Genomic DNA, 57391 nt, shown 5'->3' with positions numbered 1-57391 from the left:
CCGGCGCCGCCTGCAGCGCCGTTGCCGCCGGCAGCGTAGCCACCCATCGCGCCGGATGCACCGGCGCCGCCTGTGGCGCCTGCAGCGCCCGTCGAGCCGCCGGCGCCGCCGGAAGCATTACCGACGCTCGATGAGCCCGTCGAGGCCGTACCAGCAGCAGCGTAGCCGCCTGCGCCACCTGACGCGCCTGCTGCGCCCGAGGCTGCGCCGCCGGCTGCGCCGGTGCCGTTGGCACCACCGCCATTGCCCACGCCGCCTGCGGCGCCCGAACCGGATGCGCCGTTGGCACCGCCCGTGTTCTGTGCAGTGTTGCCGATGTTGCTGATGGTGTTGCCGCTGACATTGCCGGTCAGCGCGCTGGTCGAGGTTGCCGACGAGGTGTTGAACGAGTTCGCCACCGACGAGCTGGCGCTGCCGCCGTTGTTGGCTGCTGCGGCGCCGGCCACTTCGGCACTGGCGTCACCCGAGCTGTTGTTCTGGCCCGAGCTGTCCTGGCTGCTGTCGCTGTTGCTGGTGGTCGTGGAGGTGGTGGTTGTCGTGTCGTTGCTGTCGATCTGCATGTTGCGCGTGTCGGACTGGTTGCTGGTCTGGCTGTTGCTGTTGTTCGTTGTGTTGTTCGTGACGCGGTTGTCCGAGTTGTCCACCTGGTTGTTGGCAGTGCTCGTGTTGGTGGTGGTGTTGGTGTTCGTGTTCGTGTTGGTGCGCTGGCTGTTGTCGGTCTGCGTGTTGGTGTTGGTGGCCGTGTTGGTATTCGTGTTCGTGCTGTTACTGGTGGCCGTATTGTTGCTGTCGTTCTGGCTGTTGTTGGTGTTCGTGCTGGTGTTCGTGTTCGTGTTGGTATTGGTGTTGGTCGCCGTGTTATTGCTGTCGGCCTGGCTGTTGTTGGTATTGGTCGCGACGTTGTTGCTGTTCGCCTGGCTGTTGTCGGTATTGGTGGTGTTGGTCGTCGCAGTGTTATTGCTGTTACTGGAGTCCGTCAGCGTGCTGCTGTCCGTGTTGGTCGTATTGGTGATCGCCGACGTTTGGGTATTGCCGCCACGGACGTCGTTCACGGTGTTCTCTTGGGCGTGGGCCATGCTGAAAGCCAGGGCGATCGCGGTTGCCAGGATAGTGCGCTTCATTATTGCTCCCCTAATATCACGGTTTAAGTATCCCGAGGTCTCGTGACGCCCGGTCCACTTCGGTATTAGCAGGTCTTGTGCCAGCACAGACCGCTTGAGCAAGTCTTTGATTTTGTAGGACTAATTTGATGAGCTCGCAAGCCCGATCGCAGAACGATGAAGTACACCAATAGCCGAATCGACAAGTGTCTCGATCATGTGACACTGTTGCAGAATTGATCAAGAAACTGTATCAATTTGCAACCGCCAGACCCGGTTTACAGAGTGAACGGGGCACATCAACATGCTGCCTCTTGGCAAGCACGCTGCATAAAAACCCTGTGAATTCAAGGAGAAACGCGGTAGGACGGGACCGACGCGGGGCAAAGCATGCGGCCTACACCGAAATCTCGTGCTTGGCCATCAGGCGATACAGCGTCATGCGCGATACACCCAGTTCGCGCGCCGCCCGGCTGATGTTATTGCCGCTGCGGGCCAGGCTTTCGCCAATGGCAACGCGTTCGGCGCTCAGGCGCGATGTGCCCAGGCCGACGCCGTTCGGGCAGATGGGGCCGACGCCCGGCAAATCGAGGTCTTCCGGCATCACGAGGCGATGCTCGGCCAACACCATGGCGCGGCGCACGCGGTTGATCAGCTCGCGGACATTGCCGGGCCAGTCGTAGTGTGTCATGGCCTGCAAGGCTTCGCGGCTCACGCCCTTGAGTTGCGGGCTGCGTTCGCTGGCAAACTTGTTGAAGATGAGATCGGTCAGCAGCGGCAAGTCTTCCTTGCGTTCCCGCAGCGCCGGAACGCGGATCGGGAACACGCTGAGGCGGTAGTACAAGTCTTCGCGGAAGCGGCCTTCGGCAACGGCCTGGGGCAGGTCGACGTGGGTGGCGGTGATCACGCGTGCATCGACCGCGATGGTGCGCGTGCCGCCAACCCGGTAGATCACGCGCTCTTGCAGGAAACGCAGCAAGCTTGCCTGCAGGTCCAGTGGCAGGTCGCCGATCTCGTCGAGGAAAATGCTGCCGCCCGATGCTGCTTCGAGCAGGCCCTGCTTGTCACGCATGGCGCCGGTGAAGGCGCCCCGTTCATGGCCGAACAGTTCCGAGTGAATCAGCGCCGGCGCCATGGCTGCGCAATTGATGGCAATGAACGGGCCGGTGGCGCGTGGAGAACGCAGGTGAATTTCCTGTGCAGCCAGCTCCTTGCCGCTGCCGCTTTCACCGCAGATCAGGACCGGCGCATCGACGGCGGCGATCTTGTCGATGTGCGAGCGCAGGCGGGCGATTGCGGCCGAGGTGCCATCGATGTGGCTTACGCGCAGTGCGCCCTCGTGCGGCGCCGGCCGCGCAGCCATGCTCGCCATGCCGTGGGCGTGGCCCAGCGAGTGCTGCAGCCGCAGCGTGTCGACGGGCAGCGTATGAAAGTCGACCAGATGCGCCGCAATCAGTTCGCGCAGGGCCGGCTGGACGAGGCGGTGCGCTTCGAAGAGGCCAACCCAGCGCATATGGTGGTGCTGATGCAGGAAACGTTCGAGCTCGGCATCGTCTGCGCCGTCGCTGCTGTCGAGCAGCAGCCCCACGCCGTAGTGTTGCTGGGACAAGACCTTGCGCGCTGCGGTCAGATGCTCGACCACGCAGACATCCCAGCCGGGCAGGGCGCCATGGCAGGCGCGGGCGTGCGCACTGCCTTCACGCGTAATGCAGATAAGACGTTTTACAGGCACCGGTATCCTCATCAGACTGGTTGGCACCCGCTACGCTGTGATGCATCCCGGCACACCATGGGACCATGCAACGTCGATGGGCGCAACGACCGGCACTTGCCGGCTGAAACATCGTGTTAATTAAACCAAAACTGTGGCGAACATGGCGCACAACTGTTGATAAAAATCTAATGAGAAATGCAATATTGAATCAAACGTTTGATTTTTCGCATAACTATTTGAAAATAGAGTTTGTTTGTTGCTAATGATCTTAGTCGCGCTGAGCGGCTTGGAAAAGAGGCACGTGCGATGATTCTGGCCTAATTGCACGCTATCGGGCAGATGCGTTGTGGGTAACCAACAAGCGTAAAAAGTTGAATCCAACCGGACACAAGGCACGTAATCGGCCTTGCGAGCGCCCCCGTGGAACCCATTGGTAACAGCCAGCTCAGCAGCGCGGCCCTCCTGCCGGGTCCTTGTATAATGTGGCAACCCCCAACCTGCATGCCACTATGACAAACACCACCCACTTCGGCTACAAGACCGTCGCCGAGGACCAGAAGGTCCAGGAAGTCGCCAAGGTCTTCCACTCGGTCGCCGCGAAGTACGATGTCATGAACGATCTGATGTCGGCCGGCCTGCACCGCGCCTGGAAGCTGTTCACGATCGCGCAGGCGGGCGTGCGGCCCGGCTTCAAGGTGCTCGATATCGCCGGCGGCACGGGCGACCTGGCCAAGGCCTTCGCAAAGCAGGCCGGCAAGACAGGCGAAGTCTGGCTCACCGACATCAACGAGTCGATGCTGCGCGTTGGCCGTGACCGTCTCTTGAATAAAGGACTTGTCACCCCAACCATGTTGTGTAACGCCGAAAAGTTGCCGTTCCCGGACAATTACTTTGATCGGGTCAGCGTCGCCTTCGGCCTGCGCAACATGACGCACAAGGATCAGGCCCTGGCCGAGATGCGCCGCGTGCTCAAGCCGGGCGGCAAATTGCTGGTGCTTGAGTTCTCGAAAGTGATCGCGCCACTGCAAAAGCCGTATGACGTGTATTCGTTCTCGGTACTGCCGTGGCTGGGCCAGCGGATTGCCGGCGATGCCGAAAGCTATCGCTACCTGGCCGAATCGATCCGCATGCACCCCGATCAGGACACCCTGAAGGGCATGCTGGAAGACGCGGGACTGGAGCGGGTCCAGTATTTCAACCTGACTGCGGGTGTGGCCGCTTTGCACACCGGTATCAAGCTGTAGTTTTAACTGAAGTTCCAATAAAGGACGGAGACAATGAAAAAATTCCTGGTCACGACGCTCCTCGCAGTCACCGCATTCTCGATGGTGGCCGAGGCCTACGCACGCCCGATGGGTGGCAAGCGCTCGGTCGGCCGCCAGTCGCAGGCCGTGCGCCAGATGCCGGCCCCGGCGCCGGCGCCCGCGCAGAACATGCAGCGCCAGACCCCGAACCAGGCCGCGCCAGCTGCGGCCGGCGCTGGCGCCGCGGGCGCGGCAGCTGCCGCCAAGAAACCAAGCATGATGCGCAACATCCTTGGCGGCGCGCTGCTGGGCCTTGGCTTTGGCATGCTGCTGTCGCACCTGGGAATTGGCGGCGCCATGGCCAGCATCATCGCGGGTATCCTGATGTTCGCGCTGTTCGGCCTCGTCATCCTGTTCCTGGTGCGCATGTTCCGCCGCAAGGACACGCCGGCCAATCCATCCGCAGCCGGTTTCAGCGGCGGCTTCAAGCCGCAAGCGGCCGGTGGCGTTGGCACGCCTGAAATCGGTTCGGGCCTGCGTCCACAGCCCACCGCATTCCAGGGCGGCGTTGCGCTGGAAAAGGACCGCGGCGGCCTGAATGCAGCGAATTTCGGCAATGCCGCTACCCCGGCAGCGCACCAGCAATGGGGCGTGCCGACCGACTTCGACAGCGAGAGCTTCCTGCGTCACGCAAAGTCGTCGTTCATCCGCATGCAGGCAGCCTGGGATCGCGGCGACACGAACGACCTGCGCGAATTCACGTCGCCCGAAGTCTTCGCTGAACTCAAGCTGCAGATCCAGGAACGCGGCGCGGTCGCTGACTTCACCGACGTCGTCAATGTCGATGCGCAGTTGCTGGGCATCGAGCAGACGGCTACCGATTACCTGGCGAGCGTGCAGTTCAACGCCATGATCCGCAGCGCGAAAGACGCATTGCCAGAGCCGTTCGTCGAGGTCTGGAACATGTCCAAGCCGCTGTCGGGCGCAGGTGGCTGGGTGCTGGCCGGCATTCAGCAGCCGAACTAAGTACGCTGCAGGCGAACCGGAATTATTTTGTTTGCCGATTCCGTAACACCGGGTGCGTGCCCGGCGAACTGGTAAGATCAAAACCGCCCGAATCACTCCGGGCGGTTTTGTTTTTTGAGGGTAGTCCCGCCATGTTTCCGAATCTTCCATCCCTGTCGACCTTGTCACCACAGCATGCGCTGACCGTGCCTGCCGTTGCCGCGATCAATCACCTGCTGGCCCAGGAAGCCTGGGCCCGGGCCGCGCTCGCGCGTCATGCCGGCAAGCAGGCATGCATCGATGCCGGCGTGGCCCAGCTGCGCGTGCTGGTGGCGCCTGACGGCCTGTTCGAGGCCAGTCAGGATGCAGCACCGGCCAACGTCACCATCCGCATCAAGCCGGCCGACCTGCCGCTGATCGCGCAAGACCGCACGCGCGCGCTGTCGTATGTGAAGATCGAAGGCGATGCCGAATTTGCCAATGTGATTTCACAACTGGCCAACGGCCTGCGCTGGGATGCCGAGTACGACCTCGAGCGTGTCGTCGGGCCAGTGGCCGCCTACCGTCTGCATCAGGGCGCCCGCCGCACCGTCAGTGGCCTGGGCGAAGCAGGGCGCCGCCTGGCCGAGAACCTCGCTGAATTCCTGGCCGATGAACGGCCGGTGCTGGTGCGGCCCGCCCAGCGCGACGCCTTTGCCGCCGATGTCGTGCGCCTGCGCGACGACGTCGAGCGCAGCGCCAAGCGCATTGCACGGCTTGAACAGGCGCTGGCCCAGCGCAGCACTGCCAAACCTTCTTCCACCTTTGCTGTAAGCGCAGACCAGAATCCGGATCGTCGATGATATTGAAATTCCTGCGCCTGCTGCGCATTCTCACCGTCTTTACCAAGTACGGCCTGGACGAAATCGCCGTCACCAGCATCAACGCTCCGCGCACCGCGCGCCTGATGAACACGTTCTTCTTCTGGCGCACGATCACGTCGCCGCGCGCCGTGCGGCTGCGCCAGGCGCTCGAAGAACTGGGCCCGATCTTCGTGAAATTCGGCCAAGTGCTGTCGACCCGGCGCGACCTGGTGCCGCCCGATATCGCCGATGAGCTCGCCATGCTGCAGGATCGGGTGCCACCATTCGGCTCCGACCTGGCGGTGGCGCAGATCACGCGTTCGCTCGGCACCCATCCCGACCAGCTGTTCGCCCACTTCGAGCGCGAGCCGATCGCCTCGGCGTCGATCGCCCAGGTGCACTTCGCCACGCTCAAGAACGGCAAGGAAGTCGCCGTCAAGGTGCTGCGTCCGGGCATGAAGAAGCTGATCGACGAGGACATGGCGCTGATGCGCATGGCTGCGAACCTGATCGAAAAAGTCTGGAGCGAGGCACGGCGCCTGAAGCCGCGCGAAGTCGTCGCTGAATTCGACAAATATCTGCACGACGAGCTCGACCTGATGCGCGAGGCCGCCAACGCCAGCCAGCTGCGCCGCAACTTTGCCGATTCGACGCTGCTGATGGTGCCTGAGATGTACTGGGACTATTGCTCGAGCAGCGTGATCGTCATGGAGCGCATGCACGGCTTGCCGGTGTCGCAGATCGATCGCCTGGCCGCCGCCGGCGTCGACCTCAAGAAGCTGTCGCGTGATGGCGTGGAGATTTTCTTCACGCAGGTATTCCGTGACGGTTTCTTCCACGCCGACATGCACCCCGGGAATATCCTGGTCTCGACCGCGCCCGAAACGCTGGGTCGCTACATCGCGCTCGACTTCGGCATCGTCGGCACGCTGACCGACTTCGACAAGGATTACCTGTCGCAGAACTTCCTCGCCTTCTTCCAGCGCGACTACAAGCGCGTGGCCGAGGCCCACATCGAATCGGGCTGGGCGCCGCCGAGCACGCGCGTGGACGAACTCGAAGCGGCCGTGCGTGCCTGCTGCGAACCGATCTTCGACCGGCCCCTGAAAGACATCTCGTTCGGCCAGATCCTGCTGCGCCTGTTCCAGACCTCGCGCCGCTTCAATGTCGAAGTGCAGCCGCAACTGGTGCTGCTGCAAAAGACGCTGCTCAATATCGAAGGCCTGGGCCGTCAGCTCGACCCGGACCTGGACTTGTGGAAGACGGCCAAGCCGTACCTGGAGCGCTGGATGGCCGAGCAGGTGGGCTGGCAGGGGCTGGTCGAGCGCCTGAAGGCCGAAGCGCCGCGCTATGCCCAGATCTTCCCGCAACTGCCGCGCCTCGTGCACCAGGCGCTGGAGCGCGAGTCGAAAGGCCACCATCCGCACATCGCCAACAGCGAGATGATGGCGATGCTGGTGGTGGAACAGCGCCGCACCAATCGCATGCTGACGTTCCTGACCTTGCTCGCGACGGGCGCCTGCACCGCGCTGGCGGCGCTGTACTTCCTCTGACGCGCGGCCAAGAAAAAAGCCCGCGTGAGCGGGCTTGATAAGCTGTGTTCTTTTATGGGCTGCGCTGATACGAACATCTCGCAGCCTTCTGTTTCTTGTGTTCTCGCAGTGGCAGAGCTTTCCTGCGACCAACATCCGGTAAAGAAGCCGTATTAAATCACCGATGCTGAGCACGAGCAAACAGTTCGCCTGTTGACGTGGTGAAAAACAACACGACGCTGCTGCCATTTGCCGAATGCGGCGCTGTCTTGTACCCGGGCCGCCGCAATGCCGTAAATGCTGCGGCAAAAGCTTTATAATTCAGGGTTTTGAAGATTTTTGCGGAGCACCAGAATGCCGATTTATGCCTATCGCTGCGAAGAATGCGGTTTTTCCAAAGATGTACTGCAAAAGATATCGGATCCGGTCCTGACCGTCTGCCCGTCCTGCGCCAAGCCATCGTTCAAGAAGCAGGTGACTGCGGCCGGTTTCCAGCTCAAGGGCTCGGGCTGGTACGTGACCGATTTCCGTGGCGGCACGCCGCCTGCCACCGGTACGGCCGCGGGCACGGGCGGCGCTGACGCAGGCGCAGCGGCCGCGCCGGCTGCCGCAGCTGCATCGGCCACGCCAGCGCCTGCTGCGCCTGCCACGGGCAGCAGCGGTGGCAACAGCGGTGGCAGCACCAGCGGTGGCGGCGACAAGAGCAGCACCTGAGCCCGGCGCGTCCCTGCGCCGCGCCAACAAGAATAACGGGATATCCGATGCGTAAATATTTCATCACCGGCCTGCTGGTGCTGGTGCCCCTGGCAATCACCGCCTGGGTCCTGAGCCTGATCATCAGCACGCTCGACCAGTCGCTGATGTTCGTGCCGGCCGCCTGGCAGCCGCGCCAGTTCATCGGCATGGACGTGCCGGGCATCGGCGCGGTGCTGACGCTGGCGATCGTGTTCGTCACGGGCCTGCTGACCAACAACCTGGTCGGCAAGTACATCGTGCGCGTGGGCGAGCGCCTGCTCAAGCGCGTGCCGGTGGTCAGCTCGCTGTACGGCAGCGTCAAGCAGGTGTCCGACACGCTGTTCTCGTCGTCCGGCAATGCCTTCCGCCAGGCGGTGCTGATCCCGTATCCGCACGCCGACTCGTATACGATCGCGTTTCTGACCGGCGTGCCGGGCGGCGACGTGACCAACCACCTGGTGGGCGACTTCGTGAGCGTGTACGTGCCCACGACGCCAAACCCCACCTCGGGCTTTTTCCTGATGATGGAACGCAGCCGCGTGAAAGAACTCGACATGACCGTCGACGCGGCGCTCAAGTACATCGTCTCGATGGGCGTGGTCGCACCGAGCCACGTGCCGCTCGGCGCCGCCAATCCTGCGGCAGTCAAATAACGCATCACAGAATCTGGGCCGCCTGCGATGGCGGCGCCGACAAATCAATCAACCTGGAACGAAAACTATGTCCACCATGCGTACCAATTACTGCGGCCTCGTCACCGAGGAACTGCTGGGCCAAACCGTCAGCCTGTGCGGCTGGGTGCACCGCCGCCGCGACCACGGCGGAGTGATCTTCATCGACCTGCGCGACCGCGAAGGCCTGGTGCAGGTGGTCTGCCATCCGGACAACGCCGCCGTCTTCAAGGCAGCCGAGCACGTGCGTAATGAGTATTGCCTGCGCATCGTCGGCACCGTGACCAACCGTCTGGCCGGTACCGTCAACGCCAACCTGGCCTCGGGCAAGATCGAAGTCACCGCGACCGAAGTCGAAGTGCTCAACGCCTCGGTGCCGGTGCCGTTCCAACTGGACGACGACAACCTGTCGGAAACCACCCGCCTGACGCACCGCGTGCTCGACCTGCGCCGCGGCCAGATGCAGCACAACCTGAAGCTGCGCTACAAGGTCTCGATGGAAGTGCGCAAGTACCTCGACAACCTGGGCTTCATCGACATCGAAACCCCGATGCTGACCAAGTCGACCCCGGAAGGCGCGCGCGACTACCTGGTGCCGTCGCGTGTCAACGCGGGCAACTTCTTTGCACTGCCGCAGTCGCCGCAGCTGTTCAAGCAGCTGCTGATGGTCGCCAACTTCGATCGCTACTACCAGATCACCAAGTGCTTCCGCGACGAAGACCTGCGCGCTGACCGCCAGCCTGAATTCACCCAGATCGACTGCGAAACCTCGTTCCTGACCGAACAAGAGATCCGCGACATGTTCGAAGAAATGATGCGCGTCGTGTTCAAGAACACGACCGGCATCGAACTGCCGAACCCGTTCCCGGTGATGGACTTTGCCACCGCGATGGCGATGTACGGTTCGGACAAGCCGGACATGCGCGTCAAGCTCGAATTCACCGAACTGACCGAGCTGATGAAGACGGTCGAGTTCAAGGTGTTCAACAGCGCCGCCAACCTGCCAAACGGCCGCGTGGTCGGCATGCGCGTGCCGCAGGGCGGCTCGATGCCACGTTCGGAAATCGACGCGTACACCCAGTTCGTCGCGATCTACGGCGCCCGTGGCCTGGCCTATATCAAGGTCAACGAGAAAGCCAAGGGCCGTGACGGCCTGCAGTCGCCAATCGTCAAGAACCTGTCCGACGAAGTACTGGCGCAAGTGCTGGAACTGACGGGCGCGCAGGACGGCGACCTGATCTTCTTCGGCGCCGACAAGGCCAAGGTCGTCAACGATGCCCTGGGCGCGCTGCGCGTGAAGATCGGTCACTCGGAATTCGGCAAGAAGGCCGGCCTGTTCGACGACGTCTGGTCGCCGCTGTGGGTGATCGATTTCCCGATGTTCGAGTACGACGAAGACGGCGATCGCTGGACCGCGACCCACCACCCGTTCACGGCCCCGAAAGACGGCCACGAAGACATGCTCGAAACCAATCCGGGTGCCTGCATCGCCAAGGCCTACGATATGGTCCTGAATGGCTGGGAGCTGGGCGGCGGTTCGATCCGTATCCACCGCGAAGAAGTCCAGAGCAAGGTGTTCCGCGCGCTGAAGATCGACGCCGAAGAAGCCCAGCTCAAGTTTGGCTTCCTGCTGGATGCGCTGCAATACGGCGCGCCACCGCACGGTGGCCTGGCCTTCGGCCTGGATCGCCTGATCACGCTGATGACCGGCTCCGAGTCGATCCGCGACGTGATCGCGTTCCCGAAAACGCAGCGCGCGCAGTGCTTGCTGACCAATGCACCGTCCGAAGTCGACGAGAAGCAATTGAAAGAGCTGCACATCCGCCTGCGTAACGAGCCAAAGGTCGCGTAATGGCGGGCGGGGGAGGTGGCCTGGCTGCCAACCCCGCTCTTCCTGTCATGGAAGCCTACAAGATCCCTGAATCGGTGCTGGTCGTCATCCACACGTCTGACCTGGATGTGCTGGTGATCGAGCGCGCCGGTCAGCCGGGCTTCTGGCAATCGGTTACCGGCTCGCTCGACCGGCTCGACGAGCCGCTGCTGGAAACGGCAGCGCGCGAACTGTTCGAAGAAACCGGCATCCGGGCCGACGGGAAGCAGATCGCCCTGTGTGACTGGCAGTTAGCCAATATCTACGAGATCTATCCCCTCTGGCGCCATCGCTACGCCCCCGGCGTGACGCAGAACACCGAGCACGTGTTTTCTGTCTGCGTGCCGCGCGACATCCCCATCATCCTCAGTCCACGCGAGCACATCGCCCACGCCTGGCTGCCTTACCTGGAAGCAGCTGATCGATGCTTTTCGGCCTCGAATGCCGAAGCCATCCTGCAACTGCCACGCCAGCTCGCCTCTGATCCTCAAAGCAAATAAAATTTCTTAAAAGAAGCATATTTGCAGTAAATCATCATTGAATATCGCTCATACGAAGCAATAAAATGACGTTTTACAGCAAAAGTACGTGAGTGCTTTTTTTAATTTGGCTCTGTTCGCTGGCGCTCACATACGCACGAAAAAGTAGGAGTTCTCCTATGAAGATACATTTCGAGACACTTGGTGACACCTTTCGCGAATGAATTAAATATGGTTACCAACGGACGGGCACCATATATTCCACGGTTGACAGTCAGAAATCAGTAGTCTAAGGTCAATAGTTCACCCAGTGTGAATTTTTGATGTGCAACTTTTAAGTGGATGATTCTGAGAGAAAAATGGATAACTTCAAACTGAATAGCGACAAGAAAGTAAAAGCAATCACACTCGGCGACGATTGCATCTATATCGACCTGATGGATGGCTTGCGTTTGTGTGGCCCGATGGCGCCCCGCGCCCAAAAAGATGAGGCGGCTGCACACCGCCCGCGCCGCATGATCGTCTCGGGTCACGAAGCGGTGTACGACCAGGCGCACGCGATCGCCTGAAGGCAGTTTGTTACTGTTGGTTTCTAAAAAGAGTGCGAGAGCTGGCAACCTGCCGAACGCGCCAGCGCTTTAATAAGCGCACGATTGGGTCCGTTTCACGAGAACGGCAGTCCGATCCGGGTAGAATGTTCCCATGAAAATTCGTGTGGCTACCTACAACATTCACAAGGGCGTCTCCTCCCTGCGCAGCACGCCCCGCGTGATCGCACTGAAGAAAGCGATCGCTGAATTCGACGCCAACGTCGTCTTCCTGCAAGAAGTCCAGGGCCGGCACGACCGGCACCAGGCACGCTTCGGCAAGGAAGACCGTGGCCATCGCCACTGGCCCGAAACCGCCCAGTACGATTACTTCGCCTCCGACCTGCACCACACGGCCTATGGCATGAACGCGGTCTACGACCACGGTCACCACGGCAATGCACTGCTCAGTACCTACCCGATCGAAAACTCGCACAACCACGATGTCTCGGACCATGCCTACGAGCAGCGCGGCATCCTGCACTGCGTGCTGGGTACGCCCGAGTGTCCGGTGCACTGCTATGTCGTGCACCTGGGCCTGTTTGAAGGCGGGCGCGGGCGCCAGACGCAGTCGCTGATCGACGCCGTCAATTCGTCGGCGCCGAACGGCGAGCCGGTCATCATCGCGGGCGACTTCAACGACTGGCGCAATACCCTGAGCGACAAGCTGCGCGCCGGCCTGGGCGTGTGCGAAGTGTTCGACGAGCTGGGGCCGCGTTCGCCGATGGGCGACATGGTGCGCAGCTGGGCTGGGCGCAAGCCGCGCCTGGCGCCGGCGCGCACGTTCCCGGCGATGCTGCCGTGGTTCCGCCTGGACCGCATCTACGTGCGCGGCTTCAAGGTCAACTCGGCGCAAGTGATGCACGGGGCCCTGTGGGCCAAGCTGTCCGACCACGCACCGATCGTGGCGGAACTCGAGCTGGCCTGAGGCCATGCGCAGCGTCACCTTCGTCGACAATAACGACATCACGCTATTGGAGAGCGGCGTTGCGTTCTTCCCGGCGCTGATTGTCGCGCTCGACGCTGCCCGCCACGAAGTCCTGTTCGAAACCTATATTTTTGCCGAAGACGAAACAGGCGATGCCGTGCGCGATGCGCTCGCGCGCGCCGCCAAACGCGGCGTGAAGGTGCGGGTACTGGTCGACTGGTTCGGCACCGGCCACCGCGTCACCTCCCGGCTGGGCCAGGTGCTGACCCAGGCCGGCGCCCAGTACCGGGTGTTCAATCCGCTGTGCAAGCGCGGCATCGCCCGCTCGCACCGCAAGATTACCGTGATCGACCGCGAGGTTGCGTTTGTCGGTGGCATCAATGTCAACGACGACTGGCTGTGCGACCACGCCGACGGCCGTCGCCTGCCGGCGCCGCGCTGGGATTTCACGGTGCGGGTGCGCGGCCCGCTCGTGGCGCAAATTCACCACGAGGCGCAAGGGCAGTGGACCCGTACGGGCCGCCTGCGGCTGCGCAAGCGCCTGGAACTGTTCCGCGAAATGCGCAAGCAGCCGGCACCGTCGTGCGCCAGTCCCGCGCGCGCCGCCTTCGTCGTGCGCGACAACCTGCGCAACCGCACCACGATCCAGCGCGCCTATCTGCAGGCGCTGGGCCACGCGCGCCACAGCGTGCTGCTAGCCACCCCATATTTCGCGCCGGGCCGCAAGTTTCGCCAGGCGCTCGCGCATGCAGCGCAGCGCGGCGTCGCCGTCACGCTCTTGATCGGGGTGGGGGAGTTCGCGATCCAGGACGCGGTGGCGCAATCGTTCTATCCGAAACTGCTGGCCGATGGCATCCGCGTGGTCGAGTACCGCAGGACACAACTGCATGCCAAGGTGGCGGTGGCGGACGACCACTGGGCCACGGTCGGCTCGAGCAACTGCGACGGTTTGTCGCTGTTCGTAAACCAGGAAGCCAATATCGTCGTCGACGATCCGGTCTTTGCCGCGTCGATGCGCGCGCACATCGAACGGGGCATCGCGGACGGGGTCGAAGTCTGTCCGCAGGAATTTGCCGACATCGGCTGGCTGCGCCGCGCCGTCAACGGCTGCGCGTATGTCGGCTATAAACTGGTGATGCGCGTGTGCGCCATCGGGTATGCGTAATAAGGGATAACGATGGACAAAGACAAAGAGAACGTCCGACTGGACAAATGGCTGTGGGCAGCACGCTTTTTCAAGACACGCTCGCTGGCCCAGGATGCGGTGGAGCGGGGCCGGGTGCGGATCGACGGCGAGCCGGTCAAGCCGGCGCGCACGGTCAAGATCAACGACAAGATGCTGATCGATAACGGCTCGGATCGCTGGGAAATCATCGTCGCGGCCATTTCAGGCGCGCGCGGCGGTGCCCCGGTGGCGCGCACGCTGTATTTCGAAACCGACGAGAGCATCGCCAAGCGCGAACTCGACAAAGTCGCGCGGCGCCTGTATCCGGAACCGAGCCTGGAAATCAAGGGGCGGCCGACCAAGCGCGATCGCCGCGCGATGGAGCAGGCGGGCGAATAGACGTGGCGGGCGCTATCGCATGACCAGCAAGGCCACGACCAGCGCGACGACCACCAGCACGATGGCGAAGACCCGGATACTCTTGCTCGATCTTGCGCGCACCTGCTGTGCGGGTGGCGCACTTTCCAGCGCCCGGTTCGACGCGACGACATCGACGGCCTTGTCGACGACGACCTGCGCCGTGTCCCGGTCCAGCCCGCGCCGGACCAGGTCGGCAATTGCGTCCTCTGCCGTCGCGCCGCTGTCCAGCCGTGCACTGGCGTGGCCGATCAGCACCAGGAAATGCTGCATCGAATCCGCGCCTGCTGCCGCTGCCTGAGCGGGTTCGGTGCCACCTTCCTGCAGCGAGAAAGCGCGAATTGCCACTTGCAGCGCGCTGTCGTCGGGTTCGACGACCTGTTGATTCTGATCGTTGCTGCTCATGCTGTGGACCTTTCGTCGGCGCGCTGAATGTTGCTGGATTATTAATGGTAACAGTCAAGCTGCAAACGGGTGCGCCGTGCTCGTAAATGACGCACCGGTCACCCCGAAAATGCTGTACCTTTAGCAGATGAAACAACTGTTTTCTGCCGCTCGCCTGCAAGCCGGGCCGTCAGTAAAAGGCGCTTTCTCCGGGTGTCGCGGGTTGTTTTTCATCAATAGAACCGCACCTCTAAGTTCCCGTTTGACATTCCAGGCCCGATAGATAATAGTACGAGCGTTCGGATTTTTTCGAGACCAGGGGAAGCTATCAGTACTTCAGCAAAATTCATGCGCAAGGGCGAGCAGACGCGGGCGGCAATTCTCGACGTCGCGCTCGAACTCGCCAGCCGCAACGGCCTCGAAGGCTTGACGATCGGCCTGCTGGCCGACCGGATGAGCATGAGCAAGTCCGGCGTGTTCGCGCACTTCGGTTCGCGCGAAGACCTGCAGCTCGAGGTGGTCAAGCTGTACCACCACCGATTCGAGCAAGAGGTCTTTTACCCGAGCATCAAGGAAACCCGCGGCCTGCCGCGCCTGGTGGCGATGTACACGCGCTGGGTCAAGCGGGTGTCGGTCGAGATCGCGTCCGGGTGCATCTATATCAGTGGCGCCGTCGAATACGACGACCGCGAAGGCCCGATCCGCGAAGAGCTGGTGTCGATGGTCCGCGCGTGGCAGGGCGCCTTGCTGCGCAGTGTCGAGCAGGCGATCGAGCTGCGGCACCTGCACACCGGTTTCGATGCCGAGCAACTGGTGTTCGAGATGCACGGGCTGATCCTGGCGCTGCACCACGATGCGCGTTTCCTGCGCAATCCGGGCGCCGTCGAACGGGCCCGGGCCGGCTTTGAACGCCTGATCGAAAATTACCGCAATTCCCAACAATCGCAAGACCACCAGGCGGCATAAGGCCGCCTGTCACGTCCAACAATCGTCACACTCTTCAGGAGAAAACCATGGGTCAGTACGTCGCGCCAATCCGGGATATGCAGTTCGTTCTGCACGAGTTCCTCAATGTCACCGAAGAATTCAAGAATCTGCCGAAATACCAGGAAATCGATACCGACATCATCAACCAGGTACTCGAAGAAGGTGCAAAATTCACCCAAGAAGTGCTGTTCCCGCTGAACCACTCGGGCGACCGCGAAGGCTGCACCTTCAATGCTGCCGACAAGAGCGTGACCACGCCGAAGGGCTTCAAGCAGGCGTATAAACAGTATGTCGAAGGCGGCTGGGCTGCGCTGGCATGCGATCCCGAATATGGCGGCCAGGGCTTGCCGATCACGCTGAACAACTCGTTCTACGAGATGCTCAATTCGTCGAACCAGGCCTGGTCGATGTACCCGGGCCTGTCGCACGGCGCCTACGAGTGCCTGCTCGAGCACGGTACCGACGACCAGAAACGCCTGTACCTGCCAAAGCTCGTCTCGGGTGAATGGACCGGCACCATGTGCCTGACCGAAGCCCACTGCGGCACCGACCTGGGCCTGCTGCGCTCGAAAGCTGAACCGCAAGGCGACGGCACCTACCTGATCACCGGCTCGAAGATCTTCATCTCGGCCGGCGAACACGATATCTCGGACAACATCGTCCACCTGGTGCTGGCGCGCCTGCCGGATGCACCGGAAGGCTCGAAAGGCATCTCGCTGTTCCTGGTGCCGAAGTTCATGCCGAACGAAGACGGCTCGATCGGCGAGCGCAATGGCATCGCCTGCGGCGCCATCGAAGAAAAGATGGGCATCCACGGCAACTCGACCTGCCAGATGAACCTGGACAATGCACGCGCCACGCTGATCGGCCAGCCGCACAAGGGCCTGCAGGCGATGTTCGTGTTCATGAACGCGGCCCGCCTGGGCGTGGGCATGCAGTCGCTCGGCCTGACCGAAGTGGCGTACCAGAATGCACTGGCCTATGCAAAAGACCGCATCCAGATGCGCAGCCTGTCGGGCGTGAAAGCACCGGACAAGCCAGCTGATCCGATCATCGTGCACCCGGACGTGCGTCGCATGCTGCTGACCGCAAAAGCGTTCGCTGAAGGCGGCCGCGCGTTCTCGTCGTACGTCGCGCTGCAGATCGACCGCGAACTGAACCACACCGATGAAGACGTGCGCAAGGAAGCGGCAGACGAAGTCGCGCTGCTCACGCCAATCATCAAGGCCTTCATCACCGACAATGGCTGGATCGCGACCTCCGAAGCGATGCAGGTCTACGGCGGCCACGGCTACATCGCCGAATGGGGCATGGAGCAGTACGTGCGCGACGCGCGCATCAACATGATCTACGAAGGCACCAACACGATCCAGTCGCTGGATCTGCTGGGCCGCAAGATCCTGATGGACAATGGCGCCAAGCTGCGCAAGTTCGGCGAGAAGATCAAGACCTTTGTCGAAGACAATGGCCTGGACGAGAACATGTCCGAATTCGTCACGCCGCTGGGCGAGCTGGGCGACAAGGTCACCAAGCTGACGATGGAAATCGGCATGAAGGCCTTCCAGAACCCGGACGAAGTGGGCGCCGCCGCCGTGCCTTACCTGCGCGTGGCCGGTCACCTGGTCTACAGCTATCTGTTCGCGCAGCAAGCCAAGATCGCACTGGCCAAGCTCGATTCGGGCGACCGCTTCTATGAATCGAAGCTGGCGACGATCCGCTTCTACTTCGCACGTCTGTATCCGGAAACCGCGATGCTGATCCGCCAGGCACGCTCGGGCGCCGCGAACCTGACGGCGCTGGACGCCGACCTGTTCTAAGCAATCACGCCCAACCCAACAAGGAAATCTTACATGTCCAATTTCATCGTCAAGAAAGTCGCCGTGCTGGGCGCTGGCGTGATGGGCGCGCAAATCGCCGCCCACTGCGTGAACGCCAAGGTGCCAGTCGTGCTGTTCGACCTGCCGGCCAAGGAAGGCCCGAAGAACGGCATCGTCCTGCGCGCCATCGAGAACCTGAAAAAGCTCTCGCCAGCCCCGCTGGGCAACAAGGATGACGCGGCCCTGATCGAAGTGGCCAACTACGAGGACAACCTCGACGTGCTGGCCGGTTGCGACCTGATCATCGAAGCCATCGCCGAGCGCATGGACTGGAAACACGACCTGTACGCCAAGGTCGCGCCGCACATCGCGCCAAACGCGATCTTCGCGTCGAACACGTCGGGCCTGTCGATCAACAAGCTGGCCGAAGGCTTCGACGCCGAACTGAAGGCCCGCTTCTGCGGCGTGCACTTCTTCAACCCGCCGCGCTACATGCACCTGGTCGAACTGATCCCGACCACGGACACCCGTCCTGACATCCTGGACCAGCTCGAAACGTTCCTGACCTCGACCCTGGGCAAGGGCGTCGTGCGCGCGAAAGACACCCCGAACTTCATCGCCAACCGTGTCGGTATCTTCGGCATGCTGGCCACGATCGTCGAAGCCGAGAAATTCGGCCTGTCGGTGGACGTGGTCGATGACCTGACCGGCGCCAAGCTGGGCCGCGCCAAGTCGGGCACCTTCCGCACCGCGGACGTGGTCGGCCTGGACACGATGGGCCATGTGATCAAGACCATGCAGGACAACCTGAAGGACGACCCGTTCTTCAGCGTCTACAAGACGCCGGACATCCTGGCCAAGCTGATCGAAAAAGGTGCACTGGGCCAGAAATCCGGCGCCGGCTTCTACAAGAAGGTCGGCAAGGAGATCCAGCGCCTGGACTTCGCCACGGGTGAATACGTCGCCGGCGGCGCCAAGGCAGCCGACATCGTTGGCCGCATCCTGAAAGAGAAAGACCCGGTCAAGAAGTTCAAGGCCATGCGCGAATCGACCAACCCGCAGGCGCAGTTCCTGTGGGCGATCTTCCGCGACGCCTTCCACTACATCGCGTTCCACCTTGAATCGATCGCCGACAACGCGCGCGACATCGACTTCGCGATGCGCTGGGGCTTCGGCTGGAGCGTCGGCCCGTTCGAAACGTGGCAGGGCGCCGGCTGGACGCAGATCGCGCAGTGGGTCAAGGAAGACATCGACGCCGGCAAGGCGCTGTCGAGCGCACCGCTGCCAGCCTGGGTGTTCGAGGGTTCGGTCGCCGAGAAGGGCGTGCACACGCCTGAAGGTTCGTACTCGGTTGCCAAGAGCGGCTATGTGCCGCTGTCGGACCTGCCGGTGTACAAGCGCCAGCAGTTCCGCGCACCGGTCGTGGGCCTGGGCGGCGCCGATCCGAAAACCGCTGGCACCACCGTCTTCGAAGACGAATCCGTGCGCCTGTGGCACTCGGACGACGACGTCCTGGTCGTCTCGCTCAAGACCAAGATGCACGTCATCGGCGATGGCGTCATCAAGGGCCTGCAGCGCGCGCTGAAAGAAGCCGAAGCCGGCTTCAAGGGCATCGTGATCTGGAACACCGACGCAGCCGAAGGCGGCGCGTTCTCGGCCGGCGCCGACCTGCAATCGGCCCTGCCAGCCTTCATGGCCGGCGGCGCGAAGGCGATGGAGCCGATCGTGCGCGAGCTGCAGGACACCTTCATGGCGCTCAAGTACTCCAACGTGCCGGTCGTCGCTGCAGTGGCTGGTCTGGCGCTGGGCGGCGGCTGCGAACTGGCGCTGCATGCCAGCAAGCGTGTCGCGTCGATCGAGTCGTACATTGGCCTGGTCGAAGTCGGCGTGGGCCTGGTGCCTGCCGGCGGCGGCCTGAAGGAAGCAGCGCTGCGCGCGGCAACCGAAGCCAAGGGCAACGACATCCTGCAATTCCTGAAGAACGGTTTCATGAACGCGGCCACCGCGCAAGTGTCGAAGTCGGCACTGGAAGCCAAGGCCATGGGTTACCTGAAAGAAGACGACGTGATTGTCTTCAACGCCTACGAACTGCTGCACGTGGCGAAAACCACGGCGCGCGCCATGGCCGACGCTGGCTACCGCGCACCGGCGCGCCGCACGTTCCCGGTCACCGGCCGTTACGGCTGGGGCACGATCCGCGGCCAGATGGTCAATATGCGCGACGGCGGCTTCATCTCGGCCTATGACTACCAGCTGGGCGACACCATCGCCGAGATCGTCACTGGCGGCGACATCGACCAGGGCAGTGTGGTCAGCGAGCAGTGGATCCTCGACCTGGAGCGCAAAGCCTTCGTGGCGCTGCTGAACAATCCGAAAACGCAGGAACGCATCATGGGCATGATGCAGACCGGCAAGCCAGTGCGCAACTAAGCGTCGACAGAACAGGACACTGACATGAGCAAACAACTTCAAGACGCATACATCGTCGCAGCGACCCGCACCCCGATCGGCAAGGCGCCGCGCGGCATGTTCAACAAGACCCGCCCGGACGACCTCCTGGTGCACGCGATCCGCGGCGCCATGGCAGCCGTGCCGAACCTGGACCCGGCGTTGATCATCGATGCGATCATCGGCTGCTCGTTCCCGGAAGCCGAGCAGGGCTTCAACATCGCCCGTAACTCGGTGGTGCTGGCTGGCCTGCCGAACACCGTGGGCGGCGTGACGGTCAACCGTTACTGCGCCTCGGGCATCACCGCACTGGCGATGGCCGCCGACCGCATCCGTGTGGGCGAAGCCGACGTGATGATCGCCGGCGGCGTCGAATCGATGTCGATGGTGCCGATGATGGGCCACCACCCGTCGATCAACATGGACACGTTCAAGGACGAGAACGTGGGCCTGGCCTACGGCATGGGCCTGACGGCCGAGAACGTCGCCAACCAGTGGAAGATCTCGCGCGAAGACCAGGACGCCTTCGGCCTGGAATCGCACCGCCGCGCGATCGCCGCGCAGCAGGCCGGCCACTTCAAGGACGAGATCACGCCGGTTGAGGTCATCACCCGCACGCCGAACCTGGCCACCGGCCAGATCGACGTCAAGACCCGCACGGTCGACACCGACGAAGGCCCGCGCGCCGACGCCAGCATGGAAAGCATGGGCAAACTCAAGCCTGTGTTCGCCGCCAAGGGTTCGGTCACGGCTGCCACGTCGTCGCAGATGTCGGATGGCGCCGGCGCCCTGATCGTCGTCAGCGAAAAAATCCTGCGCGAGCACAATCTGACGCCGCTGGCCAAGTTTTCGTCGTTCGCCGTGCGCGGCGTGCCGCCGGAAATCATGGGCATCGGTCCGAAGTTCGCGATTCCTGCAGCGCTGGCCGCCGCTGGCATCACGCAGGACCAGCTGGACTGGATCGAGCTGAACGAAGCCTTCGCCGCGCAGGCGCTGGCCGTGATCCGCGATCTGGGCCTGGACACCAGCAAGGTCAACCCGCTGGGCGGCGCGATCGCCCTGGGTCACCCGCTGGGCGCAACCGGTGCGATCCGCGCCGCGACCGTCGTGCACGCACTGCGTCGCAATAACCTGAAGTACGGCATGGTGACGATGTGCGTCGGCGCCGGCATGGGCGCTGCGGGCATCATCGAACGCGTCTAAGCCAGCCAGTACGATCACCGCGTGGGCGGGAGACCGGGCCATCCTACAATCGACTATGTAGGGTGGGCGGGTCTCCCGCCCACGCGTCCAACCAGCCCAAGAATAAACGGGAGACAACCACATGAGCATCCTCACCACGACCGCCGACGGCATCCTCACGATCACCTTCAACCGCCTCGAACGCAAGAACGCGATCACCGGCGCGATGTACCAGTCGATGGCCGACGCCTTGCGCGCCGCCGAGCAGGACACGACGGTCCGCGCCATCCTGATCACCGGCCAGCCCGAGATCTTCACCGCCGGTAACGACCTCGACGATTTCCTGAACAACACCGGCGAAGGCGCGATGACGCCGGAGCGTCCGGTGTTCCAGTTCATGCTGGCGCTGGAAGGCTGCACCAAACCGGTGGTGGCTGCCGTGGCCGGCGCCGCCGTCGGCATCGGCACCACGCTCCTGATGCATTGCGACCTGGTCTACGCGGCCGACAACGCCAAATTCTCGATGCCGTTCTCGCAGCTGGGCCTGTGCCCTGAATTTGCCTCGTCGCTGCTGGTCGCGCAGTCGGCCGGCTACACGCGCGCCGCCGAAAAGCTGATGCTGGGCGAGCCGTTCCTGGCCCAGGAAGCGCTGGAGATGGGCATCGTCGCGCGCGTGCTGCCGGCAGCGGAACTGCTCGCGTTCGCGCAGGCGCAAGCGGCAAAACTGGTCAAGCTGCCCCCAGCCTCGATCCGCACGACCAAGGCGCTGATGCGCCGCGCGCGCACCGCGCACGTCAGGGACACCATCGCGGCGGAAAATGAGCAGTTCAGCGCGATGCTGGGCGGCGCCGAAGCGAAGGAAGCCTTCACGGCGTTCTTCGAGAAGCGCAAGCCGGATTTCAGCAAGTTCGACTGACCTGTGAGGCGGCACCGGGGCGCACCCCCATGGCCGTTCGCCGGTATCATGTGCCGAACCGTGCCCGCCACCAATGACGATGTCCATGTGGCGGGTGCTCGCTAAACAAAGGGTGATATGAGAACGACGGAAAATACTGCAGTTGCCGAGTTGGCGTTTGAACTTGGCAAGGTAACGCGCAGGGCAATCGATGGCAGTTATGGCAAGGCCGATCCGGTCGAACTGTCGCGGGTGGCCAATGCGCTGCTCGAAGCAGGCCAGGAAAAAATCCTGAATGATGTGCTGCTGGTGTTTGTCGCCGGCTTCGAAGAGGGCGATCCGCCGGAACGGCGTGCCGATCCCGAAAATCGCTGAAAACAGCTGATCGTGCGCTGGCAGCAACGCCTGTCAGCGCACGATCAGCACCGCGCGCACGCTGGGATCCAGTGCCGTGCGCTCGACATAACCAATCATTCCCGGGTTCTCGGCGATCATTCTGCGCATGGCGGCGTTGCCATCGACCTCGGCCGGTGGCTGACCGCGGCCAGTAAAGATCAGTCTGGCCCAGTGCGCTTTCACGAGCGCCGGGGTGCGGTTCGTGACCTTGCTGTAGAACTCGTCACGTAGCGGCGAACCCAGATCCTGATCGATAGGAACCACTTCGCTGCCGTTCGGGAAACGATTGGTCTGGAACAGAAAGATCTCGGCGACCTGGTCGGCACTGAGCATACTGATGTTGCTGCGCGCCGAGACGATCACGGCCAGCTCTGCTGCCGAGGCAGCGTTGGGTGCCAGCGCAAGTGCGGGACCCAGGCACATCGACAGCAGCAGTGTGGAAAGAGAACGGTTCATCATGGTCAGAAAACGACGTCCATGCCAAGGCTGATGACGTTGAACGCCTGGCCGGAACGGAACCCCGGCTGGACATTGATCAGGGTGCCGATCGAGCCGCCGCGCGGCTTGACGCGGTCAAACTGCCCCTTGAGGGCAATGTTCGGCGCGACGTCCCAGCGCACACCGACGCTGGCCGTGTCTTGCACGCCAATCTGGCGCAGCTGGTCATTCAATGCATTGTTCAACAAGCCCGCCAGCGCCGCCGCTTCGGGCGGCAAGTCGTCCAGCGGCAGTCCGGCTGTCTGCGTGGCGAGGTTGGCGACCAGGCGCGCGTAGGTGACATAGGGCGCGACATTGCCGAAGCGCCGGCCGGCCGACAGATACGAGGCAGTCTGGTCGCCCAGCAGCGAGCTGGTGTTGATGCGCCCGCTCTCGCCGGTGATGAACCAGTTGCCCGGATCGTAGTTGAAGCCGGCGCTGAACACGCGCACATGGCGCTTGGCGATATCGTAGCGGTCTGCCAGCGCCTCGCCCGGCGGGCCGAACGCGCGCAGGCCGTCGAACAACGCTTCCGCACCCGGCACCACCAACAGCGCCTGAGCCGCCGTGAAGCGCACGGTCAGTGCGCCGGCCGTCGCGCTCTCGGTGAGGCCGACGATGTTGCGGGCCTTGCCGGTGAGGTCCTTGTTCAGGCGCGCGGCCGCATGGCCGAGCGAGAGCGTGGTCTCGTGCTTGACCTGCCCGGTATGCCAGCGGTACGAGGCGTCGACGCCGTCGCTGTAGGAAATCGGTATCAGGCTGTACAGTTCGACGGGCGCGCGCATCCAGGGCAGGGCGTAGCCCACCTTGCGATAGTCAGCGGCCAGGAACAGCGGCAGTGCAATGCGCCCGGCGCGCAGCGACAGCTCCGGCGTGGCCTGAAACTTCACATTGGCCCACGTAAGGTAGGTCTTGTACGAATTCTCGATGCTTTTTTCCTGCGTCGCCTGGACCACGGCCGACCAGCGCTTGTCGAACCGGACATCGAGCTGCGCACCGGCGCGGCTATCGACGTCGAAGGCCCACGCTTTGGAGTAGCCCGCCTGGCCAGGCGAGTTGGGGTTGACCGTGTAGTCGCCATAGTCTTGCGTGGCATGGACGGCGGCGACGGTGCCGAACCCGGTCATCTTCCACGTTGCCTGCGCGCGCGCATCGCCCTGCGGCCAGGCCAATAGGCTCAGCAGCAGGGCGACGGGGACGACGCCACGCGCCGCCTGGGTAGTCAACATGAATTTCATGACGTCGTCATTGTACTGCGCTCAGGATAATCCCATCTGCGCCGTGCCTGGCGGGTCGAGCCGGAAGATGCGCACGATCTGCGCCAGGCCATGAGCCCGCTGCTGCAGCGAATCGGCCGCGGCCGCGGTCTTGCTGACCATCTGCGTATTGTGCTGCAAGGACCTGTCCATGGCGCCGATGGCGTCGGCCACCGCCTCCACACGCACGGCCTGATCGTCGCCAGCTGCGCTGATCCTGCCGACCATGCCAGTCACGTCGGTCACGCTTTGCACGATGTTGTCCATCGTGCGCCCGGCTTCCTGGGCCAGCGCGCTGCCGGCGCTGACCTGGCGCACCGATTCCTCGATCAGGCCCTTGATTTCGCGGGCGGCGGCGCCCGAGCGCTGGGCCAGTTGGCGCACTTCGGCAGCGACGACGGCGAAACCGCGTCCCTGTTCGCCGGCACGGGCGGCTTCCACCGCAGCGTTGAGAGCCAGGATGTTGGTCTGGAACGCGATGCCGTCGATGACGGCGGTGATCTCGGCGATCTGGCGCGACGACGTGTCGATCAAGCCCATGCGCTCGACGACGGCGCCGACCTGGCGCCCACCGACGACGGCAATCCCCGACGCCTGCGTCGCCAGCGCATTGGCTTGCCGGGCGTGCTCGGCATTGGCGCGGATGATGTCGCCGAGTTCGTCGATGGAGGCGGCGGCGCGGCCGAAGGCCTCGGTCTGGTCCCGCGAGTGTTCGAACAGCAGCGCGCTGCCTTCGGCAATGTCGCTGGCGGCGCCGCGTGTGGTCTCGACCGTGTCGCGTACCTGGCCAATCGCCGTCTGCAGCGTGTGCAGCACATCGCGCAGGGCGCGGCCGCTGCTGCTGGTGACCGGCGCCAGCGAGCGCAGGTCGATGATCCCGTGCTGGGCCTGCAGCATCGACACGCTGGCGCGCAGTTCGGCCGAGCGCAGCGCTTCGCGTTGCAGCACCAGCGCGATGTAGCACAGCACCATCGTTTCGACGATGACGTAGCCGGCGTGGATGAAGACGATTGCCAGTCCCGGCCGGGTCAGGCAAATGACGCCGTAGCCGAGCTCTTGCAGGTAGTTGAAGCTGAAGTGGTGCACGGCGGTCAGGCCTGCCGCGAACAGAATCACGCGCCAGTCGCGGTAGCAGAGCAGGATCGCCAGCGAGACAAAGATCCCGAAGTGCAGTTCTTCCCGGCCGTTACCTTGATGGATGTGCAGCGCGCACATGGCCATCAGCGCGCCGGCATTGACCAGCCGGCTCGTGAGCGTGCCGCTGGCCAGGAACGTGACGCCGCTCGCGATGGCCACGATCGGCAGGCCGACGAAAAGCGACCATTTCATGGTGTCGTGCATGCCGGCCAATGCCAGCGAAAAGCCCAGCATCGCCCATAGCACGATGATCAGCAAGCGGTCGGCATGGCGGTAGACAGGCAGCAGGTTGGGTTGGGTCGGCATCAAAGTCTCGCATAGTGATTTTTCACCATTTAACCTGAAAAATATAGATTCAGAGAAACTGTTGGCGACGTTCAATATCTTTCCCTGCTAAAAGTCTGTCGGATCGTGCGCCTTCTTGCCATTCTTGTATCTACTGGCAGACCGGAGATCGGTAAATTTGATGAGAAAAGTGAGAAAGTGTGAGTAATTTCCAAACGGAAATTTGGCAGAACCTGCAGTATTGACCTGCCTGACTGCCACATCGTGCAAATCAGCCAGAAGTTATGGCCATTCGTACAGACATGGCAGCCAGTGTCGTAATCAGGTGCTACGCGGCTGCGCCGTGGCGTGCCTTGGCATTGCCACGACGGCGGCGCACGGCGACCAGCAAGCCACCGACAGTCGCGAACATGGCCAGCATGCCGGGCTCGGGCACTTCTTCCGCGTCCAGCTGCGCGGCAGCAAAGCCTTGCAGGGCCAGCGCAGTCGCCACATCGATGCCGAGGTCGCGCGCGACGTAATCGTCCGCGCCCAGCGAGCGTGGATCGAGGCCGGTGACGTTGCCGAAGATGGTCAGCGCTTCCAGGTAGTAGCCGTAGTTGCTGCCGTGGTAGGAGTCCGGCGCCCACAGGTTGATCTGGCCGGCGCCAATGCCGTCGTACGGGTTGGCATCGGCCAGGCCGCCTGCGATGGCCTGGCTCCAGGCCTGGCCCACGGGGATCACGCCACTGATGATGCTTGAGGCCGAATCGGCGGCATCGTAGCCGGCGCGCACGTCCTGCGCCATTGCGTAGATCGATTTCCCAAACCACGGGCTATTGGCATTCTGGTACGTCAGGTCGGCGCGCGACCAGGTCGACGTCAGGCGCACGTCGACATCCGGATTCTGTTCTCGAAACGCATTGGCCAGCAGGCCGGAATAGCGGATCAGCGTTTCCGGGTTGCCCGGCTTGGCGCCGTCGAGCGTGCTGTAGCTTTGCAGCAGCACCATGTCGAACGGTTTCACGATCGTGTTGAAGCGGTTCTTGTAGTGAAAATCCAGGCCCGAACCGGGCTCGGTCTCCAGGCTCACCTGATAATTTAGGCCGGCCTGCATCGTCATGGCCTTGAACAGCGCCGGTACGCCACCGATGCCCAGACCGTTCAGGTCGGTCACGGTATCGGGGCGGTAGTTCTGCACGAGGGGCGGCTTGGCGCCAGCAGGATCGCCATAGGTGAAGCTGTTACCGACGAAGAGGATCGTCGTGGCGGATGCGGGCACGGCCAGGCCGCCCAGTGCGAATGCGGCGAAGAGTGCCGTGCCGGAACGGCGCAGGCTGCAAGGAATGGTCATCGAAGTCTCCAGTATGTTTATTTAGTTGGTGTTCAAAATTAAGCAAGTCGCATGCCGACGACGAATATTACTGAATAATCAGTCAGTTATAGATTAATGCTGCATACAGCGCGGCTACGGTGTAAAGCATGCCGACATCGCACGTCGCAATCGGCGAAACCGCCTTCATGTGGCGCTGACGTCACACTCCTGTAATTTCTCGCGTCGTTTTGTAAAGTTTTGCAAGCAAGCGCTGCGCATTTCTCGCGCCTGGAGGTGTGATCAGGCCCTGTTTGTAAAGAAGTGTGAGCAACAGCCGTCGGTGAGCAACCAACAATTCAATGAAATCATGAGGTTATGCGTTCCCTGGCCACTGGTAGTCGCCCGCTGGCACCGCTGCTAGCATGAATCATCGATAACACGAGGACATTCATGCAACAGTTCAAAACGCTCCCGCACCGCTTGTCGTGCGCACTGTTGGCCGCCATCGACGCAGGTAGCACAGCATGGCTGTGACCCTCGCCAGCGCGCCAGTGGCCGGCAATTCCAGGCGCGACGTTGTCCTCGGCATGGCATTCGTCGGCCTGCTGTTCTTCATCCTCGGGTTCGTTACCTGGCTCAATGGCTCGCTGGTTCCCTTTTTGAAGATCGTCTGCGGCCTGAACAACTTCCAGGCCCTGTGGGTGACCTTCGCTTTCTACATCGCCTACACGGCCATGGCCCTGCCATCGGCTGCGGTGCTGGTACGCACCGGCTACAAGAAAGGTATGACAATCGGTCTGGGCATCATGTGTGTGGGCGCGCTGCTGTTCATCCCGGCCGCGCAAAGCGCGCGTTATGAATTGTTCCTGGTGGCGCTGTTCACACTTGCCAGCGGCATGACGCTGATGCAGACCGCCATCAATCCGTATATCGTCTGCCTTGGCCCGCGTGAGAGCGCCGCCATGCGCATCAGCATCATGGGCTTGTTCAACAAGGGCGCCGGGGTGGTGGTGCCACTGGTGTTCTCCACGCTGATGCTGGCCGACATCGACAGCTTCTCGCACACGGCGCTCGAAGCGCTCGACCCTGTTGCCCGCAGCGCCGCGCGGGCCGGCCTGTCCGAGCGCCTGGTGCTGCCGTATGTCTGCATGGCCGCGGTGCTGTTCGTGATCATGGTATTCATCCATTTTTCGAACCTGCGCGATATCGAGCCTGAGACCGACACGCCCGAGGCAGGTGTCGAGCGCACCGGCGTGCTGCAGTTCCCGCAACTGGTGCTGGGCGCCATGGCGCTGTTTGCCTACGTTGGCGTGGAAGTCATCGCCGGCGACACCATCGGCCTGTATGGGCATGAACTGAACGTGGCCAACTTCGGCGTGCTGACGTCGTACACGATGATGTGCATGGTGCTCGGTTACCTGATCGGCGTGGTCGCGATTCCGCGCTACCTGTCGCAGCAGCGCGCCTTGCTGCTGTCGGCCGTGGCCGGCCTGCTGCTGACGGTCGGCGTGGCCACCGGCTCGCCCACCGACAGCGGCATCTCGCAGGCATTGATCGGCTGGGCTGGCGTGCCGACGGTGCCCGACACCGTCATGTACCTGGCGTTGCTGGGCCTGGCCAACGCCATGGTGTGGCCGGCCATCTGGCCGCTGGCGCTGCAGGGCCTGGGCCGCTACACGGCGAGCGGCTCGGCGCTGCTGGTCATGGCGATCTCCGGCGGCGCAGTATTGCCGCTGCTGTACGGCCACCTGGCCGATCTGAATACCTCGCGCGGCGCTTACTGGATGCTGCTGCCGTGCTACGGCCTGATCCTCTGGTACGCGGCTTACGGCCACAAGATCCGCCGCTGGCGCAGTCCGGGCGCATCCGCCCGACCCTGATTTCCACCCCACCAGAACTTGTCCGCACGGCGCTGCTGCGCGGTCCATCGTTTTTCATTTCATACCAGGAGCACCGGATGTCTCTACTGAAACCACATAAAACGCTGATCAGCGCGGCTGTCGCCAGCGCCTGCATCGCCATGCCGGCCCTGGCGCAGGACGCTGTACAGGCGCCGACGCCCCGCCAAAACACCGGTGAAGCGATCGCCGAGGTGCGGGTGACGGCCACCCGCCATTCGACGTCGCTGTTGCGCACGCCGGTGTCGGTGACCGCCGTCGGCCAGGAAGAACTGACTCGCAAGGGCATCACCGACGTGCGCGGCCTGAGTGGTGAAGTGCCCAACCTGCAGCTGGGCAGTGCGACCGATGGCAGCTCGGGCGTGAAGATTTCGGTGCGCGGCGTGAGCAGCAACGACTTCACCGAGATCGGCAATCCGGCGGTCAGCCTGAACGTCGACGGCATCTACACGCCGCGCCCGCAATCGGCGCTGGCGCTGCTGTTCGACCTGGAGCAGGTCGAAGTGCTGCGCGGCCCGCAGGGCACGCTGTTTGGCCGCAATGCGACGGGCGGCAGCATCAACATCATCCCGAACAAGCCGCAGTTCAATTCGACCGAAGGCAATGCGGGCCTCACGCTCGGGCGCTACAACCTGCGCCAGGTGACGGCCGTGCAAAACATCCCGGTCAGCGACACCTTCGCGATGCGCGCCACGATGATGGTCATCAAGCGTGACAGCTACCTGAACCAGGAGCAGGATTTCTACGCGGCGAACTTTCCGGAATTCGGCGTGACGCCGGCGCGCGATGCGGCCGGCAACATCATTCCCGATGTCGATCAGCGCTACAACCGCAAGGTCGGCGCCAGCGACGCTTATGGCAACAAGGACGAATGGGCGGCGCGCCTGCAGGGCCGCTGGAAGATCCGCAACGATCTCGAATGGCTCGGCGCCTACGAGCGCTACACCAACAAGGGCGCCGGCGACATCGCGCTCAAGGATTGCACGATGGCGGCCGGCACGGCCCACGCCTGCCCGGGCGGGCAGTGGGACGTCAAGATCAACCGGCCGGGTGAACTCGACTGGAACATCGACACCTTCCGCAACCGCCTGACCTGGAGCGTGAACGACCACACGACCGTCGAATACAACGTGTCGTACTCGGAGCAGAACCGGCGCCAGATCCGCGACGGCGACTCGGGCTACCAGCCGCTGGCCGAAGACATCAATATCTACGGCGGCTTCGTCAACGATTCGGCCGGCTTTACCAATTCGTCCAAGTTCAAGACCACGGTCCAGGAACTGCAGCTGCGCGGTGAGCAGGGCAATCTGCGCTACGTCACCGGCCTGTTCTGGATGCACGAAAAGAACGCGATCGAGTTCGGCGAAGACTCGATCTCGGCGATGGTCAACGCACCGGGCGCGCCGTACTACGCGCTGTACGACCAGACCGACCGCCAGTCCGAATCGATGGCCGCCTTCGGCCAGGTCGACTGGGCCTTCGCGCCGAAATGGAACCTGACGGTTGGCGGGCGCATGACGCGCGACGAGCGCGAAGACAAGAACGGCAAGTTCTACGATTCGGGCACCACGGGCGATCCGTACTCGTACTTCCAGGGCCAGTACACGCCGATCCCGGGCCGCTTCTTCAACAGCAGCGACCTCAAACCCGGCATGGGTTCGTACTACGGCGTGGCCGGCATGGCCGGCATCACGCCCGACATCAGCAGCAACCGCGATTCGTGGAACAAGTTCACATGGCGCCTGGGCCTGAGCTACCAGGTCACGCCGGACGACTTCGTGTTCGGTTCGCTCTCGACCGGCTACAAGGCCGGTGGCTTCAGCGACAAGCAGAATATCTGCGCACGCGGCCTGGGCGGCAACTGCGCCGACCGTGAGCCGGGCCCGCACTACACCTTCCTGCCATGGAAGCCTGAAACGCTGACCAACTTCGAGGTCGGCTACAAGGGCCGCATGCTGGACAACCGCCTGTCGTTCTCGGCCACCGCCTTCCACAGCCGCTACAAGGACATGCAGATGACCGGCGCGGTCGAGATGGGCAAGATCATCCCGGCGATCCCGTGCACCGCCGCCAATCCATCGTGCGATTCAGCGGTGTTGTATGGCACCACGAATGCGGCCGAAGCGAAGATCTCGGGCCTGGAACTGGAAGGCAAATACCGCCCATGGGCCGGCGCCGAAGTCAATTTCCAGTACTCGCACCTGCGCGCCAAGGTGGTGTCGTACCCGGATTACACGCAGACCTGGCGTGACGTGCCGTGCGGGCCATTCCGCGCCACTTACGGCGTGGAGCCGTGCGTGCGCTACACGGGCCCGAACCAGGCGCTGGTCGGCCGCTTCCCGGCGAACGTGGTGGGTAATGATTTGCCGAACGCGCCGCGCAACTCGGCGCGGATCGAAGTCTCGCAGCGCTTCATGCTGGCCGGCGACTACGAACTCACGCCACGCCTGTCGGCGCGCTGGCAGGACAAGATGTACTTCAGCATCCAGAACCTGGACAACCCCAAGGTCGGCAACCAGCAGAACGCCTACGCAACGTATGACGCGTCGCTGCGCTTGACGGCACCGAGCGGCAACTGGCGCGCCGAGGTGTATGTGAACAACCTGAACGACGTGCTTGCCAAAAACAATGCGCGCATCGTCGACCCTGGGTACGTCATTGGCCAGTACAACGAGCCGCGCATGTTCGGTGTGCGCGTGGGTGTCGACTGGTAAAGCAAATGTCAGCAGTGTGTCCTTCAGGAGAATGCGATGCGTGATGCGAACAATGGTCTGGGTGGTGTGGCAACGGCGGTAGCGACGGCGCTGGTGCTGGCCGGTTGTGGTGGCAATGCCGCCGATGGTGGCGCTGAGGTGTCGCGGCAGTTGTCAGCGGCGCCCGTCGCCGTGGCTGCTGCATCGCCGTGGCCCGTCTGGTCGGGGTGGGATTTTCCGTACAATGAACCGCCGCTGGCCACCACGCCGGCGGTGGCGTTCGGCGTCTCGCAACTGACGCAGTCGGCCACGCAGACCGTGTTCCGGGGCGCGCACACGCTGCCGGCGGGGAGCGTGCAGAACTATCGTATCGGCGTGTTCGTCCACCACGACGTGTTCTATTACCAGGCCGATGCAAGCGCCGTCATCAACGCCGACGGCACGTTCACGCTGACCCTGCCACGTTCGGTGGGCAGCGCCGACCGCGCCGTGCTGGTGCTGCATCCGGCATCGTACGATCCGCTCTCGGGCGCCAACTGCAATGCGGCCGGTGGCTTTTGCAGCGGCCAGATCACGGGCACGACCAAGCTGTCGCTGCCAGTCGATCCGGCGGCGGTCACGGCCTACACCGCCGCTTATTTCCCGGCGCCGGCAACATCCGCCAACGCGCAGATCGCCGCACTGCAGCGCATGATGAATACGCCGCAAATCACTGGCGGGCCGTATGGCGCGGGGCGCCTGATCCGCAGCTTCCACGACATGGACTCAGCCTTCCTGTACGACCAGGCGCTGGCCGTGATCGCCTTCAGCCTGGCCGGCGAGCAGGCCAGCGCCGAGCAGATCATCAACGCACTGGCCAAATCGCAGTCGGCGTCCGGCGCCTGGGTGTTTGCCTATCTGGCCGACGGCGCCGACGCCAATCCCGGCGTGGACATGCGCATCGCCGGCGCCAACGCCTGGTTCGGCATGGCGCTCAACGCCTACCAGAAAGCCTTTGACAGCACGAAGTACCTGGTCATGTCGACCCGCCTGCACGACTACCTGCGCGCAGAAACCGTGGCCGTGACGATCAATGGCGTGGGCCGCAGCGGCTTGCGCTTCGCACCGACCAACTACGTGGCGGGCCGCACCGGCATCTTCGCGCTGGAGCACCAGCTCGACGCCTACGCCAGCCTGCACCAGTACCACGCGCTCAATGGCGGCAGCCAATACCTGACCGCCGCCACGCAGTTGCGGCAGATGGCGGAAAGCCTGTGGAACGGCACGCGCTTTTTGGGTGGCTACGACGCCAATACCGGCACCCTGAATACGGGCGAGCGCTATCTCGACACCTATTCGTGGTCGGTACTGGCGCTGGGGAACGTCGGCAGCGCCGGACAGAACTTCGCCGCTGCATTGCCGGGGATGTGCGACTATTTCAATGTCGGCGGCCGCCTGGACTACCCGTCGCGCAAGGTGACTGGCATCGTCGGCTTCTACGACGTCATCTACGACAACGTGCCGTCAAGTGCGCCGTTTGTCTGGAGCGAGGGCAGCCTGGGCGCGATCATGGCGATGCGCCAGGGCGCACCCACGATGCAGTGCGCGGGCAACGGGGCCAGTCAGATGCTCGAGTCGCTGAACTACATGGTCGACAAGCTGGGCAGCATGCCGTACGCAACGCGCAATACCAATGCGGACTTCACCAGTTCGGGCAGCGTGGCAGGCACTGCCTGGTTGTACTACGCGAACCGGAACAAGAATCCGTACGCGCACTACTGAGAAGGGCAGGTCGATGCACTTTGCCGGATGGATGCTGTGCGCACTATTGACCCTTGCGGCGCCGCTCGCGCACGCCGGCACGCTCGTGATCGAGAGCTGGCGCGTGGACGACAAGGCGCTGTGGGAAAAGGTGCTGATCCCCGCGTTCCAGCGCAGCCATCCCGGCATCGACGTCAAGTTCGCGCCGACCGCGCCGACCGACTACGATGGCCGCCTCGCGGCGCGCCTGGCCGACGGCAGCGCCGGTGACCTGGTTGCATGCCGCCCGTTCGACGCATCCCTGACCCTGTATGCGCAGGGGCACCTGGAGCGCCTCGATGGCAAGCCCGGGATGCAGTATTTCGAGCCGGGCGCGATGGTGGCCTGGCAGACGGCCGGCGGCAAGGAAGCCTTCTGCATGCCGGTGGCGTCGGTGATCCACGGCTTCATGTACAACAAGGCGATCTTCCGGAAGTACGACCTGCAGGCGCCACGCACGGTGGATGAATTCTTTCGCGTGCTCGATGTGCTGAAGAAGAACGGCGTCGCGCCGCTGGCGCTCGGCATGGCCGATGGCTGGGAAGCGAGCCAGCTGGTATTTACCAATATCGGGCCGAATTTCTGGCGCGGCGAAGCTGGCCAGAAGGCGCTGGCGGACGGGCGCGCGCGCCTGACTGATCCGCCGTTCGTCGAGGCGCTGCGCTTCGGTGCGCGCATGGGCGCCTATCTGCCCGCCAGCGCCGCCACGCAAACCTATGGCCAGAGCCAGGCGATGTTCGCCACGGGTCGCGCCGCGATCTATCCGGCCGGGTCTTGGGATATCGCGCGTTTCAGCAGCGCGCCCGGCCTGGAGCTGGGCGTGTTCGCCGCGCCGGTGAAGCGGCGCGGCGATGCCTGCTTCATCTCGGACCACATGGACCTGGGGCTGGGCGTGAACCGCGCATCGAAGAACAAGCAGGACGCTTTCAGGTTCCTGGCCTGGGTTGGCTCGCAGGAATTTGCCGACATCTACAGCAACCGGCTGACCGGCTTTTTCACGCTGTCGAATCACCTGATTGCGATGCGCGATCCGGTCGCCAAGCAGATGGTCGAGTGGCGCAACAGCTGCGCGTCGACCGTGCGCCTCAATGCGCAAGTGCTGCACCGCGGACAACCCAGCATGGAAAGCGTGCTATGGCGCGTCAACGCCGACGTGCTGAAAGGGACGCTGGCGCCCGAACCTGCGGCCGCCAGGCTGCAACGCGATTTCGACCGGTGGTACAAGCCCCCGCAACCCTGAACGACGAACCCACTTTTTGGCTGGATTGGAGACACTCTTGGATACCACACACCTGGTTCGACGCTGCGCCCTCGCGTCGCTGCTGCTGGCCACGCCGCTGGCCGGCATGGCTGCGGCGCCACCCACCCCGCTGTCAGCATCCGCTGCGGCCAGCATGGAAGGCGTCGCCAGCGGCGCCCGGCTGCAGATGCGCTGGGAACTGCTGCGCAACGAGTACACGCCGCAGATGCCGGAAGGCCGCGCCAAGGCGCGCATGACCCTGACCAACAACGACAGCCAGCGCCTGCCAGCCAAGGGCTGGACGCTGTACTTCAACAGCATGGATGGCGTCGTACAGGGCGCGGTGGGAGGCAATCTGCGCATGGAGCAGGTCGCCGGCAATCTGTACCGCCTGCGCCCGCAAGCAAACTTTGCGGGCCTGGCGCCGGGGCAGTCGCTCGACATTGATTACTACCACCCGCAGGTGATCATCAAGATGGCGCGGGCGCCGATCGGGCCTTATCTGGTGTACGACGCGCAGCCCGAGGTCGGCGTGGCGATCACCGATTTTGCGCTGCTGCCGGTGACGCGGCCCGAGCAGCTCGACAAGGGCGACACGGGTGCCCGGCCCGTGGTCACCGCAGCCGATACGTATCGCAGCAACCAGCGTGCCGACCTGCTGCCGGCGAGCGCCGTGCCCCTTGTGCTGCCGACGCCCCTGCAACTGACGCAGGGCAGCGGCAAGCTGCGCCTGACAGGCAAGCCGGTGGTGAACGCATCAGCGGCGCTGGCAGGCGAAGCGGACCTGGCGCGCTCGCTGTTCCCGGCATCGCTGCAGGGCAGCGGGCCGGCGCTGCGCCTGAGCGTGGGCAAGGTCGAAGGACAGACCTCGCCCGAAGCGTACAGCCTTGCGGTGCGCGCAGGCAGCGGCGCCGGTGCGGGCATCACGATCGTCGGCAACAGCCCGGCCGGCGTGGCGTATGGCCTGCAGACCCTGCGCGATCTGCTGCCGTTGCCTGGCGCCGCCGAGCAGTCGGTGCCCGAGGTGACGATCGTCGATGCGCCGCGCTTTGCCTATCGCGGCTTCATGCTGGACGTCTCGCGCAACTTCCACACCAAGGAAACCGTGTTCAAGTGGCTCGACCTGATGGCGCGCTACAAGATGAACAAGTTCCACTTCCACCTGACCGAGGACGAAGGCTGGCGCCTCGAGATCGCCGGCCTGCCCGAACTGACGTCGATCGGCGCCGTGCGCGGCCATAGCGCCAGGCCGGGCGTGCGCCTGCAGCCGGCCTATGGCTCCGGGCCCGACCCGCGCGATACGGGCGGCAGCGGCTACTACACGCGCGCCGACTACATCGAGATCCTGCGCTACGCGGCCGCGCGTCACATCGAAGTGATTCCCGAACTCGAAATGCCGGGCCACGCGCGCGCCGCCGTGCAGGCGATGGAAGCGCGCTACCACCGCCTGAAGGCAGCCGGCGACAAGGACGCGGCCAAGTATCTGCTCAATGATTTCGCCGATCGCTCGGTCTACAAGTCGCCGCAGCTGTACAACGATCACGTGCTCAATCCGGGTCTGGAATCGAGCTTCACGTTCGTCCAGCACGTGGTGGACGAAGTGGTGAAGCTGCACCGCGAAGCGGGCGTGCCGCTGCATACGATCCACATGGGCGGCGACGAACTGCCGAACGGCGCCTGGGAACAATCCCCGGCCAGCCGCGCGATGATGGCGCGCGAACACCTCGAATCGACAGCCGACCTGTGGGATTATTTCTATGAACGGGTCGACGGCATGCTGCGCAAGCATGGCCTCTACACGTCGGGCTGGGAAGAGCTGGCGGCGCGCAAGACCACGCTGCATGGCAAGAACAAGCTGATCCCGAACCCGCGCTTCACGCAAAAAGGATTCCTGGCCTGGGTCTGGAACAATACCGAAGGCGCCGAAGACCTGGCCTATCGGCTGGCCAACGCCGGCTATGACATCGTGCTCGCGCCCGTGACCAAGATGTACATGGACATGGCCCACAACGCCAACCCGGAAGAACCGGGCGTGAACTGGGGCGACTACGTCGAACTTGAGACCCCGTATGACTTCATCCCGTTTGACTACCTGAAGAACGCGACCGAGGCTGCGCGCGTGGGCAAGGACGGCCTGACCGATTACGGCAAGCGTCGCGTGCGCGGCCTGGAGGCGACCTTGTTTACCGAAACGGTGCGCGATCCGGCTCGCATCGATTACCTGGTCATGCCGCGCCTGCTGGCGGTGGCAGAACGGGCCTGGGCGCCGGATCCGGCCTGGGCCACCGAGCCCGATGCCACGAAGGCGGCGGCGCTGCATCGCACGGCCTGGTCGGGCTTCGTCAATGCGCTGGGCCAGCGCGTGCTGCCGCGGCTCGATCTGGATCGCACCGGCGTGGCGTACCGCATTGCGCCACCCGGCCTGCTGCTCGACGGCGACAAGGTCCTGGTCAACCATGTATTGCCGGGGATCGCACTGCGCTATACCGTGGATGGCAGCACGCCGAGCGCCAGCAGCCGGCCGGTGACCGGGCCGATCGCCGAGCGTGGGCTGATCCAGGTCGCGGCCTTTGACCGCAATGGCAGGCCGGGGCTGGTGGCGCGCATCGACCGGCGCTGACGGCGTGGCCGAAATGCCTGCTGGGTAGCGAAGCACGGGGCTATAATCAGCGTTTTCTGCGGGATACCGGGTGAGAGCGTCGATCGGAAAAGTGGCAGCGCGTTGGTGCGACTGGCGACGCCTGCGGATTGCTGCCGTACTGGCCTCTGCCTGCGCCTTCAATGGCGCCGTGCAGGCGGCAGCGCCGATGCTGGCGATCGTGCCACCGGCACCCGCGATGTCGTCTGCAACGTCGTCCGCGGCGCCATCGTCCGGCCTGCAGGTGCTGCACTGGTGGACCTCCGCCAGCGAGCGCCGCGCGGCCGACCTGCTGGCGCAGCGCCTCGGGAAGGAAGGCGTGCAGTGGGAAGACGCCGCGATTCCCGGCGGCGCCGGCATCGGCGCCGGCAAGGTCCTCAAGGGCAGGGTGCTGGCCGGCGACGCGCCCGAAGTCACGCAGATCATCGGCGTATCGGTCGCCGAATGGGCCGAGATGGGCCTGCTGCTCGAACTGGACAATGTGGCCGTTGCCGACAACTGGCGCGGCGTGCTGTTCCCCACGGTCCAGAACCTGATCCAGTACCGCAAGCACACGATGGCCGCGCCGCTTGGCATCCACCGCGTCAATACGCTGTTCTACAACCGCACGCTGTTCGCCCGGCTCAAGCTGGCGCCGCCCACCACCTGGTCCGAATTCGACGCCGTCGCTGCGCGCCTGCTGGCCGCGGGCGTGCAGCCGCTGGCGCAAAGCAGCGAAGCCTGGCAGGTGGCGGCGCTGTTCGAAAACCTCGTGCTGGCCGAGAGCGGGCCGGCCTTCTATCGCGCGCTGTTCGTGCGCCGCAGTCCGGCCGCCGCTTTTGATGCGCGCACCGCGCACGCGCTGCAGCGCCTGCGCACGATCAAGGGCTGGGCCGGCGGCCAACTGGCCGAGCGGCCCTGGACCGAGGTCGTGCGCCGCTTCGCCGCCGGCCAGGCCGGCATGATGATCATGGGCGACTGGGCCAAGCCCGAGCTGGCCGAACACCGGATGGTGCTCGACCAGGATTATGGCTGCGTCGGCGCGCCGGGCACCGGCGCGTATCACCTGTACAGTGTCGACACGCTGTCGATGTTCGCCGGCGACTACCGGCACCGCGAGGCGCAGGAAAAGATGGCGCGCCTGCTGCTCTCGCCCTCGATCCAGGCCGACTTCAATCTGCTCAAGGGCGCAGTGCCGGTACGGCGCGATGCCGATCCGGCGCGCATGGACAGTTGCGCGCGGGCGTCGTGGACGACCTTCGCCGGCGGCCAGGCCGTGCAGGCGCCCAGCCTCGTGCACCGTATGGCGACCGATGAAGCCAGCCGCGATGCCATCATCGCCGAGGTGCATCGCTATCTGCTCGACGACGCCGTGCCGGTGGCGGTGGCGCAGCGCCGCCTCGCCGCCTTGTTCAGACTATTCAATTTAACCAGCCAGGGGACGCCGGGTGCGCAAGATACTGATCGTAGACGATGACAAAAAAACCTGCGTGCTGCTCAAGACGTATCTGGAGAAAAACCAGTACGACGTGATCCTGTCGCACAACGGCGAGAGCTTCCTGGCCGAATTCCAGGCGCACCTCGAGACGCTGTCGATGGTGATCTTGGACGTGATGCTGCCCGATACCGACGGCTTCGCGCTGTGCAAGCAGGTGCGCCAGCGCTCGAATGTGCCGATCATCATGCTCACGGCCAGCTCGGACGAAACCGACCGCATCGTCGGCCTCGAGCTGGGCGCCGACGACTACATCGCCAAGCCCTACAGCCCGCGCGAGCTGCTGGCGCGCATCAAGGCGATCCTGCGCCGCGCCGCGCCCGAGACGCCGTCGGTGCGCTACCACCGGTTTGTCGGCTTCACCCTCGACCTGATGGAGCGCACGGTGACCGACAGCGCCGGCCATCCGGTGGCGCTCACGGGGCTCGATTTCCAGCTGCTCAAATATTTCACCGAGCACCCAGGCAAGATCCTCGACCGTGGCCTGCTGTGCGAAGAAACGCGAGGGCGCGACGCCGGCCCGCTCGACCGCTCGCTGGACGTGCAGATCAGCCGCCTGCGCCTGCGGCTGAACGACGACGGCAAGCAGCCGGCGCTGATCAAAACCGTGCGCGGGGCCGGCTATGTGTTCTCGGCCGACGTCAGCGTGTCCAGTGTCTAGCCGTAGCAGCAACCCGCTCGCGCGCGTGCTGCACCAGCCGTTGCAGCGCTGGTTGCCGGCGTCGCTGCTTGGCCGCCTGACCCTTGTCATGGTGGCCGGGGTGCTGGTGACGCAGCTGGCGGCCAGTGCGATCTGGGCCAGCCAGCTGCGCGCCAAATCGCAGGTCGAGGCGCAATCGTCGGCCCAGTACGTGGCGCACAGCGCTGCGGGCGCGATCCGCTTCTTTCGCAGCCTGCCGCCGGCCTATCGCCTGCTCATCATCCAGCAGTTGCGTGAAATGGGCGGCACGCGGTTTTTCGTCAACCTCAATCATGCCTACGTGCCGATCGAGCAAATCGCGCCGCACCCGCTTGCGCAAAGCGTGATTGCCACGGTCGACGCCACGCTCAGGAGCGACCTGCCGCATTCGCCAGGCTTCCGGCTCGCGTTTGCCCGGCCTGACCGGCTGGTGGTGGCCGAACACGATGTGCGCCTGGACGACCTGCCCAATGCCTGGGTCCAGCATGTGCTGCTGCTCAAGCCCGACCCGGCCCCGATCCTCGTGATCCAGACCGAGATCGAGCCCGGTAACTGGCTGTACATGGCGGCGCTGATGCCGAACCCGTATTTCCTCGACAGCAGCGATCCGTTCGCGTGGGATCGCCTGATGCCGCAGATCCTGTCGCTGGCCGTGGTGCTGCTGCTTTGTCTGCTCGTCGTGCGCTCGATCACGCGGCCGCTGGCCGCGTTGTCCGATGCCGCGTCGGCCTTGGGCCAGGGTCACGACGACGAAGCGCGCCCGCTGCCCGAAACCGGCAGCCGCGAATTCATCAACACCGCGCGCGCCTTCAGCGCGATGCGCGAGCGCATCGGGCGCTATATCGACGACCGCGAGCGCCTGTTCATCTCGATTTCACACGACCTGCGCACCCCGATCACGCGCCTCAAACTGCGAGCCGAACTGCTGGACGACGAAGCCCTGCGCGACGAATTCGAGGAAGACCTCGATGAACTCGACATGATGGTCAAGGGCGCGCTGCAATGCGTGAAGGACAGCGACATCCACGAAAATCCCACCGAGATCAAGCTCGATACGATGCTGGGCCGCATGGTGCGCAGCGCCGAACTGGCGGGGCACGCGGTGGCCTGGCAACCGTCCGGCGTGACGGTGCGCGGCAAGCCGCTGGCGCTCAAGCGCGCGCTTGGCAACCTGCTCGACAACGCGCTGTTCTACGGCGCGCGCGCCGAGATCAGCGTGCGCCAGGAGCCTGGCTGGGTGCTGATCTGCCTGCGCGACCACGGGCCCGGCGTGCCCGATGAAGCGTTTGCCAGCCTGTTCGACCCGTATGTGCGGCTGGCGCATGGGCGCGAGCAGAATGATGGCGGCATGGGACTGGGCCTGGGTATCGCGCGCGGCGTGATCGAGGCGCATGGCGGCCGGCTGGTGCTGTCGAACCATCCCGAGGGTGGTTTGAATGCGGTGGTACGCTTGCCGGCCGTTTGACTCTTTTCTCATACGCCATGTTTCAGAAACGCCGATGCCATTGACCTTTGACGACGCCACGCTGAACGAAGCAAAACGCTTCAATGCGCGGCTTGCGCGCGCGCCGCGCTTTGGATCGCGCCACCGCTTCATGCCGCCGCTTGTGCAGGGCTTGCTGCGCTTGTCCCAGGTCGGCGCTGACCGCAAGCTGCGCCGCGCTGGCCTGCAGGTCGAGACGCGCAAGGTGGGGCTGGAGGGAGTGCAGGTGCAGGTCAGGATCATCCGCCCGCGCGGGCCAGTGGCCGGCATCGTGCTCGACATCCACGGCGGCGGCTGGGTGGTCGGCAATGCGTCCATGAACGATGCGTTCAATGCGGCCTTCGCCAGCTGCTGTGGCCTGGCCGTGGTGTCGGTCGATTACCGGCTGGCGCCGCGCGCCTCCGTGCACGAGCAGATGGAAGAATGTCTGGCTGCGGCGCGCTGGCTGTTGCAAGGTGGCTTGCCAGACCATGCCGGCTTGCCGGTGATCGTGGTCGGCGAATCGGCGGGCGCGCACCTGGCTGCGGCCATGCTGCAAGGGCTGCGGGCCTGGCCGGCGCTGCTGGCGCGCATCGCCGGGGCCGTCCTGTACTACGGCGTTTACGATATGGCCGGCACCGACAGCGTGCGCAGGGCAGGGCCCGAAACGCTGGTGCTCGACGGGCCGCGCATGCTGGCCGGACTGCGCGGGCTCACGCCCGACCTGGACGACGCCGCGCGCCGCCAGCCGCCGCTGTCACCGCTGTTCGGCGAACTGGCCGGCATGCCGCCGGCGCTGATGATCGTTGGGGGCGGCGATCCGCTGCTCGACGACACGCTGCGCATGGCGCAGCGCTGGCAGCAGGTGGCCGACGTCGAACTGAACGTGGCGCCCGAAGCGCCACATGGTTTTATTCATTTTCCGACCGTGATGGCCAGGGTGACGCTGGCGCATGCGCAGGCGTGGGTGCGGCAACGCATCGCGCCGGTCAGCGCATCTGCGTCACATGCGCCTCGCGCAGCGGGTGCCAGCCCAGGCGTGCCGCGATGATGCGCCGGTACGCGGTGTCGATATGGGCCGGCGTGCGGCGGATGTAATCCTCGGCGGCGTCGCGCTGCGCGCCGCTGCAGCTGTCCAGCCATGCCACGGCTTCGTCGACGGTCGGCACGCGGCCGCTCACGCCATTGAATTTCGGCGGGATCGCGGTCCAGATGGCGGCATCAATGCCCTTGGCGCGCAACCAGGCGGCCACGCGCGGATTGTCTTCTGCGCCATCCTGCGCCGGCACGCTGCCGACCCACTCGGGGAACGCAGCCCTGATCTTTTCGCGCGCGAACAGCATGGCGCGGGCGGTATCCAGGTCATCGGTGGCGACGTAGGCCCAGTAGGTGGGCATGAGGCGCGCGCTGTCGCACAGCACGAGTGCCAGTTCGGGACTGTCGTCGCTCTGGCGGGCAAATTCGATGGGCATGGCGGGGCCACCCGGATGCCATCCGGAGGCGAGCTTCAGGCCCTGGGGTTTCCAGAGCAGCGAGCCCCAGGCGATACAAGCGATATTCATGGACTGGACTGGTAAGAGAAAAAGGAAAAGCCCAGTCTAGCCGGTCGGCCGAAAGAGGCGAGCACGGCTCTGCCGACCGCCTTATTCTTCCGGCGTTTGCTTCGGCGCCTTGCCGTCTTTGGCAGCGAACAGGCGGTCCTTGGCCGAGAGCAACTTCTGGACTTTGGAACCCATCTTCATCAATTGCGCCATCGACTCGGGCGAAAGGCGCTGCAGGTCGTCGAACCAGTTGTTGGCCAGGTCGACCAGCTCGTGCATCTCGCGCATGCGCTCCTGTGCGAACTTGTCTTCGGGGTGATTGGCGTTGGCCATCAGCGACTCGCGCAGTACCGACAGCGTCGGGGCGACTTCGCGCCGGCGCCGCTCGGCAGCGACCACGCGGAAGATTTCCCACACATCGCCCAGCGACGTGAAGTATTCGCGGCGGTCGCCCGGAATGCGCGACAGGCGCACCAGGCCCCACGACTGCAGTTCTTTCAGGCCGATGCTCACGTTCGAGCGCGAAATACCGAGTTTTTCGCCGATGTCGTCGGCATGCAGCTGTTCTTCAGAAACGAAGAGCAGGGCATAGATTTGCCCCACCGTGCGGTTGATGCCCCAGCGGCTGCCCATCTCGCCGAAGTGACTGACAAACGTTTGGACAAGTGGCGTCATGGTTGCGAACTTTTCGATGCTTGTGAAAGGTGAATTATCCCACGTCACCCGGACACGTACCACGCATGCACGTGTTTGCCGCCATTGTTGTTAATACGTTCGTAATTCCCGACTAACCTGGTCACCCATTACAGACAAACCAGAAGTTTCAGCGCATAATCCATTCACCTTCCGAAATTTCTGAAGTTCTAGAAAATACAAAAAGTTTATTCCGGGGCACGTCCGATGCTGATGGCCATGGCCCCCGTACGTCTGCCGCTTTGTTGCAACAACGTTTGGAGAACCACCATGCACCGCAGCCAACCCCGCCGCCCGGCACTGCCTACAGGCCTTGGCCCTGCGCGTGGCGCCACGCTGGCGATGAGCGGCGCGGCGCTGCTGTGGATTCCGCAGGCGGCGCTGCTGGCGCATGCAGTGGGGCGCCTGGCCCAGGGCGCTGGTCTGGCCGACATGCTGCTGCCGGCGCTGGCATTCCTGGCCCTTGGCGTCTTGCGCGCCAGCAGCGAAGCGTGGGGTGCACGCCGCTTGTTCGCCGTGTCGCGCAGCCAGCTTGCCGCCTTGCGTCAGGCAGCCGTGCAAGCCCTGGCCGCGCGCTCGCCGCTGGACCGTGCGCGCCTGCCATCCGGTCAGGCCGCCAGCATCGTCGCTGAGCAGGCCGAAGCCGTGCTGCCATGGCTGCTGCGCTACGGGCCGGCGCGCATGCGAGTCCTGCTGGTGCCACCCGTCATTGCGCTCGTGGTTTGTAACTTTTCGTGGCTTGCCGCGTTGATCCTGGTGCTGGCCGCGCCCTTGATTCCGCTGTTCATGGCCGTCATTGGCTGGCGCGCCAAGGCTGCCAGCGAAGCGCAACTGCAATTGGTCGGCGGCATGAGCGGCTTTTTGCTCGACCGGCTGCGCGGCCTGTCGACGCTGCGCGCGCTGGGCGCTGTCGACGCTACCGCCCGGCGGGTACGGGCTTCCAGCGAAGCAGTCCGCGCCAGCACGATGCGCGTACTGCGCATCGCCTTCCTGTCGTCGACCGCGCTCGAACTGTTTTCGGCGCTGGGCGTGGCGCTGGTGGCGGTGTACGTGGGTTTCCACCTGCTCGGCGAAATCGGGCCGGGCAGCTGGGGCAGCCGGTTGACGCTGGCCGAAGGCCTGTTCGTGCTGCTGCTGGCGCCGGCGTTTTTCGAACCGCTGCGCGAACTGGCTGCGGTGTGGCACGACAAGGCCGCTGGCGAAGCAGCGCTCGAGGCGCTGGACAAGCTGCAGGCGGCCGGCTTGCCGTTGCCGGGCGCGCTGCAAGGGCCGGACGAGGCGCTGCGCATTGGCCGCGCGCCATCGGTCGATATCGAGTGCCTGCGCTTTGCGCACCCGGGCGAAACGCCGTTGTTCGACAACCAGGATGTATATGTGCGCGTCGGCGAGCACGTGGCGCTCGTCGGCCCGAGCGGCAGTGGCAAGACCACGCTGCTGTCGATCATCGCGGGCCTCGTCCCATTTGACAGCGGCACCGTGCGCATCGGCGGTGTGCCGCTGGACGCCGGGTCGGCTGCCGGCCTGCGCGCGCGCATGGCCTGGATCGGCCAGAAGCCGCATGTGTTTGCCGGTTCGGTGCGCGCCAACGTGTCGCTCGAGCGCGATGGCGTGACGGTCGATGCCGTCAGCCGTGCCGTGGGACGCGCGGGCCTTGGCCAGATCGAGCACGCGACGTCGGGTGAGAGCCTGGGCGAGGGCGGCCTTGGCCTGTCGGGCGGCGAACTGGTGCGCCTTGCGCTGGCCCGCGCGATATGCGCGCCGCACGCCGGCCTGCTGCTGGTCGACGAACCCACTGCCCACCTCGACCGCGATACGGCCGCCGGCGTCATCGACGCGCTGCTGCAACTGGCGCAGGGCCGCACCATGATCGTCGCCACCCACGATCTGGCACTGGCCGCGCGCCTGGGCCGCGTCGTGCGCCTTGGCGAACCACTGATCCAACGGAGCGCAGCATGAAACGTGGCAAAGAAACAAAGCGTGGCAAAGAAACAAAACGCAACAACGACCTGCAGCCGGTGCTGTCCCTGTTCATCCGCACTGGCGGGCGGCGCCTGGCCCTGGGTGCACTTCTGTCGACGCTGGTGGTGCTGGCCGGGATGGCGCTGCTGGGCAACTCGGGCTGGTTCATCACCTCGGCGGCCCTGGCCGGCCTGGCCGGCAGCGCCGTCATGTTCAATGTGTTCGTGCCGAGCGCGGCGATTCGCCTGCTGGCCCTGGGCCGCACCTTCGGCCGCTATGCCGAGCGCACGGTGACGCACGACGCCACGTTTGGCGTACTGGCCGCGCTGCGCGAGCGGCTGTTTCGTGGCTGGGCCACGCCGGATGCCGCACGGGCGCTGCTGCGCCGGCCGTCGCGCCTGCTGTTTCGCCTGACGGGCGACATCGATGCCCTCGAATCGGTCTATCTGCGCCTGATCGTGCCAGCTGGCGCGGCCTGCGGCGCAGCGCTGCTGGCCGGCCTGGTGCTGGCGAACCTCGACTGGCGCCTCGGCCTGGCGATGTTCGGCTGGCTGCTGGTGGTCGGCTGGGGCGTGACCCTGCTCGTGGCGCGCCTGGCGCGGCCGCTGGCGCTGCGCCGCGTCCGGGCGCTGGAACGGTTGCGCGCCCAGGCGATCGACCTGGTCGCTGGCCAGACCGACCTGGCGCTGGCCGGCCGCCTGCCGGCGCAGTGCGCGCAATTGGCGCGCCTCGACATGACCCTGGCGCGCCATGACGCTGCGCTGCACCGGCTGGACACCGGCGCGGGCTGGCTGTACGCGGTCGGTGGCCACGTCACCGTCGCCGCCGTCCTGCTGGCAGTGGGCGCGCTGGCGCAGCAAGTGGCATCGCATCCGGCGCAGCAGCAGGTGCAACACATACAGACGCAGGTGCAGCAGCTGGGCGCACCCGCCGCGGCGCTGGCGCTGTTGATCGCGCTGGCGGCGCTGGAACCGTTTGCCGCACTGCGGCGCGGCGCGATCGAGGCTGGCCGCAGCTGGCTCGCCATGCGCCGCGTGGCCCCGCGTCTGCGCCAGCAGGCCGACACAGCGGTGCCAACGCCTGCCGCCGCCGGCACGGCGTTGATGCTGCACGCCACCACCGTGTTCCATCCCGGCCGCACCGGCGCGGCCCTTCATGCGGTCGATCTGCACATCGCCGTTGGCGAGCGGGTTGCCGTGGTGGGCAGCAGCGGTGTCGGCAAGTCGACGCTGCTGGCGCTGGCGGCCGGTGAGCTGGCCGCCCAGGCGGGCCAGGTATGGGCGCGGCCTGCGACCTGGCTGACCCAGCGCACCGAGCTGTTTTGCGACAGCTTGCGCCACAACCTGCGCCTGGCCGATCCCGGCGCCACCGACGCGCAATTGTGGGCCGCACTGCATGCCGCCGGCCTGGAGCAGGACGTGCGCGGCTTCGCACAGGGCCTCGACACCCTGCTGGGCGAGGGCGGTCTTGGCCTGTCGGGCGGCCAGTCGCGCCGCCTGGCGCTGGCACGCTTGCTGTTGCGCCGGGCTGATTTCTGGCTGCTGGACGAGCCGACCGAGGCGCTGGATGGCGCCACTGCAGCCGATGTGCTGGCACGCCTGGCGCGGCACGCGAGCGGCCGCACGCTGCTGGTGGCAACGCATCTGCGGCGCGAAGCCGCGCTGGCCGACCGGCTGCTCGTGATGAAAGACGGGCGCATCGACGCCGACCTGCGGCGTGGCACCCCTGCATTCGATGCGGCGCTGAGCGCGCTGCGTCAACACTAAAAATAACCAACCACTGACGTATTCAAGAAGAAAGGATTCACCATGGATCTCGACGTTGTCGGGCTCTCCCGACTGCAGTTTGCCTTGACGGCGCTGTACCACTTTCTGTTTGTGCCCCTGACGCTGGGGTTGTCGATGCTTATCGCCATCATGGAAACCGTGTATGTGATGACCGGGCGCTCCATCTGGCGCCAGATGACCAAGTTCTGGGGCGTGCTGTTCGGAATCAACTTTGCGATCGGCGTCTCGACGGGCCTCGTGATGGAATTTCAGTTCGGCATGAACTGGAGCTACTACAGCCACTACGTGGGCGACGTGTTCGGCGCGCCGCTGGCGATTGAGGGCCTGATGGCGTTCTTTCTCGAGGCGACCTTCGTGGGCCTGTTCTTCTTCGGCTGGGATCGCCTGTCGAAGGTGCAGCACCTGGCCGTGACCTGGCTGATGGCCCTTGGCACCAACTTTTCGGCGCTGTGGATCCTGATTGCCAATGGCTGGATGCAGAACCCGATCGGCGCCACGCTCAACCCGCAGACGATGCGCATGGAAGTGACGGACTTTGGCGCGGTGCTGGCCAATCCGGTGGCCCAGGCCAAGTTCGTGCACACCGTGTCGGCCGGCTATGTGATCGCGGCGCTGTTCGTGCTGGGCATCGCGGCCTGGTACCTGCTCAAGGGCCGCCATGTCGAATTGGCCAAGCGGTCGATGACGGTGGCTGCATCGTTCGGCCTGGCGGCCTCGCTGTCGGTCGTGGTGCTGGGTGACGAAAGCGGCTACCTGGCGACCGAGCACCAGCACATGAAGCTCGCTGCCATCGAAGGCATGTGGGAGACGCAGCCGGCGCCGGCCGCCTTCACTGCCTTTGGCTTTCCCGACCAGAACGCGCGCGAGACACACTACGCGATCCACATTCCGTGGGCGATGGGCCTGATCGGCACGCGTTCGCTGTCGAACCAGATCCCCGGCATCAGTGACCTGGTCAAGCTGGCCGAGGTGCGGGTGCGCCAGGGCATCGTGGCCTACGGCGCACTCGAAGAGATTCGTGCCCTTGGCGGCCGCGCACCGGTACCGGCGGCCCTGCAGGCGCGCTTCGAAGAGCACAGCGCAGTGCTGGGTTACGCGCTGCTGCTCAAGCGCTACGTGGACGATCCGCGCCAGGCCAGCGAAGCGCAGATCCGGCAAGCGGCGCTGGATACCGTGCCGCAGGTCGCGCCGCTGTTCTGGTCGTTCCGCATCATGGTGGGCCTGGGCATGTTCTTCATCGTGCTCACGGCGGTGTTTTTCTGGCTGTCGGCGCGCCGTCGCCTGGACGCGTATCCGTGGCTGCTGAAGGTGGCCGTGTGGTCGATCCCGCTGCCATGGATCGCCGCTGAAGCCGGCTGGGTCGTCGCCGAACTGGGGCGCCAGCCATGGGCCATCGAGGGCGTGCTGCCGACCGCCGTCGCAGTGTCGAACCTTGGCATCCAGACCGTGCTGACGACCCTGATCGGTTTTGTCGTGCTGTATACGATCCTGCTCGTCGTGGAAATGAAACTGATGTTCAAGGCCATTCGCAAGGGGCCGGAAGACGAACTTGCCCACGCGCCAGGCACCCACAGCCCACTGATCGGCACCACGCCGGCAATGCGCACTGCGCCCATGATCACTGCGGAGTAACACACCATGATTCTTCATACGCTTCTCGACTACGACACGCTGCGCATCATCTGGTGGCTGCTGCTGGGCATCCTGCTGGTGGGTTTTGCCGTCACCGACGGGTTTGACCTGGGCACCGGTACCTTGCTGCCATTTGTCGCCAACACCGACCTGGAACGCCGGGTCGTCATCAACGCCGTCGGCCCCGTGTGGGAAGGCAATCAGGTCTGGCTCGTGCTGGGCGGTGGCGCAATCTTCGCGGCCTGGCCGCAGCTGTATGCGGTCTCGTTCTCGGGCTTTTACCTGGCGATGGCGGCCGTGCTGCTGGCGCTGATCCTGCGGCCGGTCGCCTTTAAATACCGTAGCAAGCGTGACAGCATCGCCTGGCGCGCGACCTGGGACTGGGCCCTGTTCGTCGGCGGCTTCGTGCCGGCGCTGATCTTCGGCGTCGCGATGGGCAACGTGCTGCAGGGCGTGTCGTTCCGCCTCGCGCCCGATCAGCAGATCTTCTACGAGGGCGGCTTCTTTGCCCTGCTCAATCCGTTTGCCGTGCTGTGCGGCCTGGTGTCGGTGGCCATGCTCGTCATGCACGGTGCGGCCTGGCTGGTGCTCAAGACCGACGGGCTGGTGGCCACCCGTGCGCGTGCCTGGGGCATCCGCGCCGCGATTGCCACCGTGGTGCTGTACGCCGTGGCCGGCGTGCTGCTGTGGGGCTTTGTCGATGGCTATCGCATCACGAGCGCGGTGGTGACGACCGGCCCGTCCAATCCGCTGTTCAAGACTGTCGAGGCGGGCGTGGCGGGCAGCTGGTTTGCCAATTACGCCGCGCATCCATGGACGCAGCTGGCGCCAGCAGCCGGCATCGTCGGTGCGCTGCTGACCCTGATGGCGCTGGTGCGACGACGTGAAGGCGTGGCCATGCTCACGTCGAGCCTGTCGATCGCCGGCATCGTGCTCAGTGTGGGCGCATCGATGTTCCCGTTCATCTTGCCATCGTCGATCCAGCCGCAGGCCAGCCTGACGGTGTGGGATGCGTCGTCGAGCCACCTGACGCTGTTCATCATGCTCGTTGCGACCTGCATCTTCCTGCCCCTGATCCTGGCCTACACGAGCTGGGTCTACAAGGTCTTGTGGGGCAAGGTGGTGCCAGACGACATCAGCGGCGGCAAGAGCCACGCGTATTAACTGAACGAATGACCGCACGAACAACGTAACAAACAACGCAACCAGAAAGGACTTCATCATGTGGTATTTCGCCTGGCTACTCGGCCTGCCGCTCGCGGCTGCCTTTGCCGTCCTCAATGCAATGTGGTACGAGCTGATGGACGACGCGCAGCGCCAGCAAGCGTGACAACGGGCGTGCCGGCGTCGCTGATTTGCGCTGGCACGCGCCCATGTCATCACCCTGTCAAAGTCATTCGACAGTATTCGAACGGTGGCCCGGCGGTGTAAGCGTCCGGGACCGTTGAATCGAACCTTGAATGACCGCATGCAAACCAATCTCGCCATCGTTGCACTCTCCGCGCTTGCCCAGGAATCCCGTTTCGCCGCGTTTCGGCTGCTGGTGCAGGCCGGCCCCCAGGGCCAGTCCGCAAGCAATATTGCAGCAACCCTCGATATGCCGGCATCGTCCCTGTCATTCCATTTGAAGGAACTGACGCACGCGGGGCTGGTCGCGCCGCGCCAGCAGGGCCGCTTCATCTTTTATCGCGCGCGCGTGGAGACCTTGCAGGGCTTGATGGAGTTCCTGTCCGCTACCTGCGGCAACGCAGGTGCACAGTCGATGCAGGAGCGTCTGGCGACGGTATGATCGTCGATGCCGGAATTGCCGGTGCCGCCATCGACGAGGATCACCATGACGTCAACCACCACGCCGCAACGGGTGCAACTGAGCCGCAGGAAAGGTTGGCGCATGCCGCCCAACACGATCTCCGTGGCGCGACCTGGCAAGTGGGGTAATCCATTTTCAGTGCTGCCCGAGCTGGCGCCCGGCACACCGGCCGGGCGCTATATCGCGATGCCGACGGTCGAAGAAGCGGTGGCGGCGTATCGCCTGTGGCTGCAGATCGATCCGGCCGGGCAGCAGGTGGCGCAACAGGCACATGCGACACTGCGCGGCCATGACCTGGCATGCTGGTGCCGGCCGGGCACGCCGTGTTATGCGCAGGTACTGATCGATCTCGTCAATGCGTGATGGTTATTTGGCGGCGGTGACGTTGCCGATGCCCGAAACCGACTTGCTCACCGATGTCGGTTTGCCGTAATACGTCAGGTTTCCCAGGCCCTGGACGCTGGCATTGAGCTTGTTGGTGGCATGCACGCTCACGTCGCCGATGCCGCGGAAGGTCACATCGGCATCCTGCGCGATCAGGGCTTTGGCGTCGACTTCGCCCACGCCCTCGGCATTCAGGCGCAACTGGCCGACCTTGCCGTTCATTTGCAGGCTGCCGGCGCCTCTGTAGTTCACGTCGAAGCGCTCGGTGCGCACATTATTCAGGATCATCAGGCCGGCGCCTTCGCCGCGGAAGCTGGTGAGTTCGGGCATGGTGACGACCACCCGTTCGGCATCGTCGATATTGACGTTCTTGCTGTTCCTGTCCGCGAACGACAGGCGCAATTCGCCATTCACGACGTCGGTCTTCACACGGTCGATGAATTTCTGGTTGCCCTCGACCCGCACCGAGTACGCCTTGCCCACCTCTACCACCAGGCTCACCGGGCCCTGTGAATCGATGGTCTTGAACGGCGTCACGCTGCGCACCTGTTCGGCGGCCTGGATCGAGAGGGATGCGAGCGACAGAAGGGCGACGATGACGGCACGTTTCATGATGTTCTCCAGTGAGTTGATGGAGCCCATTCTAGGCACGACATCCACCCCTGGCCCCGAACTTGCGATGGATTGCAAGAAACGGGGGCTGAACTGCACAGACGCCGTATTTAGTGTTTCGTGGCGAGAAACTGGCCTTTGCCGACCCCGACCAGACTGGTGCTCCAGCCCGGCGCGCAGCGCAGCGCCTGCATGAACGGCGCCAGCTCCTGTGCGTGCGAGGTGGCGTTGTCCACCACGATCAGCCCGCCAGGGCGCAGCACGCGTTCGATCTGCGGCAGCCAGGCCAGGTAGGCGGTGCGCTCCGAATCCAGAAAGACGAGGTCGAACGCCGCATCGGCGCCGCCGGCCAGCACGTCGCCTGCGTTGCCTTCGACCTGATGCACCCGGTCCTGCAGTCCGACGCGCACGAAATTGGCGCGCGCCATCGCGACCTTGGTGGGCGAGAGTTCGACCGTCGTGACGAGACCATCGTGCGCTGCGGCCGCATCGGCCAGCCACAGCGTCGAGTACCCGTTGGATGTGCCGATCTCGAGAATGCGGCGTGCACCCATCGCGCGCACCAGCACGGCCAGGAATTCGCCGGTATCGTGGGTGATGTTGAGCAGGCGGCTGGCACGGTCATCGTGGGCCGCATCGTGACTGGCGCCGAAGATTTCCAGTTCTTTCAGCAGGGCTTTAAGTGAAGTGGTCAACGGTTGTCTCCATTTTGTCCGGGAATCGAGGCGCACGATTGCGACGTTGCTAATATTGCCGAAGCGATAAGCCTATAATCTTTTCGTCTCTTTAGAAGTCCACATCATGCACATCTCGACCATCACACTACCTGAAATGAAGCTCGCCGGGCTACCCGCAGTTGTGCCAGCTTCAGCACCGGAAACGGAATTGCCCGAGGTCTGGAAAGCATTCCTCGCCCGTGAAGCCGAACTGGGCGAGCACAACGGTGTCCGCTATGGCGTGACGCTGCGGCGGGACGATGGTGAGCAGGTCGAATGCGTGGCCGTCGAGGTCGCTGACCTCGACCAACTCCCGCCCGGCATGATCGGTATCCAGGTGCCGGCACGCCGCTACGCGCTGATGACGCACCGCGGCCCGATGGTGCATGCGCAAGCCTCGCGTGTGACCGGCACGGCGGCGATGGAGCAACTGGGCATGGAAGCCGATGAAGAGGGGATTCGCCTCGAACGGTACGACCGCCGCTACACGCCGACCGTCGACGATGGCGCGCGGCCGGACAATGCCTACGACATCCTGGTGCCACTGTACGGTTGAACTGAAATAAAGGACACGGCCCGCGTCGGGGCCGTGTCGTGGGGTGCATCTCTGTAAATTGGTGCCGGTATATTTCCCGACCGCCGGCGCCGGTAGGGCAGCTCGCGCTGCCGCGTTCCCTTCCCAAGGAGCACTTGCATTGTGCTGCTTAAATGTGACAACCGTTTGACGATCCGGACGAATTCGTTTTCTCTTGCTTGTTTCCCTTTGTAAAGTACACGGATAATGCCTGCTTTGCGGTCGCCTTGACCGCCAGCGACAGGAGCAATACGTGCACGAGCAAGATTCCGGACCGGACGCGTCCACCCAGCCAGGCAATCCCGCGCGCAGGCGCATCTTCCAGGCCGCTGCGGCCGCTGGCGTGGTGGCCGGCGCCGGTACACTGCCCGGTGTGGCAAGCGCTGCGCCCACCGCCGGCCGGGCGCCCGCCAAGAGTTCGCTCGACGCCAAACTGCGCGCCCACGTCAAGAACGTGGTCGTGATCTATCTGGAAAACCGCAGCTTCAACAACCTGTTTGCCGATTTTCCCGGGCTGGCCGAGCCTCTCGCAAGTGTACCTGCGGCGCGCCTGCAGCAGCGCGACCGCGATGGTTCGGTCCTGCCCACCCTGCCCAAAATCTGGGGCGGCATGGTGCCGGGCCGACAGAATATCGGCGGCAAGGAATACCTGATCGACGAGAAGCAATTGACCAGACTGCCGAACGCGCCGTTCAAGCTGACCGACGGCGATGGCAAGCCGCTGCCGGAGTCCATCGTCACGCGCGACCTGGTGCATCAGTTCTATCACAACCAGATGCAGATCAATGGCGGGCGCAACGACGGCTTTGCCGCGTGGTCCGATGCTGGTGGCATGGTGATGGGCTATTACGGCGAAACATCAAAGAACCTCGGCTTGTGGCAGATCGCGCGCGAATTCACGCTGTGCGACAACTTCTTCATGGCCGCTTTTGGCGGCTCGTACCTGAATCACCAGTTCCTGATCAGCGGGCGGGTGCCGGAATACTTCCATGCTGCGCAGACGGCGGCCAAGTCGAAGATTGCGGTGCTGGCCGATGGCCCGCAGGGCGTGCGCCTGGCGCTGCAACCCGATTCACCGGCCTCGGCGCTGGGTGGTCCGCCCAAGGTCGTGCGCAACGGCGCGATGACGCCCGACGGTTACGCCGTCAACACGATGGCGCCGCCATATCAGCCGAGCTGGGTCCGCCCGGCCGTCGATGGCAACCCGCTGCACGCCGACCCGCAAGATGCCAGCGTGTTGCCGCCGCAAACCTACGACACGATCGGCGACCTGTTGTCCCGGCGCGGTGTGAGCTGGGCCTGGTATGGCGGCGGCCAGCAAGCGGCGCTCGATGGCCGCGGCGCCGGCCAGAAGCCCAACTTCCAGTACCACCACCAGCCATTCAATTACTTCAGGCAGTTCGCCCCGGGAACGAAGGCGCGCGCCGACCACTTGCGTGACGGCGGCCTGGGCGACAGCCCGATCTCGAACCGCTTCATTGCCGACGTCATTGCCGGCAAGCTGCCGGCGGTCGCGTTCTACAAGCCGCAAGGCAACCTGAACCTGCACGCCGGGTACTCGGACATCGAATCGGGCGACGCCCATGTCGCCAACGTCATCGAGCACCTGAAAAAATCACCGCAGTGGAAAGACATGGTGGTCGTGATTACCTTCGACGAGAACGGTGGCTGGTGGGACCATGTGGCCCCGCCGAAGGGTGACCGCTGGGGCCCGGGCTCGCGCATCCCGGCGATCGTGGTGTCGCCGCACGCCAAGCGGGGCGCGGTCGACCACAATTTCTATGACACGACCTCGGTATTGCGCTTCATCACGCGCCTGCACGGTTTGCCGCTGCTGGAAGGCCTGGCCTTGCGTAACGCCGCGTTCGAAGGGCGCGGGGCCCGTCCGCCGGGCGATCTGACGGCAACATTGCAATTCCGGTGATACAAAGCCAGCCATCAAGGCTGGCTTTTTTGATTGAAAGTTTCCTATTGGCTATCGAGCGCTGGTAACAATAACGCAGGTATACAGTCTGCTCACTCGATGTTGTTTCGTTGATAACCGTCGTAACGACGGGTTCGACAGGCAGTCTTGAATCGACCAAACATACACAATGTCAAGAACCAGGAGATACACCATGCAGAAAACCCAATTCATCAAGCGCCTGTTGGCCGTGTCGGTCGCCGCAGCCATGTTCGGTTCGGTTGGCGCGCAGGCGCAAACCGCCTCCACCCAGATGGGTGCCAGCGCGACCGCCACCACCGGCAGTGGCACGGCCAAGCTGACCGCTGCCGATCGCAAGGCCATCATGGACATGGCGATGTCGAACATGGCGGAGGTCGAAATGGGCAAAATGGCGCAAAGCAAGAGCCAGAATGCCGATGTGAAAGCGTTCGGTCAGAAAATGGTCGACGACCATGGCAAGGCGCTGACCGAAGTGCAGACTCTGGCACAATCGAAGGGCGTGACCCTGCCGACTGAACTCGACGCCAAGCACAAGGCGCTGGCCGCCAAGCTGGAAAAGGCAAACGGCGACGCGTTCGACAAGGCCTACACGAAGCAGGGCGGCGTGGCAGCGCACAAGGACACGCTGGCCAAGCTGCAAAAAGCCTCGAAAGCGGCCAAGGATGCTGACGTCAAGGGGCAGGTCGACAAGACCATCCCGGTCGTGCAAGAGCACCTGAAGCACGCCGAGCAAGTTGCTAGCGGCAAAATGGGCAGCACCGGCAGCTCGGGCGCCGCAGGCCATACCGGCGCCAGCCACTAAGATTTGGCATTGACCGGGCCGGCGCCAGAGGTCGTCCGTACCCTTGGCGCCGGCTCGGTTTTCCATTTCCCTTCAATCCGTTCGATCACGATTTCGATGCCGACGATGGCGTTCAGCATCCCCTCAATGTAATCGTTCGGTGCATCGCTCACCGCCCATGGCGCAGCTTGCGTGCATTCCATGCGGTTGGTCAGACGCGTCACCTGTGCCAGCAGCCAGGCCGGCTCGTCGATCGTGCGCAGCCGTCCGTGCACGTGCACCACGTTGTAAGTCCAGGTGGGCACCACGCGGCCCCCCGTTTCCTCTTTTTCCACGCGGTCCGGCGTGGCATACCCCGATGGTCCGCGAAACACGACCAGCACCTGCTGCCCGTCGCGCTGCCAGACGGGATTGCGGCGCGCGACATGCGTGCGCAGCACCCCCTCGCTGGCGTACACATCAAATGGCAGATGATCGGCGTCCGGCAGGCCGTCGCTGTGCGTCACCAGCATGCCCAACGGGTGGGCGGCAATCAGGTCGTGCAGGCTGGTGCTGTCAGGCTGGGCAAAACGGGCAGGGCAATACATGCAATGTGTCTCCAGAGTAGACCCGTATCCTCGGCTACAAATTGGCTTTCCAAAATAGCCAATTACAGTAAAGATGGGCGTACCAATATGATTCTGCCCACCATGCATGCCCACGACCTGATTGCCGCTACGCCGCTTGAACGCAGCGGTGAGATCCCCCTGTTTCGCCAGCTGTACGCACGGCTCAAAGACGCCATCCTGCAGGGCACGCTGGCCCCCGGCGCACGCCTGCCGGCCACACGCACGCTGTGCGTCGCGCTGGGGATATCGCGCCAGACCGTGCTGGCTGCCTACGATCAACTCACTGCCGAAGGTTATCTGCGTGGCGGCGTGGGTCAGGGCACGTTTGTCGACGAAGCCTTGCCGCTTGCGCGCAGGCCGCCCCGGACCGATGGCCTGCTACGGGCATTGCCGGCACGCGGCGCGGCCATGGCCACCGCCATGGGCCGGGCGCCGTTGCGCGATGGTCCGCCGCGCGCTTTCCGCCCCAGCATGCCGGGCCTGGACCTGTTTCCGTTCGACCTGTGGCGCAAGCTCGAAGCGCGCCAGTTACGGCGCGCGCATCGTTCCGGTCCCTATCTCGGCTATGGCGCCGCCAACGGCTACGCCCCGCTGCGCGAACTGCTGTGCGCTTACCTGCGCGCTTCGCGCGGCGTCGTGTGCGAACCGGCGCAGATCGTGATCACGTCCGGTTCGCAGCAGGCCTTGTACCTGCTGTCCCAACTGCTGCTCGCGCCCGGCGACGGTGTCTGGCTCGAGTCGCCCGGCTACCAGGGAGCCAGCGCGCCGATGCAGGTGGCCGGGGCGCGCCTGTGCACCGTGCCGGTGACCGACGAAGGGATGGATGTGGCGTACGGCGCGCTGCATTATCCCGACGCGCGCATGGTGTTCACCACCCCGTCGCACCAGCTGCCGCTGGGCGTGACGATGAGCCTCGCGCGCCGGCTCGAACTGCTGCGCTGGGCGACCGCCAACCGCGCCTGGGTGATCGAGGATGATTACGACAGCGAGTACCGCTACACCGGCCCGCCGCTGGCGTCGCTGCAAAGCCTCGACCGCGCAGGTTGCGTGATCTACGTGGGCACGTTCTCGAAGGTGCTGTTTCCGGCGCTGCGGCTCGGCTACGTCGTCGCGCCGCCGGCGCTGGCCGAACCGCTCGCGCGCGCGAAAGCGCTGATCGACCGCCAGGGCGCGATCCTGCCGCAGGCGGTGCTGGCCGACTTCATCGGCGAAGGCCACTTCATGCGCCACATCCGGCGCACGCGCGACGCGTATGCCGAACGACGCTCAGCGCTGATGGCGGCGCTGAGCGACCGTCTTGACGAACGCTTGCGCTGTGGCCCGGCCGATGCGGGGCTGGACTTGTGCACGCACTTCCTGCCTGACGAGCGTGGCCGCATTCCGCTCGAAGCCCGTGTGGCGCAGGCGGCGCTTGATGCCGGCATCGAACTGCGCCCGCTCGGGTATTTTGCGAATCCCGCGGCCACGCCGGCCTGCGCGGTGGCGCCGGGGCTGTTGCTGGGTTTTTCGGCGGTGCCGCCAGCGGATATCCGGCGTGGCGTGGCGGCGTTGGCGAAGGTGATCGAAGCACAGTGGCCGGCAAGCGCGCGCCGCGGCAAGGTATGATGCCGTCAATGCTACCGAGACCCACATCATGACC

51 protein-coding genes (2 of these 51 running past the window's edge) are annotated in these 57391 nt (G+C 64.3%); 39 read left to right on the top strand and 12 right to left on the bottom strand.

Annotation, left to right across the window (positions count from 1 at the left end):
* Together IFU00_20575 and IFU00_20570 are read right to left on the bottom strand one after the other, a co-directional pair.
* A protein-coding gene (locus tag IFU00_20575) for a hypothetical protein (protein ID MBD8544678.1) crosses the window boundary here: on the bottom strand, positions 1–1121 show its start. Its footprint begins 1129 nt before the window's first position; the window shows 1121 of its 2250 coding nt (coding positions 1–1121); its start codon is at positions 1119–1121; its stop codon lies beyond the left edge, outside the window.
* 376 nt (positions 1122–1497) lie between these two features.
* The gene (locus tag IFU00_20570; GenBank protein ID MBD8544677.1) at positions 1498–2832 is read right to left on the bottom strand and encodes a sigma-54-dependent Fis family transcriptional regulator; all 1335 of its coding nucleotides are present in this window, start codon (positions 2830–2832) and stop codon (positions 1498–1500) included.
* 491 nt (positions 2833–3323) lie between these two features.
* Between IFU00_20570 and ubiE the strand changes: the two genes are divergently transcribed.
* The 12 genes from ubiE (at position 3324) to IFU00_20510 (ending at position 14271) form a co-directional block, all read left to right on the top strand.
* A complete protein-coding gene (gene ubiE, locus IFU00_20565) occupies positions 3324–4058 on the top strand; it encodes a bifunctional demethylmenaquinone methyltransferase/2-methoxy-6-polyprenyl-1,4-benzoquinol methylase UbiE (GenBank protein ID MBD8544676.1) in 735 nt (244 codons plus the stop codon).
* A gap of 33 nt (positions 4059–4091) precedes the next feature.
* On the top strand, positions 4092–5084 hold the full coding sequence (locus IFU00_20560; protein MBD8544675.1) for a Tim44 domain-containing protein: 993 nt from the start codon (positions 4092–4094) through the stop codon (positions 5082–5084).
* A gap of 131 nt (positions 5085–5215) precedes the next feature.
* Positions 5216–5905: an SCP2 sterol-binding domain-containing protein gene (locus IFU00_20555; GenBank protein ID MBD8544674.1), complete on the top strand. Its 690-nt coding sequence runs from the start codon at positions 5216–5218 to the stop codon at positions 5903–5905.
* Entirely contained in the window at positions 5902–7458 is a 1557-nt protein-coding gene (ubiB, locus tag IFU00_20550) for a ubiquinone biosynthesis regulatory protein kinase UbiB (GenBank protein MBD8544673.1), read from the top strand. The genes IFU00_20555 and ubiB overlap by 4 nt, the downstream gene beginning before the upstream one ends.
* A 333-nt stretch (positions 7459–7791) precedes the next feature.
* Positions 7792–8151: a zinc ribbon domain-containing protein gene (locus tag IFU00_20545; protein MBD8544672.1), complete on the top strand. Its 360-nt coding sequence runs from the start codon at positions 7792–7794 to the stop codon at positions 8149–8151.
* Between the two features lie 47 nt (positions 8152–8198).
* Positions 8199–8825 carry a DUF502 domain-containing protein gene (locus IFU00_20540; GenBank protein MBD8544671.1) on the top strand — a complete coding sequence of 209 codons (627 nt, stop codon included), beginning with the start codon at positions 8199–8201 and terminating at the stop codon, positions 8823–8825.
* A 76-nt stretch (positions 8826–8901) separates the two neighbouring features.
* Entirely contained in the window at positions 8902–10695 is a 1794-nt protein-coding gene (gene aspS / locus IFU00_20535) for an aspartate--tRNA ligase (GenBank protein MBD8544670.1), read from the top strand.
* Positions 10696–10742: 47 nt separating this feature from the next.
* Entirely contained in the window at positions 10743–11213 is a 471-nt protein-coding gene (gene nudB / locus IFU00_20530) for a dihydroneopterin triphosphate diphosphatase (protein ID MBD8544669.1), read from the top strand.
* A 338-nt stretch (positions 11214–11551) separates the two neighbouring features.
* The gene (locus IFU00_20525) at positions 11552–11761 is read left to right on the top strand and encodes a hypothetical protein (protein ID MBD8544668.1); all 210 of its coding nucleotides are present in this window, start codon (positions 11552–11554) and stop codon (positions 11759–11761) included.
* Positions 11762–11894: 133 nt separating this feature from the next.
* Positions 11895–12707, top strand: a complete 813-nt coding sequence (locus tag IFU00_20520; GenBank protein MBD8544667.1) for an endonuclease/exonuclease/phosphatase family protein — start codon at positions 11895–11897, stop codon at positions 12705–12707.
* A 4-nt stretch (positions 12708–12711) separates the two neighbouring features.
* Positions 12712–13872 (top strand): cardiolipin synthase ClsB, encoded by a 1161-nt coding sequence (gene clsB, locus IFU00_20515; protein ID MBD8544666.1) that lies wholly within the window; start codon positions 12712–12714, stop codon positions 13870–13872.
* Between the two features lie 12 nt (positions 13873–13884).
* Positions 13885–14271 (top strand): RNA-binding S4 domain-containing protein, encoded by a 387-nt coding sequence (locus tag IFU00_20510; protein ID MBD8544665.1) that lies wholly within the window; start codon positions 13885–13887, stop codon positions 14269–14271.
* Between the two features lie 12 nt (positions 14272–14283).
* On the opposite strand, the gene IFU00_20505 is transcribed toward IFU00_20510, so the two are convergent.
* Entirely contained in the window at positions 14284–14694 is a 411-nt protein-coding gene (locus tag IFU00_20505; GenBank protein ID MBD8544664.1) for a hypothetical protein, read from the bottom strand.
* Between the two features lie 327 nt (positions 14695–15021).
* Between IFU00_20505 and IFU00_20500 the strand changes: the two genes are divergently transcribed.
* The 6 genes from IFU00_20500 to IFU00_20475 all read left to right on the top strand — a co-directional run bounded on the left by IFU00_20500 (position 15022) and on the right by IFU00_20475 (position 22377).
* Complete coding sequence (locus IFU00_20500; GenBank protein ID MBD8544663.1) at positions 15022–15639, top strand: TetR/AcrR family transcriptional regulator; 618 nt, start codon at positions 15022–15024, stop codon at positions 15637–15639.
* 47 nt (positions 15640–15686) lie between these two features.
* A complete protein-coding gene (locus IFU00_20495; GenBank protein MBD8544662.1) occupies positions 15687–17477 on the top strand; it encodes an acyl-CoA dehydrogenase C-terminal domain-containing protein in 1791 nt (596 codons plus the stop codon).
* A gap of 33 nt (positions 17478–17510) precedes the next feature.
* Positions 17511–19907: a 3-hydroxyacyl-CoA dehydrogenase/enoyl-CoA hydratase family protein gene (locus IFU00_20490; protein ID MBD8544661.1), complete on the top strand. Its 2397-nt coding sequence runs from the start codon at positions 17511–17513 to the stop codon at positions 19905–19907.
* Positions 19908–19931: 24 nt separating this feature from the next.
* Positions 19932–21128, top strand: a complete 1197-nt coding sequence (locus IFU00_20485; protein ID MBD8544660.1) for an acetyl-CoA C-acyltransferase — start codon at positions 19932–19934, stop codon at positions 21126–21128.
* 121 nt (positions 21129–21249) lie between these two features.
* Positions 21250–22023, top strand: coding sequence for an enoyl-CoA hydratase (locus tag IFU00_20480; GenBank protein MBD8544659.1), 774 nt, complete (start codon positions 21250–21252; stop codon positions 22021–22023).
* Positions 22024–22140: 117 nt separating this feature from the next.
* Positions 22141–22377: a hypothetical protein gene (locus IFU00_20475; protein ID MBD8544658.1), complete on the top strand. Its 237-nt coding sequence runs from the start codon at positions 22141–22143 to the stop codon at positions 22375–22377.
* Between the two features lie 33 nt (positions 22378–22410).
* On the opposite strand, the gene IFU00_20470 is transcribed toward IFU00_20475, so the two are convergent.
* The 4 genes from IFU00_20470 to IFU00_20455 all read right to left on the bottom strand — a co-directional run bounded on the left by IFU00_20470 (position 22411) and on the right by IFU00_20455 (position 26886).
* Positions 22411–22821: a phosphate ABC transporter substrate-binding protein gene (locus tag IFU00_20470; GenBank protein ID MBD8544657.1), complete on the bottom strand. Its 411-nt coding sequence runs from the start codon at positions 22819–22821 to the stop codon at positions 22411–22413.
* Positions 22822–22859: 38 nt separating this feature from the next.
* Entirely contained in the window at positions 22860–24113 is a 1254-nt protein-coding gene (locus IFU00_20465) for a hypothetical protein (protein ID MBD8544656.1), read from the bottom strand.
* Positions 24114–24134: 21 nt separating this feature from the next.
* The gene (locus tag IFU00_20460) at positions 24135–25574 is read right to left on the bottom strand and encodes a chemotaxis protein (protein ID MBD8544655.1); all 1440 of its coding nucleotides are present in this window, start codon (positions 25572–25574) and stop codon (positions 24135–24137) included.
* A gap of 307 nt (positions 25575–25881) precedes the next feature.
* Positions 25882–26886 (bottom strand): PEP-CTERM sorting domain-containing protein, encoded by a 1005-nt coding sequence (locus tag IFU00_20455; GenBank protein ID MBD8544654.1) that lies wholly within the window; start codon positions 26884–26886, stop codon positions 25882–25884.
* A 485-nt stretch (positions 26887–27371) separates the two neighbouring features.
* Here IFU00_20455 and IFU00_20450 point away from each other — a divergent pair, with 485 nt between their 5' ends.
* From IFU00_20450 to IFU00_20410, 9 genes are all read left to right on the top strand, one after another.
* Positions 27372–28727: a sugar MFS transporter gene (locus IFU00_20450; GenBank protein MBD8544653.1), complete on the top strand. Its 1356-nt coding sequence runs from the start codon at positions 27372–27374 to the stop codon at positions 28725–28727.
* A 77-nt stretch (positions 28728–28804) separates the two neighbouring features.
* Complete coding sequence (locus tag IFU00_20445) at positions 28805–31459, top strand: TonB-dependent receptor (GenBank protein ID MBD8544652.1); 2655 nt, start codon at positions 28805–28807, stop codon at positions 31457–31459.
* 36 nt (positions 31460–31495) lie between these two features.
* A complete protein-coding gene (locus IFU00_20440) occupies positions 31496–33199 on the top strand; it encodes a hypothetical protein (protein MBD8544651.1) in 1704 nt (567 codons plus the stop codon).
* A 31-nt stretch (positions 33200–33230) separates the two neighbouring features.
* Positions 33231–34457 carry a carbohydrate ABC transporter substrate-binding protein gene (locus tag IFU00_20435; protein ID MBD8544650.1) on the top strand — a complete coding sequence of 409 codons (1227 nt, stop codon included), beginning with the start codon at positions 33231–33233 and terminating at the stop codon, positions 34455–34457.
* Positions 34458–34563: 106 nt separating this feature from the next.
* On the top strand, positions 34564–37077 hold the full coding sequence (locus IFU00_20430) for a carbohydate-binding domain-containing protein (protein MBD8544649.1): 2514 nt from the start codon (positions 34564–34566) through the stop codon (positions 37075–37077).
* A gap of 187 nt (positions 37078–37264) precedes the next feature.
* A complete protein-coding gene (locus tag IFU00_20425) occupies positions 37265–38551 on the top strand; it encodes a carbohydrate ABC transporter substrate-binding protein (GenBank protein MBD8544648.1) in 1287 nt (428 codons plus the stop codon).
* Complete coding sequence (locus IFU00_20420) at positions 38523–39230, top strand: response regulator transcription factor (protein ID MBD8544647.1); 708 nt, start codon at positions 38523–38525, stop codon at positions 39228–39230. The genes IFU00_20425 and IFU00_20420 overlap by 29 nt, the downstream gene beginning before the upstream one ends.
* On the top strand, positions 39193–40713 hold the full coding sequence (locus IFU00_20415) for a HAMP domain-containing protein (protein ID MBD8544646.1): 1521 nt from the start codon (positions 39193–39195) through the stop codon (positions 40711–40713). Before IFU00_20420 ends, IFU00_20415 begins: the two co-directional genes overlap by 38 nt.
* 34 nt (positions 40714–40747) lie before the next feature.
* The gene (locus IFU00_20410) at positions 40748–41761 is read left to right on the top strand and encodes an alpha/beta hydrolase (GenBank protein ID MBD8544645.1); all 1014 of its coding nucleotides are present in this window, start codon (positions 40748–40750) and stop codon (positions 41759–41761) included.
* Here IFU00_20410 and IFU00_20405 read toward each other — a convergent pair.
* Both IFU00_20405 and IFU00_20400 read right to left on the bottom strand, forming a co-directional pair.
* Positions 41700–42272: a hypothetical protein gene (locus IFU00_20405; GenBank protein MBD8544644.1), complete on the bottom strand. Its 573-nt coding sequence runs from the start codon at positions 42270–42272 to the stop codon at positions 41700–41702. The genes IFU00_20410 and IFU00_20405 overlap by 62 nt on opposite strands.
* 81 nt (positions 42273–42353) lie before the next feature.
* Positions 42354–42926 carry a GbsR/MarR family transcriptional regulator gene (locus IFU00_20400; GenBank protein MBD8544643.1) on the bottom strand — a complete coding sequence of 191 codons (573 nt, stop codon included), beginning with the start codon at positions 42924–42926 and terminating at the stop codon, positions 42354–42356.
* Positions 42927–43214: 288 nt separating this feature from the next.
* On the opposite strand from IFU00_20400, the gene cydD reads away from it, so the two are divergent.
* From cydD to IFU00_20365, 7 genes are all read left to right on the top strand, one after another.
* Complete coding sequence (gene cydD, locus IFU00_20395; GenBank protein ID MBD8544642.1) at positions 43215–44900, top strand: thiol reductant ABC exporter subunit CydD; 1686 nt, start codon at positions 43215–43217, stop codon at positions 44898–44900.
* Complete coding sequence (locus IFU00_20390) at positions 44897–46669, top strand: ATP-binding cassette domain-containing protein (protein MBD8544641.1); 1773 nt, start codon at positions 44897–44899, stop codon at positions 46667–46669. Before cydD ends, IFU00_20390 begins: the two co-directional genes overlap by 4 nt.
* A 42-nt stretch (positions 46670–46711) precedes the next feature.
* Entirely contained in the window at positions 46712–48322 is a 1611-nt protein-coding gene (locus IFU00_20385; GenBank protein MBD8544640.1) for a cytochrome ubiquinol oxidase subunit I, read from the top strand.
* Between the two features lie 6 nt (positions 48323–48328).
* Complete coding sequence (gene cydB, locus IFU00_20380; GenBank protein ID MBD8544639.1) at positions 48329–49486, top strand: cytochrome d ubiquinol oxidase subunit II; 1158 nt, start codon at positions 48329–48331, stop codon at positions 49484–49486.
* 58 nt (positions 49487–49544) lie between these two features.
* Entirely contained in the window at positions 49545–49652 is a 108-nt protein-coding gene (gene cydX, locus IFU00_20375; GenBank protein ID MBD8544638.1) for a cytochrome bd-I oxidase subunit CydX, read from the top strand.
* Between the two features lie 138 nt (positions 49653–49790).
* Entirely contained in the window at positions 49791–50111 is a 321-nt protein-coding gene (locus IFU00_20370; protein MBD8544637.1) for a helix-turn-helix transcriptional regulator, read from the top strand.
* Positions 50112–50156: 45 nt separating this feature from the next.
* The gene (locus IFU00_20365) at positions 50157–50495 is read left to right on the top strand and encodes a DUF4326 domain-containing protein (GenBank protein MBD8544636.1); all 339 of its coding nucleotides are present in this window, start codon (positions 50157–50159) and stop codon (positions 50493–50495) included.
* Between the two features lie 3 nt (positions 50496–50498).
* Here IFU00_20365 and IFU00_20360 read toward each other — a convergent pair whose 3' ends face one another.
* Positions 50499–51128, bottom strand: coding sequence for a DUF2807 domain-containing protein (locus tag IFU00_20360; protein MBD8544635.1), 630 nt, complete (start codon positions 51126–51128; stop codon positions 50499–50501).
* 110 nt (positions 51129–51238) lie between these two features.
* On the bottom strand, positions 51239–51823 hold the full coding sequence (locus IFU00_20355) for an O-methyltransferase (GenBank protein MBD8544634.1): 585 nt from the start codon (positions 51821–51823) through the stop codon (positions 51239–51241).
* A 106-nt stretch (positions 51824–51929) separates the two neighbouring features.
* Here IFU00_20355 and IFU00_20350 point away from each other — a divergent pair, with 106 nt between their 5' ends.
* The 3 genes from IFU00_20350 (at position 51930) to IFU00_20340 (ending at position 55165) form a co-directional block, all read left to right on the top strand.
* Positions 51930–52400: a GyrI-like domain-containing protein gene (locus tag IFU00_20350; GenBank protein MBD8544633.1), complete on the top strand. Its 471-nt coding sequence runs from the start codon at positions 51930–51932 to the stop codon at positions 52398–52400.
* Positions 52401–52671: 271 nt separating this feature from the next.
* Positions 52672–54342, top strand: coding sequence for an acid phosphatase (locus IFU00_20345; GenBank protein MBD8544632.1), 1671 nt, complete (start codon positions 52672–52674; stop codon positions 54340–54342).
* Between the two features lie 193 nt (positions 54343–54535).
* Positions 54536–55165: a DUF4142 domain-containing protein gene (locus IFU00_20340; GenBank protein MBD8544631.1), complete on the top strand. Its 630-nt coding sequence runs from the start codon at positions 54536–54538 to the stop codon at positions 55163–55165.
* On the opposite strand, the gene IFU00_20335 is transcribed toward IFU00_20340, so the two are convergent.
* Positions 55162–55731, bottom strand: a complete 570-nt coding sequence (locus IFU00_20335) for an FMN-binding negative transcriptional regulator (GenBank protein MBD8544630.1) — start codon at positions 55729–55731, stop codon at positions 55162–55164. The two genes, IFU00_20340 and IFU00_20335, sit on opposite strands and share 4 nt — an antisense overlap.
* A 102-nt stretch (positions 55732–55833) precedes the next feature.
* Here IFU00_20335 and IFU00_20330 point away from each other — a divergent pair, with 102 nt between their 5' ends.
* Entirely contained in the window at positions 55834–57357 is a 1524-nt protein-coding gene (locus tag IFU00_20330) for a PLP-dependent aminotransferase family protein (protein MBD8544629.1), read from the top strand.
* A 28-nt stretch (positions 57358–57385) separates the two neighbouring features.
* On the top strand, positions 57386–57391 hold the 5' portion of the coding sequence (locus IFU00_20325; GenBank protein MBD8544628.1) for a DUF2384 domain-containing protein. 258 nt of this gene lie beyond the right edge of the window; the window shows 6 of its 264 coding nt (coding positions 1–6); the start codon lies at positions 57386–57388; its stop codon lies beyond the right edge, outside the window.

Origin of the sequence: Oxalobacteraceae sp. CFBP 8761 (assembly GCA_014841595.1) — a bacterium.
Taxonomy (GTDB): Bacteria; Pseudomonadota; Gammaproteobacteria; order Burkholderiales; family Burkholderiaceae_D; genus Telluria.
Note: the sequence above shows the minus strand (reverse complement) of the source record. Positions and strands in the feature narration are given on the sequence as shown.

Excerpts from the sequence above, each read along its gene's own strand:
- IFU00_20490 (MBD8544661.1), top strand. The coding sequence starts at position 17,511 with ATGTCCAATTTCATCGTCAAGAAAGTCGCCGTGCTGGGCGCTGGCGTG.
- IFU00_20405 (MBD8544644.1), bottom strand. The coding sequence starts at position 42,272 with ATGAATATCGCTTGTATCGCCTGGGGCTCGCTGCTCTGGAAACCCCAG.
- cydX (MBD8544638.1), top strand. The coding sequence starts at position 49,545 with ATGTGGTATTTCGCCTGGCTACTCGGCCTGCCGCTCGCGGCTGCCTTT.
- IFU00_20480 (MBD8544659.1), top strand. The coding sequence starts at position 21,250 with ATGAGCATCCTCACCACGACCGCCGACGGCATCCTCACGATCACCTTC.
- nudB (MBD8544669.1), top strand. The coding sequence starts at position 10,743 with ATGGAAGCCTACAAGATCCCTGAATCGGTGCTGGTCGTCATCCACACG.
- ubiE (MBD8544676.1), top strand. The coding sequence starts at position 3,324 with ATGACAAACACCACCCACTTCGGCTACAAGACCGTCGCCGAGGACCAG.
- IFU00_20340 (MBD8544631.1), top strand. The coding sequence starts at position 54,536 with ATGCAGAAAACCCAATTCATCAAGCGCCTGTTGGCCGTGTCGGTCGCC.
- IFU00_20385 (MBD8544640.1), top strand. The coding sequence starts at position 46,712 with ATGGATCTCGACGTTGTCGGGCTCTCCCGACTGCAGTTTGCCTTGACG.
- IFU00_20510 (MBD8544665.1), top strand. The coding sequence starts at position 13,885 with ATGGACAAAGACAAAGAGAACGTCCGACTGGACAAATGGCTGTGGGCA.
- IFU00_20500 (MBD8544663.1), top strand. The coding sequence starts at position 15,022 with ATGCGCAAGGGCGAGCAGACGCGGGCGGCAATTCTCGACGTCGCGCTC.
- IFU00_20360 (MBD8544635.1), bottom strand. The coding sequence starts at position 51,128 with ATGAAACGTGCCGTCATCGTCGCCCTTCTGTCGCTCGCATCCCTCTCG.
- clsB (MBD8544666.1), top strand. The coding sequence starts at position 12,712 with ATGCGCAGCGTCACCTTCGTCGACAATAACGACATCACGCTATTGGAG.
- IFU00_20445 (MBD8544652.1), top strand. The coding sequence starts at position 28,805 with ATGTCTCTACTGAAACCACATAAAACGCTGATCAGCGCGGCTGTCGCC.
- IFU00_20390 (MBD8544641.1), top strand. The coding sequence starts at position 44,897 with ATGAAACGTGGCAAAGAAACAAAGCGTGGCAAAGAAACAAAACGCAAC.
- IFU00_20450 (MBD8544653.1), top strand. The coding sequence starts at position 27,372 with ATGGCTGTGACCCTCGCCAGCGCGCCAGTGGCCGGCAATTCCAGGCGC.
- IFU00_20415 (MBD8544646.1), top strand. The coding sequence starts at position 39,193 with ATGTGTTCTCGGCCGACGTCAGCGTGTCCAGTGTCTAGCCGTAGCAGC.
- IFU00_20545 (MBD8544672.1), top strand. The coding sequence starts at position 7,792 with ATGCCGATTTATGCCTATCGCTGCGAAGAATGCGGTTTTTCCAAAGAT.
- IFU00_20560 (MBD8544675.1), top strand. The coding sequence starts at position 4,092 with ATGAAAAAATTCCTGGTCACGACGCTCCTCGCAGTCACCGCATTCTCG.
- IFU00_20555 (MBD8544674.1), top strand. The coding sequence starts at position 5,216 with ATGTTTCCGAATCTTCCATCCCTGTCGACCTTGTCACCACAGCATGCG.
- IFU00_20495 (MBD8544662.1), top strand. The coding sequence starts at position 15,687 with ATGGGTCAGTACGTCGCGCCAATCCGGGATATGCAGTTCGTTCTGCAC.
- IFU00_20425 (MBD8544648.1), top strand. The coding sequence starts at position 37,265 with ATGCTGGCGATCGTGCCACCGGCACCCGCGATGTCGTCTGCAACGTCG.
- IFU00_20470 (MBD8544657.1), bottom strand. The coding sequence starts at position 22,821 with ATGTGCCTGGGTCCCGCACTTGCGCTGGCACCCAACGCTGCCTCGGCA.
- IFU00_20435 (MBD8544650.1), top strand. The coding sequence starts at position 33,231 with ATGCTGTGCGCACTATTGACCCTTGCGGCGCCGCTCGCGCACGCCGGC.
- IFU00_20540 (MBD8544671.1), top strand. The coding sequence starts at position 8,199 with ATGCGTAAATATTTCATCACCGGCCTGCTGGTGCTGGTGCCCCTGGCA.
- IFU00_20365 (MBD8544636.1), top strand. The coding sequence starts at position 50,157 with ATGACGTCAACCACCACGCCGCAACGGGTGCAACTGAGCCGCAGGAAA.
- IFU00_20335 (MBD8544630.1), bottom strand. The coding sequence starts at position 55,731 with ATGTATTGCCCTGCCCGTTTTGCCCAGCCTGACAGCACCAGCCTGCAC.
- IFU00_20525 (MBD8544668.1), top strand. The coding sequence starts at position 11,552 with ATGGATAACTTCAAACTGAATAGCGACAAGAAAGTAAAAGCAATCACA.
- IFU00_20460 (MBD8544655.1), bottom strand. The coding sequence starts at position 25,574 with ATGCCGACCCAACCCAACCTGCTGCCTGTCTACCGCCATGCCGACCGC.
- IFU00_20475 (MBD8544658.1), top strand. The coding sequence starts at position 22,141 with ATGAGAACGACGGAAAATACTGCAGTTGCCGAGTTGGCGTTTGAACTT.
- IFU00_20370 (MBD8544637.1), top strand. The coding sequence starts at position 49,791 with ATGCAAACCAATCTCGCCATCGTTGCACTCTCCGCGCTTGCCCAGGAA.
- IFU00_20465 (MBD8544656.1), bottom strand. The coding sequence starts at position 24,113 with ATGAAATTCATGTTGACTACCCAGGCGGCGCGTGGCGTCGTCCCCGTC.
- IFU00_20520 (MBD8544667.1), top strand. The coding sequence starts at position 11,895 with ATGAAAATTCGTGTGGCTACCTACAACATTCACAAGGGCGTCTCCTCC.
- IFU00_20430 (MBD8544649.1), top strand. The coding sequence starts at position 34,564 with ATGGCTGCGGCGCCACCCACCCCGCTGTCAGCATCCGCTGCGGCCAGC.
- IFU00_20350 (MBD8544633.1), top strand. The coding sequence starts at position 51,930 with ATGCACATCTCGACCATCACACTACCTGAAATGAAGCTCGCCGGGCTA.
- cydB (MBD8544639.1), top strand. The coding sequence starts at position 48,329 with ATGATTCTTCATACGCTTCTCGACTACGACACGCTGCGCATCATCTGG.
- IFU00_20485 (MBD8544660.1), top strand. The coding sequence starts at position 19,932 with ATGAGCAAACAACTTCAAGACGCATACATCGTCGCAGCGACCCGCACC.
- IFU00_20330 (MBD8544629.1), top strand. The coding sequence starts at position 55,834 with ATGCATGCCCACGACCTGATTGCCGCTACGCCGCTTGAACGCAGCGGT.
- IFU00_20505 (MBD8544664.1), bottom strand. The coding sequence starts at position 14,694 with ATGAGCAGCAACGATCAGAATCAACAGGTCGTCGAACCCGACGACAGC.
- cydD (MBD8544642.1), top strand. The coding sequence starts at position 43,215 with ATGCACCGCAGCCAACCCCGCCGCCCGGCACTGCCTACAGGCCTTGGC.
- IFU00_20455 (MBD8544654.1), bottom strand. The coding sequence starts at position 26,886 with ATGACCATTCCTTGCAGCCTGCGCCGTTCCGGCACGGCACTCTTCGCC.
- IFU00_20410 (MBD8544645.1), top strand. The coding sequence starts at position 40,748 with ATGCCATTGACCTTTGACGACGCCACGCTGAACGAAGCAAAACGCTTC.
- aspS (MBD8544670.1), top strand. The coding sequence starts at position 8,902 with ATGCGTACCAATTACTGCGGCCTCGTCACCGAGGAACTGCTGGGCCAA.
- IFU00_20400 (MBD8544643.1), bottom strand. The coding sequence starts at position 42,926 with ATGACGCCACTTGTCCAAACGTTTGTCAGTCACTTCGGCGAGATGGGC.
- ubiB (MBD8544673.1), top strand. The coding sequence starts at position 5,902 with ATGATATTGAAATTCCTGCGCCTGCTGCGCATTCTCACCGTCTTTACC.
- IFU00_20440 (MBD8544651.1), top strand. The coding sequence starts at position 31,496 with ATGCGTGATGCGAACAATGGTCTGGGTGGTGTGGCAACGGCGGTAGCG.